The organism is Myxococcus sp. NMCA1, from assembly GCF_026810205.1.
Classification (GTDB): Bacteria; Myxococcota; Myxococcia; order Myxococcales; family Myxococcaceae; genus Myxococcus; species Myxococcus xanthus_A.
Window position 1 is genome coordinate 1937686 of sequence record NZ_CP113950.1, and the last position, 56249, is coordinate 1993934.

Here is a 56249-nt window from a genome sequence, read left to right on the forward strand (position 1 = left end):
CCGCTCTCCCCAGACATGGGCCGCGTAGCCCACGGCCCAGTGTCCGAGGATGCTGGTGGCCGTGCGGGCGCAAACGCAGAGTGCAACGGCCTCGGAGCCCAGCACCGCGAGCACCAACCCCGCCAGCCCGAGCACGTGGAGCGGCCACGTGCGCTCCAGGAAGCACAGCCACGGGTCCGTCAGTACGTCTGGAGGAAGCCGCGCCAGGGCCCGGTCATCCGCGGGCTCGAAGCGCAGGTGCAGGTTCCAGCCGAAGTCGCGGGCCATCGAATGCCCATAGGCGAAGTAGGGCGGGCAGTCGGGACGGTTCTGCCAGTAGTCGCGAACCGCGTGCAGGCGTGCCCACGACAGGGGACCGCCAAGCCCGCTCAGCACGAACAGGTACGCGAGCACGCCGCGTGTGAGAGGGCCCGCCTCGTAGGTGCGGTGGATGACGCCGCGATGCAGGCCCACCGAGTGTCCCAGGCAGAGCGTCGCGAAGGTGAGCAGGAGCGACACCGCCACCGTGGTGGGCGTCGCCGCCGCGAGCCCCACGGTGACACCGGGGATGAGCATGCCCCAGAGCCACAGCGTCCGCGCCGCATCGAAGCGCAAGCGGCCCACCCCGGGAGGCAACAGGGATGCGGTGCTCGCGCGGGGCTCGCCTGCGCCTTGCCCGTTCAGGGAGACCTCGGGATGTCCCAGCATCGCGGTATTCATCGCGTCACCTCTCCCGCCTGGGCACGCGCCGGCTCGCCGAAGAGCGCCTGTCGGCAGAGGGCGTCCGCGCCCAGGACCATGCTTCCGGCGCCGGGCAGCCGGAGCAGGAGCGACGCAGGGGGCAGCAGGCGCGCCAGCAGCGACACCAGGCCCTCGGTGGCGCGCTGACGTGGGCTCTTGTCGAGCAGCCACCACAGCACCACGGCCAGGTGCGCGACGTAGAGCAGCCGGCCCAGTGCACGGGCCACCGTGGCGTTGCCCGGGACGTCCGCGGCGCCCGCCACGGCGTCTTCAAAGACGGCCTGGACCCGCTGCCGGGAGAACGCCGTCTGCGGCGCGAACAGGCCGTCCTCTTCTCCGCCCACGAGCACGGGAATCAGCGCCTTGAGCACCTCGTGGTGCGGCCCGAGCACGCCAAGGCTGGCCCGGAGCGCGAACAGGAAGCGCTCCCGCCAGGGGCCGGCGGGCAACGCCTCGGCGTGCGCCGCATACGTCGAGGACAACTCGTCGTACAGCGCCAGGACGATGGCGCGCTTGCTGGGAAAGTACCGGTACAGCAGGCCAACGCTCACCCCCGCCTTCTTGGCGATGTCCCGCAGATGGGTGGCCTCGTAGCCCCGTGCGGAGATGAACCCCAGCGCGGTCGCGTACAGCCGCTGGCGCGTCTCGTGGCCCTGCTCCGTCCGGCCTCGGGGACGTCCCCGCTTGGGCCCATCCGTCGCTCCGGCCTTGTTCCGCGTCACCATGGCCTCCCCCTCTATTTTGGTGAACCTGTTCACTGAAATGATGTCCGGGGTGAGGGGCGGGCGCAAGCGAATCGCGTCGGGGCCCGCAGAACTTCAGGGAAATCCATTCGTTGATGGTTGCTGACTCAGACACCCCCAAGGTCTGGCGAGTGGTGTTCGCCGGCGCTCGACGAGGAATTCACCGATGAAAAAGTGGGCTGTTGCCGGGATGCTGATGTGTGGAAGCGTGACGTTGTCCGCGGGGTGTGGAAGTGAGACCCGACCGGTCGAGGTCATCTCCTCTCATGTACCAGGAGAGGTGGCTCTGCTCATTGAGAGAGAGGGCGGCTCAGGGCCGTATGTCGAAAGCGCGGCCGAGCATTTCCGGCTCGTCGTCCCCTCGGGTGAGGTCCTCAAGGCGGTGCGTTGGAGCGCCAATGCGGGAGCCCTGCAGCCGGATTCGGAGCGAGTCACGTGGACGCTGCCCACGGAAGGAACGGCGTCCTTGTTCGTTTCGGCGGAGACGGCGTCAGGAAAGAAGGCGGAGGGCACGTTCCATTTCAACGTGGTGGCTGCGCCGCTCGCGCCCAGCACGGTCATCGACACCGGTGCGGACGTCACGGGCCGCGTGTGCGAATTGGTTTTCGATGCCTCGGGCCGGGGACATGCCGTCTATACGAACGACACCCGTAATTCCCTCTGGTATGCGACCTGGGACGGCACGGCCTGGGTGACCGAGCAGATAGACGGCCCGGGGCTCAACAACGCGGGGACCTTCACGGCGAACCCCGTGTTGGCGGTCGACCCGGGGACGGGGACGCCGCACGTCGCGTATCGCGAAGGCGCGGGGCAGTTGTCGAGCGCGCGGATGCGCGTCCGTTACGCGACGCGCGTCAACGGTGCGTGGGTTCGCGAGGATGTCAGCGGCCAGGAGACGACCCAGTTGGGCATCGCGCTCAACCCGGCGCAAGGTCAACAGCCTGTCATCGTCTTCGGCAACGGTCAGACAGGGAGCTTCCGCATGGCGGCCCGCACGGCGGCCAATACCTGGAGCATCCAACAGCCCGACGTCGGCACCTCCATCCTCAATGGTGAACCCGCCTTCGGCGCAGACGGGACGCTGTACGTGGTGATGCAGCAGCGCACCACCAGCGTCTCGACCCACTTCCTCCATGCCATCCAGGGCTCGACCAGCGCGTCCGTCCGGCTGAAGACCATGAATCTCCCTTCTTGGAGCGCCATGGTCTGGGGGCCGGGTTCTCACCTGTACGCCCTTGCGAATGTCATCCGGGAAGGGGAGTGGGGCGCCATCGACGACATCACGGTGGCCACGCCCCTCTCTTCCAGTGTCGTGCAGGGCTCACCCGTCAACTACACGTATGACGCCTCGGACCTGGCCTATGGTGGAGGCAAGCCCGTGGTCGCCTTGCGCCGTGGAACGGCGCTGGAGCTCAGCACGACGGATGCCCAGGGGTTCTGGACCTACACCCAGTTGGGCACGGTGGAGGACGGCACGCGTCCGAGCGTGGCCATCCGGCCCACTGATGGTGTGGCCCACGTCTGCTACCAGCAGGAAGGGAAGGTGCGCTTCCAGTAAGCGGAGCGCAGGGGGCGGGTGAAGGTGCGCCCCTTGGCCCACGTCCGCGCCATCCCACATTATTGGGTTGAGGGAATCCGGAATGCCGCCGCGTCAGAGATTGAGGCCCTGAGAGGGGCTGATGTCATTTCGTGCTCCAGCCGGGAAGTCGCAGCGGACTGGAGGCTTCTGCACGGAGCCTGTCTGTCTTGTCTGGTTTGGAATGACACAGGGGTGGAACGGGAACGCCTGGAACCTCGATTCGGTCCAATAGACAGGAGGCCGGTGGCTCGCGGCCTTCTTGTCTGGATTGAGCCTGGGAGGATTCCATGAAGAATGGCCATGGACGTTGGTTCGCGTGGATTGCTGGCGTGGTGCTGTTGGTGGGATGCGGCCCCGCCGACGGAGAGGCAACGCAGCCGGGCGAACCGGTCGAGGAGGAATCCTCCCCGCCAGGGATTCCCGCCGAGTATCTCGGCGAGGGCGAGGTCGAGAGCTCCGCCATCTGTTGCAACGTTAAGTGCAGCGGGACCTGGTACGGGCCCTTTCCCTCCATCAAGTACGACCTGTGCGCGAAGTACGGCAGGTACTACTGCCCGCAGAAGAAGCTCACCTATCAAGGGCACGCCTGGCGGAACTGCTAGCCATTGGGGATGTGCAAGGACACGTGAGGGCTGAAGCCATGAGGAATCAAATGAAGAGCACGTTGCCGCTGTGGATGGGGGCGCTGTTGGCCGTGGGGTGTGGTGGTCCGCTGCCCGAGGAGTCGCAGGAGCAGCAGGAGTCCATCGCCATTCCCGAGCAGTACCTGGAACAGGAGGAGCCCAGCACCGAGGGTGGAACGGTCAGCGCCCTCAGGGCCTGCTGCTTCATCCGGTGCTCCGATAACGTCTGGAGAGGTCCCTATCCCAATGTCGTGTATGGCAACTGCCGCAATCACGGAAAGTACCAGTGCGCGAAGCGGGGGCTGGGCTACGTGGGTGCGGATTGGAAGGACTGCTAGCACGTAGGTCGCGGGGCCTCTCTCTAGTCCAGCAGAGAGGGGAGAGAGGCTTCCGCGGGTTCCTGATGCTCAGGGCATGTGGAGCTTCAGGACGTACAAGAAGTCCCGCTCGGTGCGGCCTCGTCCCAGGACGAGCCCATCCTTCAGGATGAGAATCTCTTCCATCGCATCCGGGAAGCAGGCCCGGGGAGTGGTGTCCCGCAGCAGGTGGAACGTGACGGGGCCTTCGCCCAGCGTTTCCCAGTAGCGCCGGGACACGACGTCGTCCGTGGGGACGCTTCCCGCGAACTCCGTGCGCAGTTCGCCCGTGGCGAGGTCGAAGACGCGCGTGTGCATGTCATTGGCCAGCGTGACGAGCACCTCGCCGCTCATCGCGACGGAGAAGGGCAGGGCCGGGTGGGGAAGCTCATGCAGGCGTGCGCCCGTCCGCACGTCGAAGACCCGCACGCACTCATCCAGGCTGCAGGCCGCCACGCGCGTGCCGTCCGCGGAGAGTCCCAGGCTGATGACGGGCTCCGGACTTACCGTCAGGACCTGCTGGGCACCGGTGGGTATCGTGATGAGCGCGAGCTCTCCCGATGCTCGACCCACGGCGATGAGGGGCGCGCTGGCCGCCGCCGCATAGGCGGGGGAGGGGTCGACCACCGCTTCGGTGTTGACGACGACCTTGCCGCTCCGGACCTCGTGGACGTACACGCGTTCGCTGGCCGCATGGCCCGACACGACACAGGTGCCATCCGGCGTGAAGTCCACCCAGGTGATGGGACCACCAGGTCCGCGCAGCCTGTGCAGCAAGGTTCCGTCCGCCACGCGCCAGAGGTGGACCGCGCCCTCTTGAATGGCGGCCGCCAGCAGCTGTCCGTCGGGAGAGAAGGCAATCGGCAGTTTGTCGACGAGGCGCGTCTGGGCCTTCGCGGCCTGGTCGCCAGGCGGCGCCAGCAGGGTGCGCGCGGGGGCGAGGCTCCGCGCGTCGAGCAGCAGGATTCCCAACTGGTAGCGCCGCTCGTGGGAGGACAGCTCGGGTTGGGCAAGCCATGCGCCGTCGGGACTGACCTTCCAGGTCTGCGCGTAGGCAGCCGGAGCGCCGGGAGGCAGTGCCGTGGCCTGCCCCCGTGAATCGATGACGCGCGTCTCCGAATGCAGGCGTGTGATGCCCCACGCCCCTTCGGAATGTCCCCACAGGTTCATGACGCGGTCTTGTTCGGCCAGCAGGGTAGGGCTGGGGGCCGCATCCAGGTCGCTGACATGCGTGCGCCCATTCGCCGCGGTCAGCGCGAAACGCTTGCCGGACGGAAGGAAGGCGGCGCCGCGCTCACGGCCGTCGGAAGGGTAGGGATGCGCCCGGAGCACATCTCCGTTACTCGCGTCGAGCAGCTCCACCCGGTTGAAGGCGAGGGCGCCCAGCCGTGCGCCTTCGAGCCAGGCGACCTGGGAATAGGGGCCCTGGCCCAGCGCTCCGGGCACGCGCGTCCAACTTGCCGTCTCCACCCGGATGAGGCCGTCCATGGAGGTCAGCACGAGCCATCCGCCATCCGGGCTGAAGGCCACGGACGAGACGGAGGTGGTGCTGCGGATGCGAGCGGTCTGCGTGCCTGTCTCCAGGTCCCAGATGCGCACCGTGTCGTCCGACGCGCCTGATGCCAGCCACCGGCCGGAGGGATGGAAGGCAACCGTCAACACGGACTGCTCGTGCCCTTCGAGCGTGCGCACCACCCGGCCCGAGGCCACGTCGAACAGCCGCACCCGCCACCCAAGGTTCGCCGCGGCGAGCCAGCGCCCGTCCGGGCTGAAGGCCACCGACGTCACCTGGCCCTCCTGGCGCGTCATGGCGTGGAGCAGCGCGCCCGTCTCGACGTCCCAGATGCGCGCGTCGTGGTCGCGTGAGCCGGACGCCAGCCGCGTCCCGTCCGGGCTCCAAGCGACACTGCGCACCTCGCCCTCGTGTCCCGCCAGTTGATGGATGAGCGTCCCGGTGGCCACGTCCCAGATGCGAACATTCCGCCCATCCTCCCAGGAGCCCGTGGCGAGCCACGCGCCCGAAGGACTGAAGGCCGCGCACAGCACCTGGGCGTCGTGCCGCAGGACCTGGTCATTGCCTTCCAGCGCCCCGGGCAGGGGCCGCAGGGATTCGACCCAGGATACGCCCCCCCGCGTGGCCCACTGCCCCCGCCAATGCTCCGCCAGCTTCCAAAGGTGCGCTTCCGCGTGGCTCCAGGGCCCCGCGTCCGTGGGCGCGAAGTGCGGAGCGGTGTCGGGCGCGTCGAACCAGCGCAGGCGGTTGTAGAGGCATTGGAAGAGCGTCTCGGGGTGCGCTCGGAGAAACGCGGCGTCCTGCGCGAGCGCTCGCCGGAGCACCTGCAACGTCCTGGGGCTGACCGACAGGCTTTCGCTTTTGTGGATACGCGCGTCCGGCGGCGTCCCGGCGAGCACCTCGTCGAAGGTGGCCAGGAGCGCGTCCAGGCCACGCTCCGCCAGGAGCCCCTCGAGGGTGGAGAGTTCGGTCAGCGATTCGAGGGACGGGGAGGTGTGGGGCATTCGCGGCTCGGGTCGTTTGGGCCAACCCTACACCGTGTCAGGCGCCGCGTTCGGCAACATCCTTCTCCTTGAACACGTTCCGCAAGAGCCCCGGAGGCAGGGTCACGTTCTCCGACGGAGGATGCCTTGGTGGAAGCCTCCGCGCTCGCTAAGAAGGCCGGGCCGCCAGGCCGGAGGCGGGGACAGGAGACTCCGAGGGCATGCCCCCCGAGCGAATCAACCGCGGTGATGTGTTCTGGGTGGAGCCCGACGACTCACGAGGCCCGGTCCCCAGCTATTCGCACCCCCACGTGGTGGTCCAGGACGACGTCTTCAATCACTCACGCATCACGACGGTGGTCGTGTGTGCGCTGACGTCGAACCTGCACCGGGCCAGCGAGCCGGGGAACGTGCTGCTCGAAGTGGGAGAGGGAAACCTCCCCAAGCAGAGCGTCGTCGTCGTGTCGCAGGTGTCCTCGGTCGACAAGTCGCGTCTGGGAGAGCGAATCGGGTCGCTGTCGGACGCGCGGGTGGAACAGATTCTTGCCGGTCTGCGCTTCCAACAGGTGTCGTTCTTCAGGAGGCCGTGAGATGAGCGCCCGCATGACCTGCGTTCCACGGCGAAACACGCGACCATGAGCGATGGCCGGACCTGTGGCTACGCGTGGTGGCGCCACGAGCTCCGCGTGGGGGACCACGTGTACTCCCAATACGAAGCGAGCGGGAACGGGGGACAGTTGGTCATGGTGGTCCCCGCGCTGGACCTCGACGTGTCCATCTGGCGGAAGTTCCGTGAGGAGCTGTTGCCCCAGTTCATCATGGGGGGCCGTGAAGCCCCGTAAGCAGGCCTGGAGACCCCTGGTGATTCCGAGGGGTTCCGCCGTTTTTCGAAAAAGAAGCGCCTGCCGTGAAGGGATTTCTTCCTCGCGCCTCTGAGCTGGCGGAAGGAGGAGGGATGACCTCGAAGAGTTGCGATGTGTATCAGCTCGCGCTTGAGATGAGCCGCCACGGTGCTCTCGACGTGCGGGAGAAAGAGGAAGCGGAGCAGCATTCCGCGACGTGTGCGGAGTGCCAGCGGGCCTTGGCGCTTTCGGCGGAACTGGACCATGCGCTTGGCTGCGTGAGCATTCCGGCGCCGCGCCACGCGGAAGTCTCGCGGGCGCTCGCCAAGGACCGCTTCTGGCTGAAGTACGGCCCGTGGGTCGCGCTCGGGTCGTTCGTGGGGCAGGGCGTGTTCCTGGGCCCGCTGTTCGCACCGGAGGCGCCCCTGCGGTTGTGGGCCATTGTCTCGGCGGTCGGAGTGCTCTTCGCGGGTGGGCTCGCCTTGACGCTGCGCGGCCTTCAACGGCGTGCCGTCGAAGCGGCCAGTGTCGGTGTGGACGCGTGGATGGCGCAGCGGCGGGCGCGCATCGGCACGGAGCTCAAGGACCTGGCCACCCTCCTGTGGCTCTTCCCGGCGATGTCGGCCGTGATGGTGGGGACGGCTTTTCTGATGCGCGACAAGGGGCTCCTGGGAGTCGTCACCCTGCTGTTTGCCGCGGCAGTGAACCTGGGCATGGCGGTCTACCTCGCTCGGACGCGCAGGCCGAGGCTACTGCGCGAGCGCGCCGAACTCGAGGTCGCGCCGTGACGCCGCGCGTGCCTTTCGATGAAGAGGCCCTGCGGGCCGCCGCGGTGTCGGGCGACGCCGCCGCGCGAGAGAATGTCATGCGCCATCTGTACGAGGCGCTCAGCGGGAAGCTGTACGTGCTCTGCCATGGGATCACCCGGGACCCGAGTGATGCCCAGGATGCCGTTCAGGAGACGTTCCTCTCGATTCAACGGGCCCTGCCGCAGTTCCGGGGGGATGCGCAGCTGTCGACGTGGGCCTATCGCATCGCGGTGCGGGCAGCCGTGGCCGCGAAGGCGCGGCGCGAGCGTCACCGGGGCGACGCGGTCGACATCGAGATGGCAGACCCTCGGGCGAGAATCGAGGAGACCTTCGAGACGCGGGAGCGGAAGCGCAGACTCGAGGTGGCGATGAGGACACTCTCGCTGGAGCACCGCACGGTGCTGTCGCTCTTCGCCGTGGAAGGCCTGTCACACGCCCAGATTGCCAGCGTCCTCGGGATTCCCGAGGGCACCGCGTGGTCGCGCTTGCACCTGGCGCGCAAGCGGCTGGCGGCGGCGCTCGAATCCACCGCCCCGTAGCCTGGGGCGCTCCATCCACGTTGTTGTTCCATCCCGCGGTCTCATGACCGCGGAGAGGAGACGGTCATGTTCCGGCCCGCAAGCCGCTTCATCGACGTCCAGCCGAACTCCATGCGTGACGTTGCTTTCATTGCCTTGCTGGCGGTGGGTACAGTCCTGACACTTCGTCGTAGCGATGTCAGGCCACTCCCGGAGCAGGTGTCTGCGTCGTGTTTTGAAAGGGGGCTGTGGCGTAGGCTGTCCTGATGAAAATGAACCCCCGAGGATACCTGGCGTTGCTCGCAGTCATGTCCTTGAGCAGCCTGGCATGTGGTGATGGCGACCCCGAAGAGGCCGTGACGATATCGCAGGGGGTCTATGGGATGACCTCCTATGTCAATGACGTGTGTTCCTCTGGATGTGAGCGCGATCCGCGGTCGATGACCTTGCTGGTCAAGTCCCTGCCCCAGGACACGGACGTGGCTTCCGTGACGTCGAACGAGGACGGCTTCTACGAAGTCGCCCTGGCCTTGGGTGACTATCGAATCTGCACGACGTTCGGGCGTTGCACGGACTTCTCGGTTGGTGTCAATGAAGTGGTTCGCCTCGACTACGAGATGTCGGTGGGGCCGGGGTGGTCCAGGTAGGAGTCTGAGCAGAGCGCAGCCGAGGGCCGGCGGCTGCGGCGGGTCCCTTCCGGCTGGACCCTGAGCGATCCCCTCATTTCAGCGAGCTGCTCACCAGCCGCCTGCCAGCCGGCTCCGTGCGAGGTGGGGGTGGTGGGAGGCAGAAGGAGAGGCCATGCTGGTACGCAAGGTGGCCATCAACGAAGAGCAGGTGCGGACGTTCCTGTCGAACTTGTTCGAGGAGGACCTGCACGCCAAGCGGGTGTTGTCGCTGTCGCACGCGACGTTGGGCGTGGTGCACGCGGCCTCCTTGTCGGTGCACGCCATTGGCCAAGCGCTGGCATGGGCACGGGGCGGCGTGCAGAAGCACGGCATCAAGCAGGTGGACCGGCTGCTGTCCAACGAAGCCGTGGACGTGTGGAAGTTGGCGGCCGCATGGGTGCCGTACGTGCTGGCCGAGCGCGACGAGGCGCTGGTGGCGCTGGACTGGACGGACTTCGACGCCGATGACCACACCAGCCTGGTGGCCAGCCTCGTCACCTCGCATGGGCGCGCCACGCCCTTGTTGTGGCTGACGCTTCAGAAGAGCGCCCTGGCGGGCAACCGGGCCCAGGCGGAGGATGAGTTGCTGCTGCGGCTCAAGGAGTGCGTGCCCGACGGGGTGAAGGTGACGGTGCTGGCGGACCGGGGCTTCGCGGACCAGCGGCTGTACGCCTTCTTGGCGCAAGCGGGCTTCGAGTACGTGGTGCGTTTTCGCAAGAACGTGCAGGTGGAGGTAGCCGGCGGCTCGCGGTGTCCGGCGGTCGAGTGGATGCCCACCAGCGGGCACGCGAAGAAGCTGACGAATGTGCACGTCACGGCGGACCGAATGCCGGTGCCGGCGGTGGTGCTGGTGCACCAGAAGGGCATGAAGGAGCCGTGGTGTCTGGCCACCAGCCTGGGCAGTGCCAGCGCGCGCCAGGTGGTGGACCTCTACTCCCGACGCTTCTCGTGTGAGGAGACGTTCCGGGACGTCAAGGATTTGAGATTCGGCATGGGGCTGTCCGCGGTGCGCGTGAAGAGTCCCGAGCGGCGCGACAGGCTGCTGCTGGTGAGCGCACTGGCTCAGGTCCTGCTGACACTGCTGGGCGCCGCCGGAGAGAGCCTTGGCATGGAGAAGGGATTGAAGGCCAACACGGCCAAGACGCGCACCTACTCACTCTTCCGTCAGGGCTGCATGTATTACCAGGCCATCCCCATGATGAGGGAGGAGCGACTGCTTCCGCTCGTCGAGCGCTTCGCCGAACTCCTTCACCGCCACCCCGTCTTCCAGGAAACTCTCGGCTTCATATGAGGGGATGGCTCAGGGCTGGACCCTCAGCGTCAGCCGTGATTCATGAGTGGCTTCCGTCTCGCGCTCCAGCGCCTGCCGCCGCCCATGCACTCCGCCGACGAGCCGACAGTTCCCCGCTTCTGGCCGTTCATGTTCACCCTGTTTGTCGGGTCGTTCATGTCGGTGCTGAGCTCCAGCACGATCACCATCGCCATTCCCGAGCTCCAGCGGCACTTCGGGTCGGAGCTGTCCTCGGTGCAGTGGACCCTGACGGGCTTCATGCTCGCCATGGGAACGAGCGCACCGCTCACCGGCTATCTGGGCGGACGCTTCAGCTTCAAGTGGGTTTACGTGGCCAGCCTGGTGGGCTTCCTCGTGGCCTCCGTGCTGTGTGGGGTGGCCTGGGACACGCGCTCGTTGGTGGCCTTCCGGTTCATTCAGGGCTCGTTCTGTGGCGCCATCATGCCGGTGACGATGACGCTCATCTACCAGCTGCTGCCGCGTGAACGGCAGGCGCTGGCCTCGAGCCTCTGGGCCCTGTCCTCCATGCTCGCTCCTGCCTTCGGCCCCACGCTGGCGGGCTGGCTGATGACGCTGGGCAACTGGCGGTGGTTGTTCTTCATGAACGTGCCGCTGGGCCTCGCCGCCGTGGCGATGGCGGTGCGGACCGTTCCCTACTACCGCCTGGAGGTCCCGAAGGCGTTCGACTTCCCCGGGCTGCTCACCGTCATCACCGGAACGCTGGCGCTGCTGATCGCCTTGAGTCAGGGACGGGCCTGGGGGTGGACGGATGCGAAGACGGTGTCGCTGGCCGTGCTGGGGACGGTGTCAGTCGTCTACTTCGTCGTCCGCCAGCTGAGGACGCATGCGCCGCTGCTCGACCTGCGGGTGTTGGCCAACGGCCGCTACGTGGTGACGTTGCTCATCTCGAGCATCATCACCATCAGCCTGTATTCAGGCGCGTTCCTCATCCCGTTGTTCCTCCAGGAAATCCAGGGCGTGACGCCGCTGAAGACGGGGTTGATTCTCCTTCCGGCCTCCCTGGCTATGGCGCTCCTGATGCCCCTGGTCGGACGCATGTACGGCAAGCTCGGGCCGAGCACGCTCATGACGGCGGGCGTATTGCTGATTGCGGGCGGCACGTATGCCTTGAGCCGCCTGACGCCGGACGTCTCCCACACCTATGTGCTGATGTGGATGCTGGTCCGGAACGTCGGCATCTCGCTCTCCATCATGCCGGCCAGCAACGCGGGCATGGAGCAGCTTTCCCGCGAGCTGAGTGGCCACGCCTCGGCCATCAGCAACTGGCTGCGAAACGTGTTCGGGGCCTTCTCGATTGCCATCTTCACGTCGCTCCTCTCCACCTTCGCGGCCCGGGAGGCACAGGTGCTCGCGCGGAAGGGGATGACGGAGCGCCGTCACATCGAGGTGCTCTCGTTTGTGACGGGCATCAACCACGTGTACCTGGTGGCCACGGCCATTGCCCTGGTGGCCGTGCCCCTGAGCCTGATGGTCCGCAAGCACGTGCGCGGGCTGGAGGCCTCCCAGGAAACTCGCTAGCGGGCGTGGCGGCGCTCACGCGCCAGGCGCCACCAGTCCTGTGATGTCGCGCGTGATTCGCCCCTCCAGGATGGGCACGCAGTCGCTCGGGCACTCCGGCGTGAAGCGCAGGCCCTGGTCCTTCGCCCGGCGGATGAAGCCGTCGAGCGCATGAAGGGACGCGTTGGGGATGTCATGCAGGACCATCAGCGTGTGGGGCTGTGCCGCGCAGTCCGCCAGCGCCCGCTCCGGCCATCCCGTGGGGTCGAGCCAGTCGCCGGGGACGCTGTTCCAGAGGACGCACGAATAGCGGTGGCGGACCAGATGGTCGACGGCGCGCTGGCTCAGGAGGTGTGGGCCCAGCTTGCCGCCACCCCCGAAAGGCCGGAACCACTTGGGGGCGGGGACGAGCGGCGCGAGCAGCGCGTCGGTGGCCGCGATTTCCGCCTCCACCGCGTCCGGGCGCGGGTCCTCTCCCAGCGGGATGGCGTGGGTGAAGGAGTGATTGCCGATGAGGTGCCCCGCGTCCCGAGCACGCGCGACAAGGCACCGCCCTTCCTCCGTGACGAGCTGCTTTCCCAGCACGAAGAACTGCGCGGTGATGTCGTGCGACGCCAGGACATCGAGCACCCGAGGCGTCACCTCGGGGTCGGGCCCGTTGTCGAACGAGAGCGTGAGGAGGCTCACCGGAACACGTTGTTGGAAGCGCGGTCCCCGGCGAGCCAGCGCGCCAACTCCTGGTGGGCCCTGGCGCGGCGGGCCTGTACGAGCTCGGGCTTCACGGCGTCCGGGCTGTCGTAGGTGAACTCGACAATCATCCCGTTGGGGTCCTTCACGTAGAGCGAGCGGCAGTATCCGTGCTCGAGCACGTACATGCCAGGCTCCGTGTAGCCCGCGGCCCGCAGCCGCTCCTCGATGCCGCGCTGGGTTTCGAGCGTGACGTCCAGGGCGATGTGGTGGAAGGGCGAGTCCGGCATTTGCGGTCCGAACAGCTCCTGGTCCTCCTGCTTCTCGAACTGGAAGAACGCGAGCGCGCTGCCGTCCGCGAGCTCGAAGAAGGTGTGACAGTAGGTGCGGACGGCGCCGAACAGCTCGTCCGATTCGCACCAGGTCGCGACGAGGGGCAGGCCAACCAGCTCCTCGTAGAACTTCCGCGTCGCCTCCAAGTCCCGAGTCACATACGCCGTGTGGTGAAGTCGGCCGGGCAGTTTCGCTTGCGTGGACATTCGTCCTCCCTGGGGTGTGCTCAACGACGAGGGATTACTTCGCCGCCTGCGCGGGCGGCGTACCTGTATGCACGGGGGCTGCGTCGGCGATGGGGTTGCGCAGGACGCCAATCCGCTCGACGGAGACCTCGCACACCTCACCGGCGCGGAGGAACCGCGGCGGCTTGCGGGCGGCGCCCACGCCGCTGGGCGTGCCCATGGCGATGACGTCTCCCGGCTGGAGCGTCATGGCCTCGGAGAGGTCCGCGATGACGGTGGCGACGTCGAAAATCATGTCCGACGTGGTCGCGTCCTGGAGGATTTCTCCGCCCACGCGCATCTGGATACGGAGGCCGCGGGCGCCCTCGGGCAGCTCATCGGGCGTGACGAGCTCCGGGCCCAGGGGGCCCGTCCCGTCGAAGTTCTTCCCGACGGTCCACTGGTGGGTGCGCTTCTGGTAGTCGCGAATCGAGCCGTCGTTGAAGAGCGTGTACCCCGCCACCCACTCCAGCGCGCGCTCGCGAGGGATGTTGCGTCCGGGGCGCCCCACCACCACGGCCAGCTCGGCCTCGTAGTCGAGCTGGTTCGAGCAGGTGGGCACCACCATGGGCTCCTCATGGGCCAGGAGACTCGACGGGAGGCGCGTGAAGACCACCGGGTGCCGAGGCGTCTCGTAGGTGGCCTCCGCCGCATGCGCGACGTAGTTCAGGCCAAGGCAGAGGAACTTGCTCGGCTCGGGAACGAGCGGCCGGTAGCGGAACTCCGAGTCGGACAGTACCTGGGGGGCCGTCGCTTCCGACACGCGCTTCGCCAGGGCCGCGAGCGCGTCCGGGCCTCGCTCCAGCAGCGCGCGCAGTGAAGTCCCGACGGATGGGTCGAGCGCCGTCACATTCACCATCCCCTTGGCCGCGCGCACACCCAGCGCAGGCTCATCCCTCACCAGAATCGAAGCAATCCGCATGGTGGCTCATCTCCCTCGGCTACACGCCGCAGGCTAGCGGGAGCGGTGCTCGACCTCAATGGAATGTCGACAAAATGTCCTTTGCATCCAGTGTGGCGCCTTGTGTCAATTCTGTGCGGTGTCGTATAGGTCGTGTGTTTGTGAGGAGAACGATGGCTGCTCCATCCCGCATTCGTGGTCCGGTGCCCGAACCCACGCTCGCCTCGGCGGTCGTGGACCGGCTGCGTGGTGACATCCTCGATGGGGTATTGCAGCCGGGGGAGAAGCTTCGGCTCGAACACCTGGCGCCACGCTACGGTGTCGGGCGGACGCCGCTTCGCGAGGCGTGCTGTCGTCTTGCGTCCGAGGGGCTCGTCACCATCGTGGACCAGCGCGGCTTCCGGGTGGCGCCCATCTCCCGGGCTGACTTGCTGGACCTGACGCGGACGCGGCAGCAGATCGAGACGCTCGCGCTTCGCGCCGCCATCGCTCACGGCGACATCGCCTGGGAGGGCGAGGTGACCGCGGCCCTCCATCGCCTTCAGCGGCGGGCGCCTGCGTCCGGGAGCGGAACGCTCGACGACACCTGGGAACTCGAGCATGCGCGCTTCCATGCGACTTTGCTGAGTGCGTGCGGGTCGCCGTGGCTTCTCAAGTTCCATGCGACCTTGTTCGACCAGACGGAGCGCTACCGCCGGCTCGCGCAGGCGTACGGCAAGGCGGGGCGGAGCGTGGAGGATGAGCACTCCTCCCTGGTGAAGGCCACGTTGGATCGGAACGCGGAGCGGGCCTGTGCGCTGCTGACCGAGCACATCGCGCGGACGACCGAGCTTGTCCTCGCGGGTCATCCGGGATTGCGCGCGGCGGGTACTGCGACTCAGGCGGCTTTGCCGACAAAAAACCGGAGCCCCCGCGCGAAGGATTGACGCTCCGTCCGCGGGCGCGTACTGGCTGTGGGCACCATGGTACGCACTTGCTTCGTCGAGGGTTCTGGGGGCGTTCGGCTCGCGGTGAGTGAGTCGGGCCCGTCGTCAGGTGCTCCAGCCGTGCTCTTTCTGCATGGCATTGCGCAGAGCCGCCAGAGCTGGCACGGCGTGCTCGACGGGCGGTTGGCGCAAGACCACCGCCTGGTCGCGCTCGACCTTCGGGGGCACGGTGACTCGGACAAGCCCGAGGGCGACGCTCCGTATGTGGACGGCGCTCACTTCGCGGGCGACCTCTCGGCGGTCATCGGGCAGCTCGGTCTGCAGAAGCCCGTGGTGGTGGCCTGGTCGTATGGCGGCGTCGTTGCCGGCGACTATCTCCGGCACCGAGGCGATAGCGAGCTGGGTGGCCTCTTCTTCGTGGCCGCCTCCGTCAGGACGGGGAAGCCTGCGCGAGCGTTGTTCGGGCCGGGGATGATGTCCAACGCGCGAGGGCTCCTATCGGAGGACCCGGCCATCTATGAGGCTACGGCGCGGGCGTTCATCGAGGCGTGCTCGGTGCAACGACTCGACGCATCTCGGGCCGAGGAGGCCCTTCGCGCGATGCTGCGTGTACCTCCGCATGTCCGCCGTGCACTCCTTTCACGGGTGGAGGACTACTCGGTGGAGTTGGCACGATGCAGCCGGCCGGTGGCGACGCTCCATGGCGAGCTCGACCAGGTGGTCCTTCCGGCCATGAGTTCGGAGGTGGTGCTCGCGTGCGCACGTGAGGGGCGGGGCACGTGGCTCCCTGGCGTGGGGCACCTGCCGTTCCTGGAAGCGACGGCGGAGTTCGAGGCCGCGCTCGCGGCGTTCGTGAAGGCGACGCGCGATTGATGCGGCGCCCACCTGGTGACCAGAGACACCAGGTGGTGCGTGCTGTCACCTGTGAGCGTGGCTCCATGCGTATTTCAAGTGACTGATTTTCTTGAGGTTGGAGCGCCCGGACGCCTTCGCATGGCGCCCTGGGCAGTGGCATGTGTCCTGCTTTGCAGCGGGGTACGTCGCGCACAGCCGGCACGGTTGCCCCTCCAGGGCAGGCCTTCCTCTCGCCGGTCTCAAGGAGTCCGCCATGGCTATCTCGCTCCCCTCCCGTTCGTGCTTCTCCCTTCCCCAGGTGAGCACCGCCTATGCCCCGTCTGTCTCAGCGCAGGCGCCGAGCGGGAAGGCCTCGCAGGCGTCACAGCCTCGGAGCGACGCCTGGCAGAAGCTCATGACCGACGCTTTCGAGCCCGCCGTGCGTGGGCAGGGCATCGACCTGGGCGGCGTGTCTTCCGCACCTCGTGCCGCCGCGACGTCCCATGTGAGCGACGCGGGCCCCGGCTTTGGCGCTCCGTCCAGCGGCGCTGTGTACAACGCGAGTCAGCCCTGGCTGAGCGTCAACAACGTGGGTGCACCCTACAACAGCAACATGCAGCTCATCTCCCCGGAGCAGAAGAGCCAGTTCAAGTTCACGAACACCTTCACCAACACCACGGGCCAGCCTCAGACCATCACCCTCTGGAACAAGGTGGGAGAGAAGGGCGGCCCGAACGATGGGCAGAACTTCGACAAGAGTACGCCGAAGACGTTCACGCTCCAGCCCGGACAGTCGCAGACGGTGGCATTCGACAACAACAGCAGTGTCGCGTGGTGCGTGTCGAAGGACGGCTCGGCGAAGCCAGGCGCGAACTCCGGGCAGACGTGGGGTGAGGCGACGTTCGGAAACGCCGCCACGGGGTGGAGCGGCTACAACACCAGTCAGATCAGCCCCGCGGGCCACAATGGCAACATGTCCATCTCCAACGAGGCCACCGGCAAGACGGTGACGCAGGCCAATGCCTGGCAGACGCCCTCCGATGACCCAGCGGGCCGCGACGTGGGTGTCCCCGCGGGGCCGATGAACCTGCGCACCGTCCTCAGTTGAGGGGCCGTAACGAGAGCGGACCGCGGCGCGGGGCAATCGCCCGGTGGCGCACTCGCGCTTCATTCCAGGTGGGGGAGCAGCGAGGAGCCCCCACTTCTTCGGTTTCTCCTGGGGGCGATACGCTGGTGGCACCGAGGGACATCGAACATGAATGTGGTCGTGCTGCGGGTCTTTGCTCCGGCGTTCGACGTGAAGGCCTTCTTGAGTCGCTTTCCTCGGCTGGATGCCGATGCGGTCTTGTCGTCCGGTGAGAAGACGCTGTTCCAGAGACCGCACGGGGACTAGGACTTCGATCTGACCCTTGCCGAGGCGGCAGCGCGATTGGTTTCGACCTCGGCGCTCAGATGTCACTCGTGGCGCATCAGACCATCGTCTTCGGCATCGACCCCGCAGCGCGCAGCCGGCTCAACGCGGTTCTGTTCATCGGGATGTCCATCGGCGCCGCCAGCGGCAGTCTCGTGCTGGCCCCGTAGGGCTGGGTGCCGGTGACGGTGCTGGCGACGGTCTCGGCGCTGGTGGCCCTGCTGGTCCGCCTGGCGCCACGGGCCCGCGTGGCCCGCTGACGCCAGGGGAGCATGAGCGCATCACGTCGTGCTTTGTGCTTCCGCGCGTCCCAGCCGCTGGGCGAAGAATGCGAGGATTTCGTCTCGCGCCGCGCGCGTGGGCTCTCCCTCCGCATCGATGAGGTGGGCTGTCACGACGCTGTGGGGACACCCGACGACTTCCGCGAAGAAGGGGGGAGGCGTCGGGTTCGCGGCGGACGCAGGCAGCACCCTGGGAACGAAGCGAGCTCCGAGCGCGGCCGAATACGCCTGGAATCGCTGCGCCGTGCAGAATCGGTCGCCCTCGAACCGATAGGCGAGCACCGTCAGGTCGTCACGTTCGAGGCGCTCCTTCACGGCGGCGAGCTCGTCAGGCGCCATCTGAATCCCGCCGGTATCGCTCAGGGGCAGCGACGGCTGACACACGACGGGAGCGAGCATTGCGCGTTCGAGCATCATGGAGAGCGCGAAGTTCCCCGTGAAGCACATCCCAATCGCGCCGACCCCCGGACCACCACACTCCTCATGTGCGAGGCTTGCCAGGGCACGCAGCCACTGCGTCACGGGGCTCGACTCATTCGCCGCGAACGCTCGGAACTCCGCGCTCACGCAGGCGCGTTGCAGGATGGCGCGCCCCTCCTCCGCGCGAGGGTAGGCACCGTCCCTGCCGAAGAGCGAAGGCATGTAGACAGTGAAGCCCGCGTCACGCACCCAACGCGCGAAGCGGGCGACGTGTGGGCTGATGCCTGGCATCTCGGCCATGACGATGACGGCGGGGCCGTGGCCGGCGACGTAGACCGTCCGCGTGGCGGCGTTGAGGGTGACGGGTCGTCGGGCGAAGTCATCCAGCGGGTCGTCGGCTGTGGAGTCAGGTGTGGATGCGTGCATACCTGGACGATGCGGGATGTCCACCCCCGGCAACCAGTGGCGAGATTGACAATGAACGGGCTAATCTTGCCACCGTGATTACGCATGTCGTGTTTGATGGCGTGGCAGAGGGCTCGCTGGGCGTGGGGCTCGACGTGGTCGACACGGCCGCGCGACTCGTCGAGGCAGGGCTCGCCTCGGTTCCACGAGGCGCCCAGGTCTTGCGTCAGCGGGTGGTGTCGCTCGACGGTCAGCCGGTCCGCTCGGGGACGGGACGCTCCGTCTCCGTGGACGGCGCGCTGAGCCTCCGGGGTGTGAAGGCGGGAGACGTGTTGCTGGTGCCTGGACTCTCCGCGGCGAGCGAGCGCGCCATCGAGCAGCTGCTCTCGCGGACCAATGCGGCGCGTGGCATCACGTTGCTCGCGCGCGCGGCGGCGAAAGGCGCCATGGTCGCGGCCTCGTGCTCCGCGACCTTCGTTCTCGCGGCGTCCGGCCTCCTCGCGGGGCGGAGCGCGACGACGACCTGGTGGCTGGTCCCCTCGTTCGTGCGTCGCTTCCCCGAGGTCGCCCTCCAGCCGGATCGGATGGTTGTCGAGAGCGACGGCATCCTCACGGCGGGCTCGGCCTTCGCACACGCGGACCTGATGCTGGCCATCGTCGCGCGGGTCGCGAGCCCATCGCTCGCGCACCTGGTGGCCCGCTACCTCGTGCTCGACGAGCGTGTCTCACAGGCCAGGTACATGGTGATGGAGCACCTACGCGTCTCGGACCCGGCGCTTCGTGCCGTGGAGCGATTCGTCGCCGCGAACCTGGGCCGGCAACTGACGCTCGATGAACTCGCCCGTGCCGCTGCCACCTCCACGCGTACGCTCGCGCGGCGGGTGCAGGCTGGCCTAGGCATGACGCCGCTCGAGTTCGTGCAGCGGGTGCGCATCGCTCACGCCTCCCACCTTCTCGAGACGACCCAGGCGTCGGTCGAAGAAGTCGCTGCCCGGGTGGGGTATGCGGACACCGCAGCGTTCCGCCGAGTGTTCCGACGGTACGCGGGTGAGACGCCACGAGGAAGGAGCAGCAGCTCGCGCTCCCGGCGCTCACCGCTGAAATCGCGCGACTCACCGGCACCATGAGGGCTTTCGCAGAGATGTCCTGCCTCAGTGCAGCGGGTAGGGACTCCTCCTGCGCATACGGGCGACCTCCCTCCGCGACCCGTGCAAGGGGCCTTCCGAGCATGCGACCTCCTCGTCCCTCCCTTCTGCTGGTGGCCTTCGCTTTCGCCTGGGGGCTCCACGGGCCCAGCGCTCATGCCCAGGGGGCTCGTGCCTCGCTTCCACACCGCCTCCATCTCCAAGCAGTTCACCGCGTTCTCAATCCGGCTGCTGGAGCAGGAGGGCAAGCTGTCGCTGGACGACGACATCCGAAAACACCTGCCGGAGATGCCCGTCCATGAATGGACCATCACCATCGCGCACCTGCTCCATCACACCAACGGGCTACGTGAGCAGGGCGCATTGTTGAACCTGGCTGGGTGGCGTGGCGACGACCTGTACACCGAAGCGGACATCCTCTAGGCATTGACCCGGCAGCGCGGAGTGAACTTCGAGCCGGGCTCGGAGATTGTGTACGGCAACGCCGCGTACACGCTGCTGGGCGTCATCGTGCGGCGCGTGTCCGGCAAGCCGCTGCGAGCGTTCGCGGATGAGCGCATCTTCAAGCCGCTTGGCATGGCCGACACCCATTTCCACGATGACCACGCCGAGGTGGTGCCCCGGCGTGCTACGGCGCCCGGCAAGGCGGTGGCTGGAGAATCAGCATGCCGCACATCGACCATTACGGCTCGACCAGTTTGTTCACCACAATCACTGACTTGCTGAAGTGGGAACAGAACCTGCTCGACGCGCGCGTCGGCGGGCCGGAGCTGATTGCGGCGATGCGGACCTCCGGCAGGTTGAACGACGGCACCGTCACCGGCTACGGCAGCGGCCTGCATCTGTCGGAGTATCGCGGGCTGCGAACCGTGAGCCACGACGGGATGGAAGCCGGCTACCGCACGGAGGCGCTCCTCTTCCCGGACCAGCGGCTGGAGGTCACGGGCGGGGCGCAGCGTCAGGTGGGCATGCCCACGGCATTCGTGCACATCGGCGAAGGCGCATTCCGCCCGGGCGAGTCGATGCACGTGTGGTGCTTCTCCGCCCCCGAGGGTGCCCCGCGTGCGTTGAGCATCCGGGATACCTGGCCGGCCACGCGGGACTTCATCCGGGGGTCGGAGCCCCTGCCCTCGGGCGCTACCGCAGCGACGAACTCGACATGTCGTACACCGTGCGCATCGCGGACAACACGCTGGTGATTCGCTGGCCACGCCGGGATGAGGTCGTGCTGGATGCCGTCGGTGGGGACCGCTTCGTCGGCTCGCTCGGCGCGGTCACCTTCACGCGGTCGGCGACCGGTGGGATAGACGGGCTGAGGGGCAGCAGCCGTCGTTTGCGCCATCTGCGTGCGGAGCGAGTGGATCTGTCACGACAGCCGCCCGCCATCAGCACGAGTGCCCCGGTTCGGCCCTGACAGAGAGCCGGCAGCGCAAACGCAGACGCCCCTTTGGACTTCCCGTTACCGGTGCGCTAATAGTTGTTAGTCAATGAACTCGAGAATAAACAGCGTGGCTGGGTTGTGGGCCGCGGTGCTTGGCGCGCTCTTGCTCACGGGCTGCACGAAGGATGGTGCGCCGGAGGCCGGCACGGGGGCCGTGCTGCGGGCTGTGACCTCGCCGGTGACTGTGTCAGAGGCGGTGGCCATCACCAGCCAAGGCATGACGCAGAACGGCGCGGCGCATCGCAATCAGGTGCTGCTCGGGGTGTTCCAGACCGAGGACTATGAGGTCGAGGCCTTGTTGCGCTTCCCGCAGACGGGCGTGCCGGCTGGGGCGGTGGTGCAGAGCGCGACGCTGCGCTTCGCGGTGGAGACCTACACCAGCGACTTCTCGATTCGAGGCGCGTACGTGCAGGCGCCCTGGAACCTGGTGGCCAGCGGACTGGGATGGCAGTTTCGCGACGACGGGCTGGAGTGGGACCGGCTGGGGGCGGCCGGGCAGGGGACGGACCTGGTCGCCGGTTCGTCGTTCGAGGTCTCCACGTTTCCGGGCACGGTGAGCGTGCACGAGGTGCCACTCGACGTGGCGGTGGTGCAGTCGTGGGTCGACGACCCGTCGACCAACCAGGGCGTGATGTTGGCGAACTCGAGGATTGGGAAGGTGGCCAAGGTCTTCACCAGCCTGGCCACCCAGCCTGAGCGTCGACCGCTCCTCACGATTGAGTACACCCCGCCTGCGCCGCGCAGCGATACCACGCCTCCATCCGTTGCAATCACGTCGCCCGCGGCGGGCGCGACGGTGCAGGGCGTGGTCGGCATCGCCGTGGACGCGAGCGACAACGTCGGTGTGGCCAGCGTGCAGCTGCGCATCGACGGCCGCGACCTCGACTCGACGCAGCTCGACACCCGCCTGTTCCGCAATGGCAACCATTCGTTGACCGCGCACGCGCGCGACGCCGCCGGCAACCTCACCACCTCGGCGCCGGTCCTCGTCACCGTCGCCAACGCGGTTGTCGACACCACGCCTCCCGAGGTGCAGGTGACCGCGCCCGTTGCGGGAGAGACGGTCAGCGGTCCCTTCACGGTGCGGATGAGCGCGAGCGACAACGTGGGCGTCACCCGGGTCCACGTCGAACTCGACGGCGTTCAGGTCGGCGCGGCGGACGTGGCCGCACCCTGGTCCGTGACACTCGACACCGAGGCGCTCCAGCCCTATGGGCTCAGACAGCTGACCGCGGTGGCTCGCGATGCCGCTGGCAATGTCACCGTCTCCGCGCCGGTATCCGTCAACGTGAGCGCGCCCCCTCCCGACGTCACGCCGCCCCAGGTCCGAATCGTCGCGCCCGAGAGCGGCGTGACGGTGGGCGGTACCCTCCAAGTCAGGGTCGACGCCCATGACAATGTGAGGATTGCTGGCGTGCAGTTGCAGGTGAACGGACAGGACTTCGGGGGCGAAGACCTCAGCTATCCCTATTGGATCAACGTCTCCACCACCCTGCTGGGTGACGGCACCTTCCCGGTGACGGCGGTGGCGCGGGACCGCGCCGGCAACCGGACCACCTCGGCGCCAGTCATGTTGACCATCGCCAACGGGCCGCCCGTGGTGCTCGATATCCCGGTGGCGCATCCTCGGGTGTGGTTCACGGCGGACCGGCTTGCCCGGGCCCAGGCGTACTTCGCGCAGCACCCGTACACGCCCGTCGCGAACGTGCAAGCGCCCGAGCAGGCCATCGATGCGGCGATGCACTCGCTGCTCACCGGCACCCAGGCGTCATGCCGCGCCGCGATTGACTGGGCGGTACGCACCGAGATTCCCATCTCCGAGAACACGGTGTCGAGCGATCCAGCCCGCTGGTACGGCGAGGCGGTCATCCTCACCTACGACTGGTGTTTCGCCCACCTGCTTCCGGCGGAGCGCACGCTCCTGGTCAACCGGTGGAACTTCGCTATCGAGGCGCTCAACGCCAATCCGTGGGGCGGCATCGGCATGGAGGGCAACAACTACTACACGGGGTACTTCCGCAACGCGCTCCTGTGGGCCATTGCCAGCTGGCATGAAAACCAGCCGTTCGCCAACGAGCTCCTGCAGTACGCGATGAAATCACGCTGGGCCTTCTCGCTGCGGCCCTATCTGGATGGGCCGGGGGCGGGCGGCGCGCCGCACGAGGGCTCGACCTACGGCCGCCGGACGTTCGGCTACATGACGGTGCCGTTCACCACGCTGGGCCTGTATGGCCACGACATGTGGAACCAGACCGACTACTTCATGGCGTCGGTCTTCTGGTCCATCTACTCGACCACGCCGGGGCCCAGCCGGAGGGGCCAGTTCCAGCTGTTCGAGACCTTCCCATTCAATGACGACGAGCGTTGGCTGAACCGGTGGAATCCCAGCAACACCGCGCAGACGTCGCTGGGCAGCTACTTCGCCCCGCTCATCGAGGAGTGGTCGGACCAGCCCGTCGCGGGTTATGCCAAGCGCTTCCTGGAGCTCACCGGCCATCCGATTGACGACCGTCTCATCCGGTACGTCTACAGCGACACGCTGGCGGCGGTGCCGTCACGTGACCTCGCGGAGTTGCCGCTCGACTACCACGCACCTGGACTGGGCATGGTGTACGCCAAGACGGCGTGGGCGCCCGATGCGACCCTGGTCAACCTGCAGTTCGGTGTGACGGCCAACGCGGGCCATGAGCACCGTGACTCCGGCAACTTCCAGGTGTGGCGCGCGGGCGAGTTCCTGACCCGCGAGACGGTGGGCTACGCCAACTCCATCGTCGGATACGCCGGTGGCGCGGCGGTCGACTGCGCATCACCCGTGGCGCACAACACGCTCTTGTTCGAGGGGCTGGGCACGGTCGGCTACTACCACCACGCGCCGCGAATGCTGCGCCTGGAGTCGTCGTCAGTGGCGAGCTACGCCGCGGTCGACCTCACCGGCGTGTATGACTTGAACGCCGAGTGGGCCCACCGAGAGGCCGAGGTCGGCAACCCGCACGCGGGCCGGGTGGTGCGTGAGACCTTGTTCGTGCGTCCGCTCGACACCCTGATTGTGTTCGACCGGCTCGAAAGCGCACGGGATGACGCCACGGTTGCCAAGACCTTCTTGATTCATTTCCCGGAGCCCCCGGTGCTTATGGGCAACACCTGGTCCGCGAGCAGTGGCGGGCAGCAGCTGCGGGTCAGCACCCTGGTTCCAGCCAATCCGGTCCGGCGAATCGTCGACGAGCGCGGCCCGGTGCGCGGCGATGGCACCTACCCGTACCCGGTGGGTCAGTTCCGTGGAGAGATTGAGACCCGCGGGGAGGTGGTGAGTCACTTCCTTCACGTCGTGCAGGCCAAGGCTGTGGCCGACAGCGCGGCGCTGCAGCTCACGCTCGACGAGACGACGACCGCGTACAGCGTGACGTTGAGTCACCCTACCCGCGGAAGCGCGGTGGTCCGCTTCGAGAAGGGGATTGAGAGCACAGGCGGCAGCTTCGGCTACGCCGCCAGCGGCGCGGCCACCCCGGCGCCGCTGCGCGCGGGGGTGCAGGGGATGACTGTCACTCCAAGCGGGCCCGTGTGGGGCCCGTGACGGCCTGAACCTGGCCCGCGAGCGACGACGTCCGCCTTCGCGGTGCGCAAGGTCAGCTTGGCGACCGCCGCGCTGCCCGCGACATCGACCTGGAGCACCGCTGTCTCTCGCTCGGGGCTCGGCTGCAGCCTCGGGCAGCTTGGAATCTGCATTCAGCCAGGAGAGGCCCCTTCCTGGGCTTGCATCAAGGCTTCCACCTGCTGCTGGATGCCCTGAAGCTGGTCGAGCCTGAGCTTCAGTGCTTCGCGCAGGGCGCGCTCGTCGGTGTGAAGGACCTCGTCATGCAACTCCGCGATGCTTTCAGACAGGCACGCGTGGAGGACGTGGATCTGCTGCTGGGAGAGCTCCAGGACCATGGGTCACCTCTCTGACAGCACAACAACGGAGACACGCCACCCTCTCACCCGAGGGCATGGGGGCGAACACGTGCACGACAGGCCGCTGGGGCCGGTGCTGCCGGACCTGAGGACTGGCGCGCAGGCGGTCGCGGTACACAGTGAGTGTAGTGCGTGCCCGCCCGCAGCCCAGGGGACTCCCGGGCAGGCAAGGCCTCGGCCTCCCCCCGGCGCTCCGGAGCACCGCGCGGCTCATGGGCCGCGCGGTGCGAGCTGCCGGGAGTGGCGCGGCGCCTCGGCATCCGAGGCGCTGCGCCGGTGCGACTACCGAAGCGCGATGAGCGAGGCCACGAGCAGGGAGACGACGCTCATGACCTTGATGAGGATGGCCACGCCAGGACCAGAGGTGTCCTTGAACGGGTCACCGACCATGTCACCGACGACGGCGGCCTTGTGGACCGCCGAGCCCTTCGCGTGGCCCGGCAGCTTGCCCTTCTCGATGAACTTCTTGGCGTTGTCCCACGCGCCGCCCGCGTTGGCCATGTAGAGGGCCATCGTGGCGCCGACGACGAGCGAGCCGGCCAGCAGACCCGCCAGCGCACCAGGGCCCAGCAGGTAGCCCACCAGGGGCGGGGCGACGACGGCGATGATGCCCGGGAAGATCATCTCGCGCAGGGCGCTCTTGGTGGCGATGTCGACGATCTTCTTGGGGTCCGGGTCCGCCTTGAGCTCCATCAGCCCCGGAATCTCGCGGAACTGACGGCCAATCTCCTCGACGATGGCACCGGCCGCGCGGCCCACGGCGAGCATCGTGGAGGCGCCCACCAGGAACGGGAGGATGGAGCCCAGCAGCAGGCCGACGATGACGTTCGGGTTGGTCAGTTGCAGGCTCATCTCCGGAAGGCCAGCGGCGATGCGCGTGTGGTTGACCTCGAGGTTGAAGGCGGAGAAGAGCGCGATGACGGTGAGCGTTGCCGAGCCGATGGCGAAGCCCTTGCCGATGGCCGCCGTGGTGTTGCCCACCGCGTCCAGCTCATCGGTGATGGCGCGGACCTCGGGGCCCAGGCCGGACATCTCGGAGATGCCACCGGCGTTGTCGGAGATGGGGCCATAGGCATCCACGGTCATCACCACGGCGGTGCCGCCCAGCATGCCCACGGCCGCCAGCGCGATGCCGTACAGGCCAAGCGCCTGGTCGGCGATGTAGGCCACCAGGGCGATGGTGGCCATCGGGATGCCCACGCTCTCCATGCCGACGGCGAGGCCGCGGATGAGGTTGGTGCCGGCGCCCGTGACGGAGGCCTCCGCGATGCGCTGCACCGGCGTGGACGACGTGTAGTAGTCCGTGACGAGGCCGATGATGGCGCCGCCGAAGGCACCCGCGGCCAGCGCCACCGTGATGGCCTGGGACAGGCCGAACACCTGCATCATCACGAAGGACAGACCCACCAGGATGACGGGGGGCAGGATGAGGGCGCTGCGCAGCACCTGCGCGGGGTTCATGTGCTTGAGCGCGCGCGCGATGAAGATGCTCAGCAGGCTGACCACCAGGCCCACGGCGGACAGCACCAGCGGGATAACCACGCCCGCCACCTTCGCGCTCCCGATCGCGGAGGGGTCCACCACGAGGCGAGAGAGGTCCGCGGCGCTGGCGGTCAGCGCGATGGCCATGGCGGCGACAATCGCGGCCACCATGGACTCGTAGATGTCGGCGCCCATGCCGGCCACGTCACCCACGTTGTCGCCCACGTTGTCGGCGATGACGCCCGGGTTGCGCGGGTCGTCCTCGGGGATGTTCTCAATGACCTTGCCGGCGATGTCGGAGCCGACGTCAGCGGCCTTGGTGTAGATGCCGCCGCCCACGCGGGCGAAGAGCGCGATGGAGCTGGCGCCCACGGCGAAGGAGTGGAGGACGGGGGACAGCTGCGCATGCCCCTGGAAGGCGTAGTAGACGCCGCCCATGCCGATGAGGCCCAGGCCGGCGACGGCGAGGCCCATGACCGCGCCACCGTCGAGCGCGACCAGCAGCGCGTTCGGCTTGGAGCCGGTGCGCGCGGCCTGCGCGGTGCGCACGTTCGCGTACGTCGCGGCCTTCATGCCGATGTATCCGGCCAGCAGCGAGAGGAACGCGCCGAGCACGAAGCTCCCGCTGGCGAGCGGCCCCAGCGCCAGGCCGATGACCACCGCGATGACCGCGCAGTACGCGGCGAGCACCTTGTACTCGCGGACGAGGAACGCCATCGCGCCTTCGCGGATGTAGCCCGCGATGCGGTTCATCGTCGCGTCACCCTCCGGGAGCGCCTTGACGCGGAAGTAGAAGAACGCAGCGAAGAGCAGCCCCACGGCGCCGACCACGCCCGGTGCGATTGCCCAGAAACTCGACTCGAGACTCGACAACTCCATCCAATCCTCCAGAGACGTCCCGGGAGCCTGACCTCGCCGACCGGGTCGCTCGTGTGCCGCGAAATTTGTACGGAGCGCGTATAGTTGATTTCAGCGCAATCTGGGAGTTTCCTAGGCGCGCCCCAGCAGGTTGGGAGTCCTACCAACGTCCTGGGCGGGTGCGTCACGGCCTCCAGTGCCGGGCCGGTTCTCATGCGGGGCGCGAGTCCAGACGACAGGCGGGGCGGGTGGCTGCATCACCATGGGCCCCAAGTGCCCGGACTCACTCGCGATTCTACGAAAGATACGGGCCAGTACGTATTCAAGGCCCCGTCTCCACGGAGGCGACGCCCATGGCGCGGCCTTCTCCCGGGGGCCCCGTAGGGCTGTGCGCTCAGTCCGGGGGGGCGGAGGAGGGGGCTCTGGGCTTCTGTGGTAACGGGTCGCGGCATGAACGCACCGCACCAGTCCAGTCCACTCCTCGTCACGGCTTTCAATGGCCTGGTCGCTGCCTACGACCGCATGAACGGCAGTACCGCATGGACGTTCCCCGTTCCTGGCAAGTCGGTCCCAGGGATGCGCCCGCGTCCCACGCACGTGGAGGTGCGGGATGGGCGCGTGTACGTGTTCGCGGGCGGCTCCGAGGGCGTCTTGAAGAAGCGCGTCTTCCTCGATGTCCACGCGCTCGACTACGAGAGTGGCCGCCCCCTCTGGACGCAGCGCGTGGCGCCGGCTCATGCGCCGAACTTCACGTCAGCGTCGGTGCTGGTGGAAGACGGGCAGGTCATCGTCTCGTACCAAGACGTCTTCGTCGCGTTCGCGGCGGATTCCGGCCGGCCCCAATGGACTCGAAGCAGCGAACATGGGGATGGAGGCATCTACTCGCTCCAACTTCAGATGGGGGTCCATGGCGCGCGGGCACGCGTGGTGACCTGAGCCCGCGGGCCCGTCTGGCACGCTCGGGATTGCCGGGTAGAGTTGCAAATCAATCTCAACGGCATGTGCTTTGTAGGTTCGCGTCCCCTGGGCGTGATGTGGTCGAACAGCTCGGGCATGGTGCCTTCGTCAGGGCTCAACGCGTCCGCGAAGTCCTGCCCTTGCGTGTCGTGGCCGGGACGTCTTCACCGGTGACGGCGCGGGCAAGCCGCTCCGCGTCGGATGTGGCGATTCCGAGTGAATCGAACACGCCGCTGACGAACATGTTCGCCAGGCCCTGTGCGAGCGCGCGACCTCGTAGTTGCTCCATCAGCGGATGCGAGGTGGGGAGCGCGCTCCCGGACCGGACGAGCTCCGACAGCGCCGGCCAGAACGTGTCCATCGAGCCCTTGAGCGGCTCGGGGACTTGCTCGTCCGGATGCGGGCCTGCGTAGTCGATGTACGCCGGGTCCGTCGCGATGCGGTACAGGGCCGGGTTCTCTGCGGCCCACCGGATGTACGCGACCCCTGAGCGTCGGAAGGCCTCGTGCGGGTCCGTTGTCCCTTCCGTCGCGGTGATGAGGGTCGCGTTGAGTCGGCGGTTTCCCTCCGTCGCGAGCGCGCGCAGCAGGGCCAGGCGGTCCGCGAAGTGCTTGTAGGGGGCGGCGGAGGACACCCCCACGCGGCGTCCGACTTCCGCGACGGTGAGCGCGTCGACGCCTTCCTCGCGAATGAGTTCGATGCTGGCTTCCAGCAGGGCGTGCTTGAGGTCCCCGTGGTGGTACGGGCGTGCTCGCGTCTTCGTGGCCATGCGTGAAGCCAGGGTAGATGGACTGGCCCTTGTTGCAAAGCAAGTAAGAGTCACTTACTTTGTGTCTCGACGCGGATTTCATCGCTCCAGGAGCAGCGGATGCGCAGCGCGAATGCCGTGAGTCCATTGTTGCGGTCCCTCTCCCGTCCCCATGGCTTCGAGCCGCTGCGGGTCGAAGGCCGGCTCCCCGAGTTCCTCCGGGGGACGTTGTTCCGCGCCGGACCGGGCCTCTTCGAGCGCTTTGGCACGCGAATCGCGCATGCGTTCGAGGCGGATGGCGCCGTGACGGCGGTACGCTTCGACGGCCGTGGCGCGCAGGGCGCGAGCCGCATCGTCGAGAGCGCCGGCTACCGTGCGGAGGAGATAGCGGGGCGGTTTCTCTACACGTCATCCGCGTCGTGGCTCGATCGGATGCGGGCGGTGATGAGGGACGCGGCGAAGACCACGGGCAACACCTCGACGTTCCTGTGGAAGGACCGGCTCTTCGCGCTGATGGAGAACGGCTTGCTCCAGGAGATGGACCCCACGACGCTGGAGACGCTCGACGCCACGGGACTGGGCGTGGTGACGGGGGCCTTCTCGGCGCACCCTCACCGTGTCGCTTCGCTGCGGACGACGTTCAACTTCGGGGTCCGGTATGGCCGGAAGATGAACATCGACCTGTACGCGCTGCCGGACGACGGGGAACCGTCGAAGCTCGGCACCGTGGAGGCGCCCTGGCAAAGCATGGTGCATGACTTCATGGCGACGGAGCGGCACCTCATCCTGTTCGTGGGGCCCGTGCAGTTGAATCTCCTGCGCGCCATGGTCGGCCTGGGAGATGTCACCCAGCTCTTTCGGTGGAGGCCTGAGCTCGGGGCGCGGCTCATCGTCGTCCCGCTCGATGCCATCCATTCACCCCAGACGTTCGAGCTCGACCCCTTCTGGCTCTGGCATTTCTCGAACGCCTTCGAGGACGCGGACGGTCCATGTGTCGACTTCTGCCGCTACCCCGAGTTCTCGCTCGGGGAGATTGGAGAAATGGAATCGACCGGGCCCCTCCCATTGCTGACGCGTGTGCAGCTCGACCTGAAGTCCGGCACGACGCGTGAGACGAAGCTCTTCGATGTTCCCTGCGACTTTCCTCAGGTGCATCCGCGACTGCACGGCGCGCGGCACGGCACGGTGTTCGCGCAAACCGAGCGGAACGTCGCGGACCGGAACATCCTGGGGGTGACGCGCATCGACCTCGACCGGGGCAGGAGCGCCGAGTGGGTACTCCCGGCCGGGCATGTGCCGAGCGAGCCCGTGCTCGTGCCGCGCGAAGCGTCACAGGACGCCACCTTCGTGCTCGACCTCGTGTTCGACTCGACGACCGACCACTCCTACGTCGCGGTGCTCGACGGCGAGCATCTCGAAGACGGTCCGCTGGCGACCGTTCACTTCGACCAGGCCATTCCCGTGACGTTTCACGGCAGTTTCGCCGCGATGTGATGCCCTTCAGCGCAGGGCGGCGCCGCAGCCTGGTGGAGCGAGGTCAGAACCTGCTTCAGCCCGAGGGAGAGCTGTGCCCGGCCGCTCTTCTGGACGGAGCGCTCATGGATGGCCTCCCGCTGGACAGCTTCGCGCGAGAGGCCAATCCATGGCCATCAATGAGCAACGGCGACTGCCTGCCGCATCAAGCCGCGGCGTGGCGGACTACTCGGAGTACTCGTAGCTGTCGACGAGCTGCCAGTTGCGGTTGTAGACGTAGCGCCGGGTGAACCAGCCGCTGTGGCAGCTGCCCGTGTTGCTGGCCTTGTAGCCATAGACGAAGCCGTTGTGGACGCGGGCCTCGATGCTCGGGTAGCCGGGGGTCTCACAGGGCTGGGTGACGCGGACGGCCTGGTAGGCGGCCTCGGCGTAGACCTGCTCCTGGCCCTCGAAGTCGTAGCGGGAGTGCACGCGCTCCGAGGTGAACGTGGCGAGCGCGCTGGCCTGCTGGGTGTTGGTCTGCGTGAGGAAGGACTGCAGGTGGGCGAGGGTGGTGGCCTCGGAGGTGAGCGTGCCGGTGAGGCGGTGCACGGCGCCGTCATTGTCGGAGAGCGCGGCGCGGATGGAGGCGATGCCAGCCGGGCCCTGGTAGACGGAGGTGTCGCCCCAGGTGAAGCTGAGGGCGCTGCCCGCGCTGTAGGCACTGAGCGCGCAAGCGCCGTTGGCACCGGCTGTCTCGACGACGATGATCTTGCGGAGGCGGTGCTCGGGGTTCACGAGCGCGATGCACTCGTTGCCAGCGACACCGTCGTAGTTGGCGGCCGGGAGCACGGCCTCGACGATGTTGTGGACGCGGAACAAGGGGTCCGTGGCCTGCTGCTCGATGGACTGAACCGCATCCGTATCAGTGTCCGTCTCGGGACCGAGACAGCCAGCGGTGAGGGAAGAAGCGACGAGGAAGGACGCGAAGCTGAGGGACGTGCGCATGGCGGCGGAAGATAGCACGCCAGTTTTGCCCGTTTTAAACGGTAATAAGTGTTCCGATACGGAAAGGACAGATGCCCTGTTGGAGCACGCGGGCGGACGCTACATGCCTCTGAGTATGTGAAAAAATTCAATGACTGCGTCCGGCTGCCTCCTGTGGATTGATACAAATTTGTTACGCAAAATAGCCGGATTGCTCGATGAGGGCATTCGCGGCCCCAGGCAATCGGATAGCCAACGTAGTAGCCGATGCATGCAGGGCTCCGTGAATCCCCCGAAGGGAGTCACCAGCGTGAATCGCGGACTGCTCATCTCATCGCGGCTCGGAATGAACCGATGGCGTTGGCCTAGAAGTCTCGAATCGAATCCATCACCGACACCAGGGCCTCTCGATTGAGCGGCTCGGCGGGAGTCCCTTCCGTCGACCGGAGCTTTTCATCCACCGCGTCGAAGATGCCCACCAGCGCGAGATAAATCTGCTCACGCTCCTCGGTGAAGATGAAGGTGTTGCGGGCATCCAGCTTGTTGAAGCCATCGGTGTAGGCCGTGACGATGGGGGTGAGCGCGGACACGAGGGCGGCGGGGGAGCGGTCCCCTTCGGATACGGCCTTGAGCGCGGCCGACCGTGCCTGGCGGTACAGCGCCGCGGCCTTCTTCGCCTGGGCTGGACTGATGTTGTCGGCCCCGTCCCAGACGCGAAAGGGGTTGTCCAGGTTCTCCGCCAGCCAGTCGGCCTTGCGCGGCTGTCGCACCGACAGGTCCAGGCCCTCGCGCGCAGCGGCCTTGAATGCTTTCTTCACTTGGGCGGCGACGTCCGCGGGAATGCTCGTCAGCCAGAGCATTCCCAGGTGGGGGAGCTGCTCCGGGCCGGGGAACTCGTCGGGTGACATCCCGAACATGTCGCTCAACGTCAGCAGGGCCAGGGCCGGGAGCTTCGCCAATTCGGCGGTGTTCCTCAGGAAGCCCGGGGCGCCCCAGATGCGCAGCTCCGTCAGGTTTGGGAAGCGCCGCACGATGCGCGAGGCATCCACGTCGCGCGCGGCCGCCACATGCAGGCTGTCCAGTGTGTCCAGGCCAGACCAGGGCTTGTCCGGAGCGTCCAGGCGCAAGGTCAGCCAGCGCCCATCCGCCTCGCCGTGAATCTTCAGCGCCGGGTCGGGCTGGCCGAGCAGGGACAGGTGCTCCAGTCCGTCGTTCAGATAGAGCTCGTGGACGCCCGTTACGTCGAGCGTGAGCTGGGTCAGTTGGGCTCCCCGCAGGTCGACCCGGCGCTCACCATGCTTGAGCACCTCTGATTCATAGACAAAGGGACGGCGCCGGATGAAGTCGAACAGGCCGGGGATGGGGGCGGCAGCATTGACAGACGTCAGAATCGGCAGCGCCTCGAACACCGACAGGTCAGACGCGGCGGCGAGGTGCTCCGTATCCAACTGCTGCGTCGAGCGGAGTACCTCCATGTCGCCGACCGTGAACAGCACCCGGTTGTCGGGTGCGGCGTCCATCTGCTTGAAGAGGTCGCGCTGCGCCTGGGGGATGGCCTCCCAGCGGCGCTGATTGTAGAGGTCGCTGCCGGATGGCCAGCCGCCGTAGCTGTTGACCTCCTCGTCGACGAGGGGCGGCCGGTGGCCCACCAGGGTGTAGCCCCGGGGGACCTCCGCGGACGCCCAGACATGGTCGCGGCGGTCCTTCCAGAAGAAGAAGTTGAAGTTGGCGGGGGCCATGGCCGCCACAGCGGCGGCGTCGGGCAGGGAGGGGCCCACCCAGTCCAGCGCCAGCACGGAGGCCAGCTCGTCCTTCCCCTCGACCTTCAGGGCGGTCACCTGGACCGCCGTGTAGGCGTCAAGCCGAGGGGTGTGGACGACGAAGATGTCTCCTGGCGTGGGCTTCATGGTCGACCGGGTCCGTAAGAGGGTTGGTTCGGACCCAGTCTAGGCCATGCGCCGCATCGCTCCCTCGTTGTTTGAGGGGGAGGGGCAGCGACGGAGCGCCGCCCCTCCAGACTTCAGCCCGCCAGGGGCGTCTGCCGCGCCTGCGCCTCGCGCAGCCACGCCACCGTGTCGCTCAGTGTCTGCCGGTGGCTCCGCGGCCGGTAGTCGAGCTCCTCGTGGCTCCACAGCGTCTTGAACCCCCAGTGGCACGTCGACATCTCGAGCACCACGGGGTCCGGCAGCTTCTTGAGCGGCACGTGGGAGCCGAGCTTCGCGAGCCCGTCGACGACGAGCGTCGGCACTCCGGGACGGTTCACCCGGATGCCGGCGACCTCGCCCACGCGCTCGAAGAAGGTGCGCAGGGGCAGGGTGGTGCCGGGCAGGTGGTACGTGTCCCGCCAGTCGGCCTTCTTCGCCAGCACGGCGAGCGCATGCGCCACGTCCCGCACGTCGGTGAAGGCGATGCCACCCGTGGGGATGAAGGGGAGGCGCCCGTTCAGTACGCGGGCCACGTTGGTTGTCGAGCGGCCCAAGGTGTCCCCGGGGCCGAGGAGCACCGGAGGCCGCACCACCGTCATCTCCACGCCGAGCTGCCTGGCCAGCTTCCGCGACTGTTGCTCGGCGAGAATCTTCGACAGGTAGTAGGGCCACCGGCCCACGAGCGCCTCGGCGTAGAGGGAATGCTCGTCTGCCTCGATGGTCGGATGGGAGAAGCAGCCCACCGTGCCTGACGTCGACACCAGCACCAGCCGGGCGTCGAGCTCCTTCGCAGCGCGCACCATGGCCAGTGAGCTGTCGATGTTGAAGCGCACCATCTCGTCGGCGTGCTGCCGGCTGTGGTGGACCATTCCCGCGGAGTGAATCAGCACCTTCACGCCCTGCGCCTGGGACAGCCACGCGTCAGGGTCGAGCGGCGTGCCCGACACCTGGGCCACCGGGCCCGGCAGCGGCGAGCGAACCAGCGCCACGGCGTCGTCGCCCAGCGTCTCCAGCAGGTTGCGTCCGAGGAACCCACTGGCTCCCGTCACGAGTGTCTTCACGGCTGAACCCCGCGCCAGGCGCATGCTTCATGGAACCGCGAGAGCTCCGCCGCGTTCGGCCCCCACTCGAAGTTGTCACCCGCGGGCTTCACGATGTCGCGCGACACCAGCGCCTGCACCACGCCATCGAGGTGCGGCCGGTGCGTCACCGCCACGGCCTTCAGCTCGTCGGGCGCGCGCACCTTCGTCGCCTCCTGGTAGTCGCGCACGACGGGCTCGAAGAGCGCCTTCACCACGGCGTCGACGCGCGCGTCGCTCAGCTCGGCCAGCGGCGTGGCACACCAACGGTAGCGCGACAGGTGGTCCTCCAGCGCGGGATTGCCGGGCTGCCGGGCCAGCACGTCACCGGCGAACCAGTGCTGCCACTGGTTCCGGAGCGAGTGCGCCAGCGCCGGAGACAGGGGGCTGGGGACGGGCAGGTCGCTGTCGAGCACGCGGCCTCCGCGCCGCTCGATGGCCTCACGCAGCCACGCTTCATCCACGCCCGGAATCGGATTCTCGGCGAGGAACGTGCGCAGATGGAAGCTGCTCACCGTGGTGTGGCGCTGCAGCTCGGCCATGAGTGTATGGCTCAGCGCGCGGACGTCGGTGTCGGGGTTGAGCGCCAGCGGCGCGCCACACGACAGATGCACACGGCCCAACTGCACCTGGCCCCGCGTCAGCTTCGTGAGCCACGACAGCACGCCGGTGAGCGTCATCTTCGGACGCGGCTTGCCGGACAGCTCCTCCGACAGGGACGCCTCCTCCGGCAGCCGGTCGTAGGAGATGGCGATGGGCAACACGACGAACTGGCGCTTCGTGTTCTGCAGCGCGCGCAACAGCCCTCGCTTGGGCGGCAGCATCAGCCGCGCGCGGCTGCGCTGCCCTTCGACGAAGAACATGAGCGAAGCGTTCTTCTCGGTGAGCCGGCGCAGCTCCTCGCCCAGCTCCGGCACCTCGCGGCCCACGCCGCGCTTGATGAAGAAGGCCTGCGAGTCCTTGAGAATCGGCCCCACCACGGGGATGCGGCCGAACTCCTCCGCGGCGGCGATGTGCGGCATCGAGATGCCCAGCTCCGGGTGCTGGAAGCACAGGTAGCTGGTCAGCAGGAAGTCGAAGTAGCTGCGGTGGGTGGGCGCCAGCACCACCAGCGTGCCGGGGGGCACTTGCGCCATCGCGCGCTCGAACGACGGCCGGTCGAACGTCACGTCGCTGGTGCAGTGGCGGAACGTCTTGCGCAGCGCATAGCCAAACACCTTGTGCGTGGTATTGCCCACGCCGCGCTCCTGGACCCACGCCCGGTCGCCGCGCGCGTCGTCGTGCTTCGGCCCGGCGAAGGACACCTGGCTCTCATCGCGCGACAGCAGGTGGCGGTACATGCCCTCGTTCACCACGCGCACGTACTCGAAGGGCTCGAAGCCGGGGACCTCCAGCGGCGTGCTGCGCACGAAGTCGAAAGTGTGGTGCGTGAAGTACGCGAAGCCCTCGTTGAGGTACTGCACCTTCTCGTCGGCGCGCACCAGCCGGCGGTGGGCCTTGGCCTGGCCGAACAGCGCGAGCGCCGCCTTCTGCAATTGCACCGGCAGCTCCCGGCGCATCAGGTCGACCGCGTCGAAGCCGTGGTCCTTGCGGCCGACGAACATGTCGGGCGCCTTCACCACGCCGGGGCGGTGCTTGAACCACTCGATGGTCGACGCCGCGGCCATGTCGATGCGCAGCGCGCGCTGCACACCCATGGTGGCGTGAACGATGGGGACGGCCTGGCCGGGCTTCGGCATGGGGCCGAACACCGAACGCACGACTTCACTGGCGACCACATCCACCGGCACCACGTCCAGGCGCACCGACGGATCGGCATTGAAGGCGCGCACCACGCCCAGGCCGCTGTACAGCAGGCAGCCCGCGAGCGCCGCCGGGCTGTCGAGCCAGGCCGGGAAGGGCGTGCGGTGGGCCGCCGAGACGATGCTGGGGCGCACGATGACGACGGGCACGTGGCCGCGGCGTTCACAGATGAGGTGCTCGGCGACGCTCTTGGTGAGCGTGTACGTGTTGGGGTGGCCGGTGAGCTCCAGCCACTCGCGGCCGTCGCCCTGCGCCACCTGGAAGGCCTCGTAGAGCTCCGCGGCGGGCTTGGGCAGGTGCGCCAGCTTCTCTTCGATGGGGCCGGGCCGCCACACGCTGACGTAGGCCGTCGACACGTCGACCATGCCCACCACCTTGGGGCACGTGCGCGCGAGCTCCAGCACCGACAGCGCGCTCCGGATGTTGGCCGAGGTCGCCTGCGCCAGCGGCAGGTCGAACTCCACGCTGGCGGCGCAGTGCACGACGTGCGTGACGTGCTGGCGCACGGCGTCGGCGTCGGCGGGAGACAGGCCGCAAGCGGGCTGCTCAAGGTCGCCGCTCACCACCGCGACGCGCTCCGTCCAGCCAGCCTGGAGGCGCGAGAAGCACTCGGCCTGCGCCACCTTCGCGAAGCGCTCCGCCGCCGAATGCACGCGGCCCTGGCGGTCCTTCGACTCGCGCACCAGCACCGTGACGCGCTCGACGCCCTGCGCGAGCAGCGCCTCCAGCACCACCTTGCCGACAAACCCCGTGACGCCGGTGAGAAATACGTGGCGGGACATCAGTGCGCCTCCTCATCCGGGGTCAGGGCCACCGGGCCGTTGATTCCGCAGTTCGACGCGCCGAAGACGTTGTCGGGGTCGATGGCGGCCTTCACCTTGCGGTTGAGGGTCAACGCGGCCTCCGAGTACACCTCGGGCAGGAAGTCGCGGCGAATCTTCCCGACGCCGTGGTGATGCGACAGCGAGCCGCCAGCGGCCAGGATCTCCTCGCGCGCCGCATGCTCGAGCGCCGCGTACGCGCCCACCGGGTCGCTGACGCCGCGCGCGTAGAAGCCCAGGTAGAAGTAGATGACCACGCCCGTCTGGTAGACTTGCGTGAAGCGGCCGGTGAAGAAGACCTTGCCCGGCAGGCCCAGCGCGGCGTGCTCCTTCTCGACGCGGCGCTGCACGCGCTCGTAGAGGTCCATGGCACGGCTCCACGGCACGCTCGTCTCGAAGCTCTCGGCGATGGCCCAGTGCTCGAAGGTGAGGTCCCGGATGTACGCGATGCCGAAGGTCAGCTGATAGCCGCGCTCACCGTTGGCGCCACCGCCCTTCATGCCGCCGTGCTCCGAGGCGATGCGGTACACCGTCTTCTCCTGGAAGGCGACCTCCTCGCGCGAGCCCTCGAAGACGAGGGTGGCCACGGCGAGCTTGTACGGGTCGAAGCCCTTGAGCTTCGTCACCACGGCCTTCTCGAGCTCGCTCTTCACCTTCGCGGCCAGCCCGTGCTTGGCTGGCTTGAGCGCCTGGCCGAAGTGGAACTGGGTGTTGTCCATCACCCGCACGCTGGCCGGCACCGCTCCGGACTGCTGGAGCGCGTAGAGGAACGAGAGGCCCGTTTCGAGGTCGGGGAAGATGACCGAGCCGTAGCGCTGCACTTCGGGAAGCGGGAACAGCTTCACCACCGCCGTGGTGACGATGCCGAAGTTGCCCTCGCTGCCGAACATGTACTGGCGCGGGTTGACGCCCACGCTCTCCCGGGGGGCCTGACGCGGGCGTTCCACGATGCCCTGGGGCGTGACGACCTGCATGTCGAGCACCAGGTCCTCGATGTTGCCGTAGCGGTTCTTCTTCATGCCGCTGGCGTTCGTGGCAATCCACCCGCCGAGCGTGGAGAACTCGAGGCTGTCCGGCTCATGGCCCATGGTGAAGCCGAACTTCGCGAGCTCCTCCATCAGGTGGCGGCCCGTGGCGCCCGCCTCGATGCAGGCCATGCGGTTGACGGGGTCCACCCACAGAATCCGGTTCATCTGCCGCATGTCGACGGCGATGACCAGGCGCTCCTCGGAGAGCGGGATGCGCAGCGCCTCCGTCACATTGGTGCCGCCGCCGAAGGGGATGACACAGGCGCCGTGCTGGGTGGCGACCTCCACCAGTCGCACCACCTCATCGTGCTGCGCGGGAAGATGACGAGGTCGGGCACCCGGTCCAGCTTCCCGTAGCGGATGGCCCAGATTTCACCGCCGGTGTGGCCGTGGCCACGGCGCAGGCGCTGCTTGGGGTCGTCGGTGAGCTGCTCTTCCTTCAGGAACTCGCGCAGCGCCGCTACAAGCTTGTCGTTCTTCTTCGCCGCGGGAATCTCGGGTGGGTAGTGCGGCTCGTTGCGATTGTCGTACCCCAGCGGCGAGGCCAGCTTGCCGGCGAACCACGGCATCAAGTCTGGCAGCGCGACATTGCTGATGTTGTAGCGGGTGCCCGTGAGGACGGTGCTCCCGTCGGGCTTCACCACGAAACGCGTGTCGGCGAAGCCCCAGCCCTCGAGTGATTCCTCGTCCTTCGACGCGGCAGGCGTCGGCGGCGTGAAGCGCGTGTCTCCGGAGGAAGGCGTGGGTGACGGGCTGCCGAAGCGCTCGCTCACCTCGTTCAGCGCCACATTCCCAAGACGGCGCATCAAACCTGATTGTTTAGCCATGGTCACTCGCAGTCGTACACAGGGCCCTCTCCCCCGTCAACGCGCGCGGGTTACGCAGGTGCGCACTGCGTTACGCGATTTCGGAACCGTGAGTCTCGTAAGTGGGTTGTTTCCGAGACCCGAAGTCTCGTAAAGGCGTGTCATGCGGACGGGACGACCCAGGGACGAAAAAGTGCGCCTGGCCATTCTCACGGCGGCGCAGGAGTTGGTGCTGGAGAAGGGCTATGCGGCGGTGACGACCGCTGACGTGGCGGAGCGCGCGGGGGCTGGGAAGCAGACCATCTACCGTTGGTGGCCGGGTAAGGGGGCGCTGGTGCTCGACGCGTTCTCCGAGTGGGTGAGTCAGGCGCCCCGTATGAGCCGGCGCAAGCCTTCCCTGTCCTCGACGCTGGTGGAGTTCTGCCGGGGGGCCTCGGAGGCGGCGCCCGTGCTGCGAGCGCTGATGGCGGAGGCGCAATTCGACGAGGACCTCCACCGGCGGCTCATCGCCCAACTGGTGCGCCCGCGGGGTGACGAGCTCCGGGCGTGCCTCGCCGACCGCCGGCCCGTCGACCGGGAGCTCGTGGTCAACGTGCTCTCCGGCCTGGTGTGGCAGCGCCTCATGCTCAATGAGCCACTGGACGCACGTTTCGTGCGCTTCGCGCTGCGGGTGGTTCAGCGCATCTGAGGCGGCCGGCTCTGTTGGGGGGCAACCGGGGAGGCGTGGAACGCGGTGGCGACTCGGGGTCCGCTTGTGCTAGCTAGCCGGAGCCACTTGACGCTCCGATGGCGGCCGCGACATCTCGTTGCGACCGTAGGGTGTCCTCGAGTGGCTCCGCCAGGCGTGCGCCTCTCGAGCATTCACCACGTTGTTGCTGGAGGCTCACATGTCCTCGTCTGAACTTCCCGTTCTCAAGTTCGTCCTCACGAACTACAAGAACTTCAACGCGCGCGCGACGCGCGATGCGCTCCTGTCCTACTGGGAGCACGTGTCGAACGGTGGCCGGATGTTCTGGAGCGTCGCGGGCGCGATGTCGTCGGCGCAGCTCGGCATCACGCTCGCACCGGCCATCCGGGAGGGGCTGATTCACGGCCTGTCGGTGACGGGCGCCAACATCGAGGAGTCGCTCTTCCGGCTCGTCGCGCATACGGGGTACAAGGACTTCCCCGAGTACCGCTACTTCACCAAGCAGGACGACACGCGAATCCTCGAGGCGCGGATGCGCCGGGTCACCGATACGAGCATCCCCGAGGACGAGGCGTTCCGCGCGGTGGAGAAGATTGCCGTCCCGATGTGGAAGGGCGCGACCGAGAAGGGCGAGCGCCGCTTCTGGCACGAGTACTTCTACGCGTTCATCCAGGCGCTCGACCCCTCCGCGTATGAGGGTGACCCGGAGGCCTGCTGGCTGCTCGAGGCGGCGCGGCACCGTCTGCCCATCGTCGTCCCTGGCTATGAGGACTCGACGTTCGGCAACATCTTCGCGTCCTACGTGAAGGCGGGCGAATGCAACGCGAGCATCGTCAAGTCTGGCATTGAGTACATGGCTGACTTCTACGACCGCTACGAGGAGATGTCCGAGGGCCAGGGTGTCGGCTTCTTCCAGATTGGCGGCGGTATCGCCGGTGACTTCCCCATCTGCGTCGTTCCGTCGATCAAGTACGACCTGCAGAAGCCGGTGAAGCCCTGGGCTTACTTCTGCCAGATCAGCGACTCGACGACGTCCTACGGCTCGTACTCGGGCGCGACGCCCAATGAGAAGATCACCTGGGACAAGCTGACCGAGACGACGCCGATGTTCGTCATCGAGTCGGATGCCACCATTGTCGCTCCGTTGATTCTCAGCGCTCTGCTCGAGTGCAAGCGCAATCCGGAAGCGGCGAACGCGCTCATCGCCAAGCATCAGCGGTAGCGGCCGCGGTAGGCGGGACCGGTGGCAAAAGTCACCGGTCCCCCGCGAGTTCCGTGCTGCTCATTCCCAAATCCGAGCTGTCTGATTTGACGGGGGCAACGACACTTCCGCTTGGCTCGCACGAACGGAAGGCCAGGTGAGCCGCACCGTCGTCCCGTGTGGCTCCACGGCGCTGATGGCCACGTCGCAGTTGAACCGCCGCGCCAGCCGCTCCACGAGCGACAGGCCGATACCGAAGCCCGTGTTCCCGGGCTCGACCCGGCCGAAGCCCACGCCTGTGTCGGAGATGCTCCATCCCTCTAGCGCGATGTGGATGACGATGCGCCCATGGTGCGTATAGGCGAGCGCGTTCTTGATGAGGTTGCCCAGCATCACTCGCGCCACGGACCCGGGAAGCGGCGCGAGGACCTCCTCTTTCGCTTCGATGACGAGCTCCACGGCGCCGTGAGGGCGGTGGTTGCCGTACAGCGCGACCATTTCGCGGGAGATGCTCACCAGTCCGCACGATTCATCGGCGCGGCCTGACCGGGCCAGCCAGAGGATGCCCTCCGTCAGCAGGCCCATGTGGTGAACGGCCTGCCGCAGACGGCCGAAGGTCTCCGTGTCCGCGGGTGGGTCCAACTCCAGTATCTCCACCGCGCCCTGCGCCACGGCGAGGGGCGTACGCAGTTCATGGCTCGCGTCCCGGTTGAAGGCGCGCTCTCGCTCCAGAAGTTCCTGGATTCGGGCATCCCGGACACGCAGGGCTTCGGCCAGGGCCCGCACCTCGGTGACCCCGACGTCCTCTTCCCGCGCCGGCGTATCCGACTGGACGCGTGCCACGAGCTGTTCCAGCGGACGGCTGAGCCTCCTCGCGACGACAAGGGAGAGCCCGGCGGCGCCCAACAGGGCCAGCAGGGCACTTGCCAGCAACAGTCCGGACGTCCGGCGCAGGTGGCGGGTGGTGCTCGTCAGCGCCGTCGTGTCCAAGACCACGTAGCGCGTGGTGCCAGCCGGCGCGTCCGGTCGCACCGCGACATGGAAGTGCCCACGGCCCTGGGCAAAGACTTCGTATTCGCCGCGAGGTGTGTCCAGGGGGAGCGCGTCTCCGAGCCAGGACGGAAGGCCTTCGTGGCCGACATAGGCCGTCATTCCAAGTGGGATGGCCCCCGTGTCATCCCTGCGTCCGTCCGCCGCGGTGGCGACGAACCGAGCGAAGATGGCGTCTTCGAGGTCGTAGCTGAAGAGCGTGAAGAACGTCCCCATCAGGACGAGCGCGAGCGCCGCGGACATGCCCATGGCGCCCAGGAGGAGACCTCGGACCGACCTAGTCCTCGCGCGCATCCAGGCAGTATCCCTTGTTGCGGAGGGTGGTGATGCAGTCGCTCATCCCCAGCTCGGCGAGTGCTCCGCGCAGGGCATAGACGTGGGTGCGCAAGGCGCTGGATTCCGGCGCATCGTCCCCCCAGAGGTGGTGGGCCAGCGTGGCTGTCGAGACGGGCTTGGGCGCGGCCTCCATCAGCAGCCTCAGGAGGAGTGTCTCGGTCTTGTTGAGGTGGACGGCGCGCACGCCTCGCCGTGCCTGGGCCGTGTCTGGCTCCAGCGTCAGTGGCCCCACCGTCAGCCGTCGTCCGCTCGGAGGCACGGGGCGTCGCGCCAGGGCTTCGAGCCGCAGCCGCAGCTCCCTCAAGGAGAACGGCTTGACGAGGTAGTCATCCGCGCCCGCGCGGAAGCCTTCTTCCTTGTCCTCGAGCGTGTCCCGCGCAGTCAGCATGAGGATGGGCACCAGCCGGGGCGCGAGCTGCCGGTAGCGTTGACACAGCTCGATGCCACTCATTCCCGGCAGCATCAGGTCCAGGACGATGACGTCGTATTCCTGGCCCAGCGAGAGCGTGAGCCCCTGGGGCCCGGTGGCGGCGAAGTCGAGCTGGAAGTCCTTCCCCAGAAACCTCTCGATGTTGGCCTGGAGGTCCAGGTTGTCTTCGACGACGAGCACTCGCATGGGCGGGAAGGTTATCAGCCGCAACGTCAGCCGGAGGTCAACCGGGTGTTGACGCGTGGCTGACGCGGATGGCGGCAAGGTGGCCGGGCTTCTGACCTCTGGGAGAACCGCGATGAACCGCTTGCTGTCGCTGTGCCTGCTGCTTCTATCTGCTTCCGTGGCCCGTGCCGCCGCCCCGGAAACGTCGTTGGACGTTCGCGGCGCGGATGGAGAACGCATCCCCACGCGGGTGCTGGAGCCGGAGGGAGCTGCCGCGAATCCACCCATCGCCGTCCTCCTGCACGGCCTGACACGCCGCAAGGAGGACTGGCTGTCGAACGAGGGGCCAACCCACGGCGGTGTGCTGAAGGACGAACTGCTGCGGTCCGGCTACCGCGTCTATCTCCTCGATGCACGCCGGCACGGAGAGCGGGCGACGCCCGAGGCCAGGCCGGGAGCGCTCGCCAAGCGGGCCCATCAAGGGGAGCCCTCAGGGTACGTGGCGATGATTGCCGACACCGTCCGCGATGCCCACGCGCTGCTGACCACCGTGCTCGCGAAGGGCCAGCCGCCTCGGGTGCTCGTCGCCGGGTACAGCATGGGCGCCCAGGTGGGAATCCTGCTGGCGGCGCGTGAGCCCCGCATCACCCATCTGGTCACAATGGTACCGCCCCACATCGACCCGTCGATGGAGGAGGTGGCCCCCTCGCGTCACATGGCGAGCGTTCACCAGGACTGGCTGCTGCTGACGGCGAACAAGGATGACTTCGCGCCTGTCGCGGACAGCCGCGCCCTGTTCGATGCCGCTCCGTCCCGTCGCAAGACACACAAGACCTTCGACAGCGGGCATGCCCTCCCACGGGAGTACCTGGAGGAGGTGCGCCGCTGGCTCCATGCGGACCGCCGAGCGCCTGGCCGCAAGGGCCCATGAGGCGCCCTTACCGGGGACCGCCCAGGGTCCGGAGGAAGAACAGGCCCACATCGTCCCGGTAGTAGCGGCTGGCGGCCCCCCGGGGTGAGTGCGGCTGGCCGGGCATGATGAGCAATTCGAAGCGCTTGCCTGCGCGGATGAGCGCGTCCGCCATCCGCATCGTCACGGAGAGCGTGGCATTCACGTCGCTCGTGCCGTGCATCAGCTTCAGGTGGCCCCTCAGCCTGTCTGCAATCGCGAGGTTGTCGCCCGCCGCGTACCCCTGGGGATTGACGCTTGGGAGGTTGAGATAGGGCTCGTTGATGATGGCCTCTTCCTCCAGCGCTCCGGGAGCTCCGGCGTAGCCCGCCTTGAAGAAGTCCGGCGCCGTCAGCATGCCGCGCAGCGTGAAATAGCCGCCCCATGAACCGCCGTGGATGCCGACCCGCTCCAGGTCCATCCATGGGCGCGTGGAAGCGGCCTGCTTCAGCCCTGCGACGTAGTCGGGAATCTCCGTCTGGCCCACGCGGCCGTAGTTCGCGTCCTGGAAGGACTTGCTCCGTCCGGGGCCACCCCGGGGGTCCAGCAACACCACGATGAAGCCCAGCTGCGCCAGGCCGCTGGCGGTCAGCGAATCCGAAGTCCCCAGGAAGGTCCAGGGAACAACGGTGGTGAACGGACCCGCGTAGATGGAGGCGAGCACGGGGTAGCGTTTCGAGGCGTCGAAGTCGCGTGGCTTGTAGAGCACGCCGTGCAGGGGCGTGACGCCGTCGGCCGCCTTGACGAGCAGTGCTTCCGGCCGCGTGTCGCCGAGCGACTCGAACTCACTCGCGTCCGACGTGGTGAGCCGCACGCGCTTGCCACCCTCCACGGACACCAGCTCCCTCAGCCGGGGCTGTGTCCGCGAGGACCATGCGTCCACGTAGTACTGGCCCGAGGGGGACGGCGTGATGCGGTGCATCCCCGAGCCCGTGGACAGCCGCTTCAACGCGCCTCCCTTCAGGCTTCCCCGGTAGAAGAGGTGCTCGTATGGCGCGCCGCTGTCGGCGGAGGCCAGCACGTAGAGGGCATCTCCCGTGGGGGCGACTCCCACCACTTCGTGCACGGGAAATGCGCCTCGCGTGAGCTGCCGCGCGTGCTTCCCCGAGCGGTCATACGCATACACGTGGCGCCAGCCATCACGCTCGGACATCCAGAGGTAGCCGCGTCCTCCTGGCAGCGCCGTCACCTGCTTCGCCCAGCCGCCCACCGCGAAGTCCAGGCCGGTGACGAAGGTCTCCGGGCGCTCTTCGCGCAGCACGTGCCGACGCTGGCCCGACGCGGGTTCCACGACGGTCAGGTCCAGCCGCTTGGCGTCACGCGAGAGGTGGAGACACAGCGCCTCGGTGCCCTCGGGATTCCAGCCGGCGAACCAGTCATACGTCTCGCCCTCGACGGGCGGAATGCGCGTCACGCGGCCCGTCGCCACTTCCACGACATGGAGCTCCGCGCGCGGCAGTGGCGTCCCGGACTTCGCGTACGGCACCGTCGTCACCTTCTCCAGCGCGGAGGAGTAGTCCACGACGGGCACCTGGTGAACGGCGCGGAGGTCATCCCGCCACACCACCAGGAAGCGGCCATCCGGTGACCAGGGACGCTCCGGAATCCGCCAGTCGAGGTTCGCTTCTCCCGTGCGCTCGACCACGGTGGCACCTTCCGCGTTCAGCACCGCGAAGCCGCCCTGACGTTGCACGGCGAGCGCGCCGCCTTTCGGCGCGAGGAAGTGCTCCGGCGACAGCGTCAGCGCGGCCCGGTCCTCCGGCGACAGCAAGGTGACGTGGCCGCCTGACAGGCCCAGGCCAAAGGTCTTCCCCTCCAGGCGGAACACGATGCCCTGCTCATCCGGAGCGAGCGCGACGTCGAAGAAGCGGGGCGCGGTGATGGGCTTGCCCAGCAGCGCCGAGAGCTGCTGCCTCAATTGCTCACCGGAAAGGAGCGGCTTCAGCTCCCCGGTCTTCGCGTGCGCCAGCACCCACGTCCCGCCGTCCTTGCCCTCACGGGACCAGAAGACCAACCGGTCGCCCTCACGCAGCCACCTGGGGGGGACCAGGCTGTCGCGCAGGAGTTCCACCCGGCGGACGAACCGGTCCGCCAGGTCCAGCTTCGCCTGGACCTGCGCGTCCGGCGTGGCTCCGGAGGGGTCGAAGGGGAGGGGGGCGTCATCCAGCGCAAGGACGGGGGCTCCCGTCAGCGCCGTGAGCATCAGGCCGAGGGGAACGAAGGGGAATCGCATGCGCCGATGGTAAGAAGCCACATCCTTCACGACCAATATCTCTTTTGATGCGCATTGAGATGGATATCGTCTCGATATGGAATTCCGTCAGCTCCAGCTCTTCGTCGCCGTGGCGGAGGAGCTGCACTTCGGACGCGCCGCCGCGCGCATCGGCATGGCCCAGCCGCCCTTCAGCCAGCAGATTCGCCGGCTGGAGTCCGAGCTGGGAGTCGAGCTGCTCACGCGCACGAGCCGCCGGGTGGCGCTCACCGCCGCCGGGAGCCGCTTGCTGGAGGATGCGCGCGCGTTGCTGGCCCGGCGCGCGGATGTCATCCATTCGGTGCAGCAGGCGGCGAGTGGAGAGACGGGCACGCTGCGTGTCGGCTTCGCCGCGTCGTCTGCTTTCGGCGTGCTGCCGGACATCGTGCTGCGCTTCCGCACGCGGTTCCCGAAGGTGAAGCTGGAGTTGGACGACAGCGAGACGCTGGATGTCGGCGCCGCGCTCGCCTCGGGTGAGCTGGACATCGCCATCATCCGGGCGCCCTTCCGTCACGAAGGGCTCACCGTCGAGCGACTGCTCCAGGAGCGCTTCGTGCTCGCGCTGCCAGCTCGACACCCGCGAGCCCGTCAGCAGGTCGTCGCGCTGTCCTCACTGGCGAACGAGCCGTTCGTGCTCTTTCCGCGTCACTCCGCGCCGGGCCTGCACGACCTGGTGACGAGCATGTGTCTGGGCGCGGGTTTCTCTCCGAACATCCTCCAGGAAGCCAGCTCGTGGCCGTCCGTCGTTGGCATGGTGGAAGCGGGCCTGGGGCTGACCATCGCTCCCGCGTCCTCCCAGGCGCTGTGTCCCAAAGGGGTGGTGTTCCGCCCCCTGAGCGGCGCTCCCGGACACGCGGAGCTGGTGGTGGCCTTTCCTGGAACGCGGCCAGCGCCCGCGGCGCAGCACTTCCGCGTCCTCGCGCATGAAGCCGTCTCCCGCTCTGGCAGGAGTGCTTCTGACTGAGCGGCACTCGCGCCTCACGGCCGTGGCACGAGGCGTACGTCATGCGCGGAGGGCACGCCCTACATGCGTTCGCCAGGCAATTGGCTGGCCTGCTTCACCCAGGCGGCGAACTGGGCCTCGTCGAGCGGTTCGTCCTCGAGGATATCGAGGTAGCGCGTGTCCTGGCTCTTGGACGCACCGGGTGGGATGGGGCGCAGCGAGGTACCGCGGAAGAAGGCCACCTTGATGTACTTCGCGAAGCAGTGGATGCCGAGGAACCATCCCTGGCCCTCGACGCCGTACATCGGCGAGTTCCATTTGACCGCCTTGCTTACGCCCGGGATGGTGCGCTCGATGAGCTCGTCGAGGCGGTGCCCGACGTCGCGTTTCCAGCCCGGCATGGCCTCGATGTAGGCCTGGATGGGGGCGTCGCCGTAGCCCTTCGCAATCTGCGGATTGCCGCCAGAGAGGAGGACCGGCTTGGCGGCCGCAGCGGGGCTCTTGCGCCTGGCCGCGGTGGCTTTGGGCGCTGCCGCTGATTTCTTCGCCGTGGCCTTCTTGGACTTGGGGGCTGCTGACTTGGCGACTGCCTTGCTCGGTTTGGCCGCCTTCGCCGTGCTCCGCTTGGCGGTGGCCTTCTTCGCGACCTTGGACGACTTGACGGCCATGGTGTTCACTCCAGATGGGCGGTGACTGGGACCCCGAGGGCGGGCCTCTCAACGTCTCAAGGACAAGTTGAGCGACCCTCGCCGCGGAGGTCAACCTTCACGTCGAGCGCTTCGTGGGCTTCTTTCCGCTAGACGTATTGAGCGCGACGGCCGCGCGGATGAGCGCCTTGAACGCCTTCGCGTCCAGCGCCTCACCTTCGTGAATGTCGATGGCGCGCCTGACGTTCCCGTCGAGGCTGGAGTTGAAGAGCCCGGCGGGATCTTCCAACGAAGCGCCCTTGAAGAAGGTCAGCTTCACGGCCTTCTTGTACGCCTCACCTGTGCAGATGCCCCCGTCGTGGGACCAGACCGGCGTTCCCCGCCACTTCCACTCCTCTACGACCTCCGGGACGGCCTCCTTGATGAGGGCACGCACCCGCGCGAGTGTATCGCCTCGCCAGTCACCCAGCTCGGCAATCCTTTCGTTGATGAGTTGCGATGCCGACTCGCCATCTGTCTTGGTTTGACGCTTCATCTTCCTGCCTTCCCGTGGAGAGGCCGTGTTGCCCACGTTTCCTACGTCCGATAGCACCCTGGTGGGTTGTAGGAAACAAGAGGGCATCCGGTGTAGGCCTCCGCATCCGAGCCTCTTGCCTTGACGGCATGGGGCGCGCAGGTGTCCCACGCATTCACGGGGCGATGTTGAAGCTGGGAATGGGCGTCGGCGGCCCAACGGAAGGCCAGGTGAGCGAGCGACAGGCCGATGCCTGGGTCGGAATCGGTCCGTTGATGAAAGGCCGGATGCCGTGGCGGAACAGCGGCTCAGGTCCCCGGCCCGTCGAGCGCCTTCTTCATTGCGGCCATGCCGGCGTCAATCATCGGGCCGACGACGGCGCTGGCCTCATGGGGCAGGAAATCTGCGGTCCAGACGACTCGACTCCCCGTGCCTTCCGCGGAGACCTGAACCGCTCCGTTGTAGTGGGTCATCGGTCCACCTTCCGCGCCCCACACGAGGCGCCGTCCCTCGTCGTCGACCGTCACGATGGGCTCCCTGACCACCATCCCGTTGCCAAAGGTGACCACGCGGGCTCCCGGTTCGAGGCGAGTGTCGACGACGAACCCGGGAGCCAAGCGGGTGTGGAGGGCGCCGATATCACGGATGGCATCCCACACCTGCTCGGGCGCGGCGCGCGTCGTGATGTCCCTGCGGATCGAAGCCATGTTGTGTGCTCCTGTGGTGTTGGACCTGATGCCTCAAGGTCTGGAGCCACAGCGATAGACGGTGAGCGCCATCTTCTCTTGGAGAATCTTGCGGTCTCCGCGCGATGCCATCCGGAACGCACGAGGAGAGACGCCTGCCGCGCGGCGGAAGGTGCGCACGAAGTTGGAGAGGTCCCCGAAGCCAACGTCGAACGCGATGCGAGTGATGGGCGCATCCGTCGAAAGCAGTCGCGCGGCCTGACGAAGGCGCATGTGGACGAGGTACTGATGGGGTGTGACACCCAGCACGCTTCGGAAGATGCGGAGGAAGTGGAACGGACTCAAGCCGAGCTTCGCCGCGAGCGCTTCGAGCGTCTGCGGCTCGTCCGCCTGTTCGTCGAGGAAGAGCGCGGCTTCGACGGCCCTCCGCCGATTCCGCGCGGTCATCCGCGACGATGCCTCACGTCTTCCGGAGACGGTGTCAACGAAGCGCGCCGCGAACGCGAGCGCCACCTCATCCAGCCCGAGGTGGGTATTGCCCTCTGCCGTCTGCTGTGCGAGCTCACCGAGCATCATCAGGGATGGGAGCGGGGGAAGGGCGCCAACGCGCCACACGTCCAAGGGGGCTCCAAGTTCATCAACGAGCGCGTCGGAGAACTGAAACGACAGGCACTCATCGCCCCCGAGATGATGCTCGTGCGTGCAGCAGAATTCATCCCCCGCATGCCCGACGAGCGTTGCTCCGGCCACGAGCTCCCGCGCGATACCGCGGGATTGGTATCCGAAGCTCCCCCGGCGGACGTACGACACGGAGAAGGCCGAATGCTGTTCCTCGGCCGGGGCCTCGCCCGGTTTCGCGTCGCACTGGTAGTCCAGAACGGCAACAGAGCGCGAACGGTGCAGGAGGGTGGTTCGCATCCGCCCTGGCTATCAGGAGTGGGGGAGGGATGACTTGGAGAATCTTGCCTTGCCGCCGGCAGCCCGGCGGCGCCGGACATTCCCCCATCATCTAAACCGCCCCGGCGAATCCCCTAAACACCGGAGCGGTTGTTCCGATGAAGGGGGGATGGGGCAGCAGCCATTCAGGTTGACGCCCGAGCAGATGGAGGAGCGGCGACTGTTCGCCGCTTCGCTGCTGAAATCGGGCTGGCGCCCGATAGACGTGGCGGGCGAGTGCGGCGTCAGCCGAGGAGCTGTGTCACAGTGGGGGCAAAGCCTTCGCGCAGGGGGGGCAGCAGGAGTCTGCGGCGCAAGCCCCATAAGGGCCGCCCCTCGCGGCTGAGCCCTTCGCAGTGGAAGCAAGTGGCCCGAGTGCTCAAGGCCGGCGCCGCTCGGGCCGGTTTTCCCACGGAGCGATGGACCCTTCCACGCATCGCGCGTCTCATTGAGCGACGCTGGGGCGTGCGGTACCACCCGCGCTCATTGTCGAGGCCTCTGCATCGGCTGGGGTTCTCCGCGCATCGCCCTCGTCCCCAAGCCCGCGAGCGGGATGATGTGCTCACCGACGCCTGGGTAAAGAGAGCCTGGCCTCGCATTGAAAAGGGGCTCGAAGAAGCGGGAGGACGATTGCCTTCAAGGAGGCTTGGCTCAACGCAGCGCCCGCTGCCATTTCGGACCTCATGCGCCTGGCACGAAGAGAATTCCGTGCCCTACAGCATCGTCCCGATGTCCTCCGCTCCTTCTTCGAGCATGCTGGGCTCCATGTTTAGCGGACTCGCCGAGGCGGTTTAGACCATCACCTGCCACTGTCCTGCCGCGATCAACCCCACGCTGCGCCCGGCGAACGACCCGATGCCATCAGGCCCGGAGCGCAGCACGACGAACTCGTTCCGCCGTCGGCTCGGAATCTTCAGCGGACGCATGGCTCCTCCCTCGTAGACGTCGATGCCTCCCAGGTGTGCCAGGTAGAGCGTCGCGCCGTCAGCGGCGATGCCTGTGTAGTCGCGCTCCAGTTGGGGCGCCGGCACCGCCTGCCATTTGTTCGCGGAGCCGATCCACAGCGTCGCGTTGTCGCCAGCGATCGCGTAGCGCCCCCTCGGCAGGCGGCACGCGCAATTCAGACTGGAGCTGCCGGTCAGCGCCAGCTTGTGCCAGGCCTCGCCATCGAATCGCGCACCATGGCCATCGGAGGTCACCGCGATCATGTCGGTGGCGGATGGGCCCGCGATGTCTTCGATGGTGACGTCCTCGCCGTCGATCGTCAGCCGGGGCAACGCGGTGAACCGGTCGCCGACAAGTTGGTAGACCTGTCCCACCGAACCGGCGCAGACGAGGTCCCTGCCGAGCAGCCGCAGTCGCCGCAATGGCCCCAGGTCCTCGACAGCGGGAATCGAGAAGCTCCGCCGCGACTGCTCGAGTTCCGCGGCCGAGGTCGCCCCACGCCAGTCGAAGCGGATGACCGTCCCGTTCTCTCCGAGCACGTAACCGGGCCCCTTCGCCGCCGCGTCAATCGATACGGCGGCGTCACCGGAAAAGCTGAACGCCAGCTCGAGGCCGTCACGCACGACGATGACGCGGCTCTTGGGGACATCGTCATCGTCGCCAACGGTGCAGGCCAGCAGCATCGCGCCAGACGCCGGGTTGGCGCCTTCCTGGATGTAGTCCTGGCGCTTCAACGCCGTGGGAAACGGGTTCATCTCCCAATCCTAACTGGCGGACCTCTTCGCTCAAAGAGACGTCCCTGGCCCTGGGATGTCGCCCATCGCCCCGGGCACCCGTTGAATCAGGTCGAGTCTCGGCTACCTCACGCCCTTGGAATTTCGACGGCAGTGCGAAGCATTGGTACCCAACCCAGCCGGAGCGGCGCCCCTCTCGTCATCAATGGCCCGAAGAATTTGGGCAGGTCAACGCCACCCCCTGAACGGACTCAACCCCGATGGCTTAGAAGCACGCCAGCGGCAACGCCCTCAGCTCGCTTCGCGTGGGGCCAAAGTCGTCCGCGGTGAAGTACGCCCAGCGGCCTGCGACGAAGACCTCGCCTGGAGAGGACGAGAGCGCTCCAGGCGCGATGTCGGTGACTCGGGTACTCGACCTGGTGCCATCGGTCCACGCCAGCTCGACCCCCAGCGCAGATACGAAGACGCGAAAGGCCACGAAGCCGTCGCGCACGGGGTAGATGGGGTCGGGGTCTCCAGAGATGGAGTTGCTCGGCCCTGGATGGATGTCTTTCACCAGGTGGGTGCCCGACGGTGTTCCATCCGTCACCCAGGGCTCGTAGCCGGTGACGGTGTCATCGGCATAGAAGAAGACTTGGCCGTCCGCCTCGGTGAGCATCGCGGGAGGTGCGTAGCCAGGTGAGGCACCTGGGCTGATGTCCTTGAGCAGCCGCGTGCCACCCCGGGTGCCATCACTCCTCCAGGGCTCACGGCCGTGCGTTCCATCGTCCGCCGTGAAGATGAGCTTCTTGCCCAGGGCGGTGAGCTCGCGCGGCGCCGAGCCCTCTGCGCCCTGGCGGATGTCCTCCACCATCCGCGTGTTCTTCGCGCTGCCCTGGGATACCCAGGGCTCCGTCCCGTGAATGCCATCGTTGGCGGTGAAGTAGAGCCGCGACGCCGCGGCGACGAGAGACTGGATGTCCGAGCCCTGACTTCCCTTGTGGATGTCCTCCACGATGCGCGTGCCGGAGCGGGTGCCATCGGTCTTCCACAGCTCGCGGCCGTGGATGCCATCGTCGGCGGTGAAGAAGGTCTGGTTGTTGTTCACCCGAATCAGACGCTCGGGAGAGGAGCTGGCGCTTCCCTCGGCGATGTCTTCCACCAGCCGGGTGCCAGTGCGAGTGCCGTCGGTCTTCCACAGCTCGCGGCCATGAATGCCGTCATCAGCGGCGAAGAGAATCCAGCTGCCATCCACCACGAAGGGGCCCGGCGAGGAGCTGGCGAGCCCCGGAGCGATGTCCGCCACCAGCCGGGTGCCCCCGGGGGTACCGTCCGTTCTCCACAACTCGCGGCCATGCACGCCGTCGTCCGCGCTGAAATAGACTTTCCCGCCGACTCTCAGGAAGTCACTTGGGTTGCTGGGGAACGCGGAGGCGCTTCCCTCGTAGATGTCCACGAGCAGTTGGGTCCCTTCGGGCGTTCCGTCACTCGTCCACAGTTCCCGGCCATGGACACCGTCGTCATGGGTGAAGAGGAGCCGCCCGCCGATGCCAATAAGCGGCGAGGGTTGGTCCACGAGGTTCTCGAGGAGCAGGACGGACTCCCACTGCGGCTCCCTGCCTCCCGACACGTCCTCTAGCCGCCATAGCGAGTAAGTGCTCTGGACGCCCACGAAGATGCTGACGAACAAGGCTCCGTCCACCTCGGCATGTCCTACGAGGTTCGTGACGTTGGGAGACGGTGAGAGGTCCGCGATCAGCACGGGTTCGGTACAGCGTGCGTGGGAGGGGCCATGCCGGGACGCGTCTGGGCTCAGCCATGCGGCTGTGGACGCCTCGACTTCAAGCGCTTCCTCCATGGGACCGCAGGCGGTGAACAAGAGGCAGGCAGTCGCCCCGGACATCCAGATAGCGATTCGGCGACGCGTCATGACAGTCTCCTCAGGCGGGTCCCGCCCACTGCCGCGCGAACGTAAAGTAACGCCTTCCACACGCCCATCGCGCGATGGTGTGTCAAGACGCCCAATTCTTGACGCAGGCCAGCCTGGTCGACTTACCTCCGGCAGGCTCACGGCACCCAACTCCCGCCTTCCTGTGGCAAACCGTATGGATTTGCGCTCGTGACGGCTACTGCTCACGCGAGTTCGTGCGGTCGCTCAGGCTGGGGTTCGTGATGGCCGCATGTTCCCGGAGGCTTGCCGGTAGTGAACGGGCGTCATTCGTCCTCCTTGCTGGCCCGGCCCTTGCCGCAAGTCCGGGTGAGACGAGCGTTCATGGGGATGCCAGGGTGTGAGCGAGGTTGCGGTCCACCACGGTGAAGCCGGCGGACTGATAGAGGGCGAGGGGGACCGGGTTGTCCGCGAAGGCGTACACGATGGCCTGCCTGGCGCCCATCATGTGCATGCGCCCGAGCCCCTCGTGTATGAGCGCGCGCACCAGCCCGCGCCGCCCAGGCCTGCGCCACGAGGCGAGCCATGGCCTCGTGGTCGGCCACATCGCGATAGGGGCGGAGGCAGAACATCTCTGCTCACTACACCAGGCTGGGTGTGATTCGCACTCGTGGATGGGTTGACGACACTTCATCCCGTTGGACCCCGGCGCGGCCCCGGTAGGTCGCGCGAGCGGCGGAACGAACTCTGCTCGAACTTCAATGGTGCGCATTGCTCTTGGCGCACCCGTGACGCAGCGACCAGACCTTGGATAGGCACAGCCGGGCTCGCGCTCCGCGGCAGGGAAGGGGGCTCGTTTCCTCCAGGGATTCCATGTCGAATGCGAGAATGTCCGTCCATTGGAAATCCCGGCTTCCTCTCGCGACGAGCGCGGGCTCGCCGCGGAAGCGTGGCTACCGCGGGAGCCTGCTGCTCGTGGTCGCGCTCGTGGGCGTGCAGGCGGCGTGTTCCCGCCGCTCCGACTCCACGCCGCCGGAGGGCGCTGCTCCGGTCGCTGCCGCCGCGCCATCCTCTGACTCGGAGGCGTCCGTGAAGACATCTGCCGGGACGTACGAGGATGTCTGGTGCGAGGGCCTCACCCCCGAGCGATGCGGGGACTTCACGGACAAGTGCATCCGGCAGACCTACTGCGATGGTCAGCAGTTCTGCTCCAGCCGAGGCAACCGTCCCAGGGACCACGTCTGTGGTTCGGAGGGCACCGCTGGACTGGCGGAGCCGTGTTGCGAGGGACTGGTGGCCCGCTGCGGCAACCTGACATCCGAGGGAGCCTGCGAGCCCCAGCAAAGCTCCACCGACGTGCTCAAGTGTCTGGCCTGTGGCGACGGTGTCTGTGGGGTACTGGAGCAGCGCTGCAACTGCCCCGAGGACTGTGAAGTCACCAAGGCCCGGCCTCGGATCCGCTACCGGGGACACAGCCCGGAAGGTCCTTCCGCGAACGCACGCGACGTCCCCGCGGGCGTCAAGCGTCCGGGCCAATGCCTGGAGGCGCTGGACGCGGCGGACCCGGTCCGCCTCTGTCTCATGCGGTGGGCCAGCGATGTCCTGGGCCGTACCGACGTCCAGGAACTGCGGCAGGCTGAAACCATCGCACCCTTCACCGCGTTCGACCTGGACCTGCTGGCGTGTTTGTACGAGGAGGATGGACGGGGGAGCCGGGCGCCCCGGAAGCAGTGCCTGGAAACCCTGATGCTGCGGACGAACGATGCCCGCTTGCAGAAGCTGTTGAACCCCTAGCCTCCCTCACGTGCCCATGACCTCGCGTTCCCTGCGTCTGCTGTCCCGCGCGGTGCTTGGTGCGGCCTCCCTGGCCGTATGGACGAGCCACGCGTCCTCTCCCATGCCCACCACGCCCCCGATGATGCGGGCGCTCGCCGACGATGACGTCAGTGCCCTGCGCGAACTGCTGAAGAAGGGGGCGTCCCGGAACGACACGGACGAGCCGAGCTACCCCCACGTCCAATCTCCCTTGATGGTGGCGTGTGAAGCTGGAAGCGAGAAGGCCGCGCACTTCCTGCTGGATGTCGGAGCGGATCCGCTGCTGATCGTTCCCAGGCATGACCACTACTGGCCGCCCCCCCGGCTGGAGCGCAGTGTGCTTCGCTCGCTACGGCAAGTTGAAGCGCGTGGAGGAGCGGTTGCTGTCCGCGGGCGTTTCGCCTCCCGGCTCCTGCCTGGAAGAAGCCGACTTCCTTCGCACCGTGCAGGCACGCAAGGCGTCCCAGGTGGCGGTCCTGGCCCGGAAGGGACGGGGACGAATTTCGGACGACGTTCTGCAATACGCGATGGTGACGGCCCTTGCCCACAAGGACACGCCGTTGCTTCGAGCTGTGCTGACCGCGGGCGTTCCCACCCAGAAGAGCCTTGGCTGGGACAATGTTCTCCAGCAATGGGTGGAGGGGGCGCTGGCCGCCAATCAAGTCTCCATCGTCGATGCGCTGCTGGACGCGGGCGTCCGGCCGCCGCTCACCCCGCTCGCAGAAGCGGGGCTCCTTCCTCAAGTGGAGCGGACCCTCAAGCTGGGCGCTTCCCCCAATGGAATGGAAGGTGGAGCACGCGGGCCACTGCTGAGCGCGACGCACCATGGACACACGGAGGTTGTCCGGGTCCTGTTGAAGGCGGGGGCGGATGCGAACGGAAGGCGGTTCGACAACGAACGTCCGCTGCTCGCCGCGGTGGCCCGGCTCCAGAAGGACAAGGGCAACCCCGCGCTCGTGAAGCTGCTGCTCGAGTCCGGAGCGAGCACCGACGTCGAGCACTTCGGCTCCTCGCCGCTCAATCTCGC

53 protein-coding genes and 1 pseudogene (2 of these 54 only partly in view) are annotated in these 56249 nt (G+C 67.5%); 28 read left to right on the forward strand and 26 right to left on the reverse strand.

The window, feature by feature from the left end:
* Positions 1–699 carry the 5' portion of an acyl-CoA desaturase gene (locus OZ403_RS08240; protein WP_268783858.1) on the reverse strand. 204 nt of this gene lie to the left of the window's left edge, so only the first 699 of its 903 coding nucleotides appear in the window; it begins with the start codon at positions 697–699; its stop codon lies beyond the left edge, outside the window.
* Complete coding sequence (locus OZ403_RS08245; protein WP_140788824.1) at positions 696–1445, reverse strand: TetR/AcrR family transcriptional regulator; 750 nt, start codon at positions 1443–1445, stop codon at positions 696–698. Before OZ403_RS08245 ends, OZ403_RS08240 begins: the two co-directional genes overlap by 4 nt.
* A 298-nt stretch (positions 1446–1743) precedes the next feature.
* Here OZ403_RS08245 and OZ403_RS08250 point away from each other — a divergent pair, with 298 nt between their 5' ends.
* The 3 genes from OZ403_RS08250 (at position 1744) to OZ403_RS08260 (ending at position 4003) form a co-directional block, all read left to right on the forward strand.
* Positions 1744–3021 carry a hypothetical protein gene (locus tag OZ403_RS08250; protein ID WP_268783859.1) on the forward strand — a complete coding sequence of 426 codons (1278 nt, stop codon included), beginning with the start codon at positions 1744–1746 and terminating at the stop codon, positions 3019–3021.
* A 308-nt stretch (positions 3022–3329) separates the two neighbouring features.
* Complete coding sequence (locus tag OZ403_RS08255; protein ID WP_140788826.1) at positions 3330–3644, forward strand: hypothetical protein; 315 nt, start codon at positions 3330–3332, stop codon at positions 3642–3644.
* A gap of 50 nt (positions 3645–3694) precedes the next feature.
* Positions 3695–4003: a hypothetical protein gene (locus OZ403_RS08260; protein WP_237080230.1), complete on the forward strand. Its 309-nt coding sequence runs from the start codon at positions 3695–3697 to the stop codon at positions 4001–4003.
* 69 nt (positions 4004–4072) lie between these two features.
* On the opposite strand, the gene OZ403_RS08265 is transcribed toward OZ403_RS08260, so the two are convergent.
* Complete coding sequence (locus tag OZ403_RS08265) at positions 4073–6538, reverse strand: WD40 repeat domain-containing protein (RefSeq protein WP_268783860.1); 2466 nt, start codon at positions 6536–6538, stop codon at positions 4073–4075.
* A gap of 200 nt (positions 6539–6738) precedes the next feature.
* Between OZ403_RS08265 and OZ403_RS08270 the strand changes: the two genes are divergently transcribed.
* The 7 genes from OZ403_RS08270 (at position 6739) to OZ403_RS08300 (ending at position 12184) form a co-directional block, all read left to right on the forward strand.
* A complete protein-coding gene (locus OZ403_RS08270; RefSeq protein ID WP_140797609.1) occupies positions 6739–7107 on the forward strand; it encodes a type II toxin-antitoxin system PemK/MazF family toxin in 369 nt (122 codons plus the stop codon).
* Positions 7108–7152: 45 nt separating this feature from the next.
* Positions 7153–7359: a hypothetical protein gene (locus tag OZ403_RS08275; protein ID WP_268783861.1), complete on the forward strand. Its 207-nt coding sequence runs from the start codon at positions 7153–7155 to the stop codon at positions 7357–7359.
* A 113-nt stretch (positions 7360–7472) separates the two neighbouring features.
* Positions 7473–8147: a hypothetical protein gene (locus OZ403_RS08280; RefSeq protein WP_268783862.1), complete on the forward strand. Its 675-nt coding sequence runs from the start codon at positions 7473–7475 to the stop codon at positions 8145–8147.
* Positions 8144–8707 (forward strand): RNA polymerase sigma factor, encoded by a 564-nt coding sequence (locus tag OZ403_RS08285; protein WP_140797611.1) that lies wholly within the window; start codon positions 8144–8146, stop codon positions 8705–8707. The genes OZ403_RS08280 and OZ403_RS08285 overlap by 4 nt, the downstream gene beginning before the upstream one ends.
* 419 nt (positions 8708–9126) lie before the next feature.
* Entirely contained in the window at positions 9127–9333 is a 207-nt protein-coding gene (locus OZ403_RS08290) for a carboxypeptidase regulatory-like domain-containing protein (protein ID WP_237078131.1), read from the forward strand.
* Positions 9334–9487: 154 nt separating this feature from the next.
* The gene (locus OZ403_RS08295) at positions 9488–10645 is read left to right on the forward strand and encodes an IS4 family transposase (RefSeq protein WP_268781588.1); all 1158 of its coding nucleotides are present in this window, start codon (positions 9488–9490) and stop codon (positions 10643–10645) included.
* A gap of 42 nt (positions 10646–10687) precedes the next feature.
* Complete coding sequence (locus tag OZ403_RS08300; protein WP_268783863.1) at positions 10688–12184, forward strand: DHA2 family efflux MFS transporter permease subunit; 1497 nt, start codon at positions 10688–10690, stop codon at positions 12182–12184.
* Positions 12185–12199: 15 nt separating this feature from the next.
* On the opposite strand, the gene OZ403_RS08305 is transcribed toward OZ403_RS08300, so the two are convergent.
* The 3 genes from OZ403_RS08305 to OZ403_RS08315 are packed head-to-tail and all read right to left on the reverse strand — an operon-like array spanning position 12200 to position 14329.
* On the reverse strand, positions 12200–12850 hold the full coding sequence (locus tag OZ403_RS08305; protein WP_140873782.1) for a polysaccharide deacetylase family protein: 651 nt from the start codon (positions 12848–12850) through the stop codon (positions 12200–12202).
* Positions 12847–13389, reverse strand: coding sequence for a VOC family protein (locus OZ403_RS08310; protein WP_140788836.1), 543 nt, complete (start codon positions 13387–13389; stop codon positions 12847–12849). The genes OZ403_RS08305 and OZ403_RS08310 overlap by 4 nt, the downstream gene beginning before the upstream one ends.
* A 34-nt stretch (positions 13390–13423) precedes the next feature.
* A complete protein-coding gene (locus tag OZ403_RS08315; protein ID WP_140797615.1) occupies positions 13424–14329 on the reverse strand; it encodes a fumarylacetoacetate hydrolase family protein in 906 nt (301 codons plus the stop codon).
* Positions 14330–14481: 152 nt separating this feature from the next.
* Here OZ403_RS08315 and OZ403_RS08320 point away from each other — a divergent pair, with 152 nt between their 5' ends.
* The 4 genes from OZ403_RS08320 (at position 14482) to OZ403_RS08335 (ending at position 17461) form a co-directional block, all read left to right on the forward strand.
* Positions 14482–15234, forward strand: a complete 753-nt coding sequence (locus OZ403_RS08320; RefSeq protein ID WP_140853396.1) for a GntR family transcriptional regulator — start codon at positions 14482–14484, stop codon at positions 15232–15234.
* 120 nt (positions 15235–15354) lie between these two features.
* Positions 15355–16107 carry an alpha/beta fold hydrolase gene (locus OZ403_RS08325; RefSeq protein ID WP_237080233.1) on the forward strand — a complete coding sequence of 251 codons (753 nt, stop codon included), beginning with the start codon at positions 15355–15357 and terminating at the stop codon, positions 16105–16107.
* 235 nt (positions 16108–16342) lie between these two features.
* A complete protein-coding gene (locus tag OZ403_RS08330) occupies positions 16343–17176 on the forward strand; it encodes a hypothetical protein (protein WP_140873784.1) in 834 nt (277 codons plus the stop codon).
* Between the two features lie 147 nt (positions 17177–17323).
* Positions 17324–17461, forward strand: coding sequence for a hypothetical protein (locus OZ403_RS08335; RefSeq protein WP_161607072.1), 138 nt, complete (start codon positions 17324–17326; stop codon positions 17459–17461).
* A gap of 299 nt (positions 17462–17760) precedes the next feature.
* Here OZ403_RS08335 and OZ403_RS08340 read toward each other — a convergent pair whose 3' ends face one another.
* Entirely contained in the window at positions 17761–18606 is an 846-nt protein-coding gene (locus OZ403_RS08340; protein WP_140853399.1) for a dienelactone hydrolase family protein, read from the reverse strand.
* A 74-nt stretch (positions 18607–18680) separates the two neighbouring features.
* On the opposite strand from OZ403_RS08340, the gene OZ403_RS08345 reads away from it, so the two are divergent.
* The 5 genes and pseudogenes from OZ403_RS08345 to OZ403_RS08365 all read left to right on the forward strand — a co-directional run bounded on the left by OZ403_RS08345 (position 18681) and on the right by OZ403_RS08365 (position 24742).
* Positions 18681–19712 (forward strand): GlxA family transcriptional regulator, encoded by a 1032-nt coding sequence (locus OZ403_RS08345; protein WP_268783864.1) that lies wholly within the window; start codon positions 18681–18683, stop codon positions 19710–19712.
* Positions 19713–19886: 174 nt separating this feature from the next.
* Positions 19887–20456, forward strand: a pseudogene (locus OZ403_RS08350) (serine hydrolase domain-containing protein).
* A complete protein-coding gene (locus OZ403_RS08355) occupies positions 20396–20929 on the forward strand; it encodes a serine hydrolase (protein WP_268783865.1) in 534 nt (177 codons plus the stop codon). Before OZ403_RS08350 ends, OZ403_RS08355 begins: the two are co-directional and overlap by 61 nt.
* The gene (locus tag OZ403_RS08360; protein ID WP_268783866.1) at positions 20890–21144 is read left to right on the forward strand and encodes a hypothetical protein; all 255 of its coding nucleotides are present in this window, start codon (positions 20890–20892) and stop codon (positions 21142–21144) included. The genes OZ403_RS08355 and OZ403_RS08360 overlap by 40 nt, the downstream gene beginning before the upstream one ends.
* 94 nt (positions 21145–21238) lie before the next feature.
* Positions 21239–24742: an Ig-like domain-containing protein gene (locus tag OZ403_RS08365; protein WP_268783867.1), complete on the forward strand. Its 3504-nt coding sequence runs from the start codon at positions 21239–21241 to the stop codon at positions 24740–24742.
* A 152-nt stretch (positions 24743–24894) separates the two neighbouring features.
* Here OZ403_RS08365 and OZ403_RS08370 read toward each other — a convergent pair whose 3' ends face one another.
* Positions 24895–25098 (reverse strand): hypothetical protein, encoded by a 204-nt coding sequence (locus tag OZ403_RS08370; protein ID WP_140788846.1) that lies wholly within the window; start codon positions 25096–25098, stop codon positions 24895–24897.
* Positions 25099–25401: 303 nt separating this feature from the next.
* Complete coding sequence (locus tag OZ403_RS08375) at positions 25402–27480, reverse strand: sodium-translocating pyrophosphatase (RefSeq protein ID WP_140788848.1); 2079 nt, start codon at positions 27478–27480, stop codon at positions 25402–25404.
* Between the two features lie 429 nt (positions 27481–27909).
* Here OZ403_RS08375 and OZ403_RS08380 point away from each other — a divergent pair, with 429 nt between their 5' ends.
* The gene (locus tag OZ403_RS08380; protein ID WP_161604856.1) at positions 27910–28395 is read left to right on the forward strand and encodes an outer membrane protein assembly factor BamB family protein; all 486 of its coding nucleotides are present in this window, start codon (positions 27910–27912) and stop codon (positions 28393–28395) included.
* Positions 28396–28531: 136 nt separating this feature from the next.
* Here the strand turns inward: OZ403_RS08380 and OZ403_RS08385 are convergent, their stop codons facing one another.
* The gene (locus OZ403_RS08385; RefSeq protein WP_140788851.1) at positions 28532–29185 is read right to left on the reverse strand and encodes a TetR/AcrR family transcriptional regulator; all 654 of its coding nucleotides are present in this window, start codon (positions 29183–29185) and stop codon (positions 28532–28534) included.
* A gap of 99 nt (positions 29186–29284) precedes the next feature.
* Here OZ403_RS08385 and OZ403_RS08390 point away from each other — a divergent pair, with 99 nt between their 5' ends.
* Entirely contained in the window at positions 29285–30658 is a 1374-nt protein-coding gene (locus OZ403_RS08390) for a carotenoid oxygenase family protein (RefSeq protein ID WP_268783868.1), read from the forward strand.
* A 204-nt stretch (positions 30659–30862) separates the two neighbouring features.
* Here OZ403_RS08390 and OZ403_RS08395 read toward each other — a convergent pair whose 3' ends face one another.
* From OZ403_RS08395 to OZ403_RS08420, 6 genes are all read right to left on the reverse strand, one after another.
* Positions 30863–31624, reverse strand: a complete 762-nt coding sequence (locus OZ403_RS08395) for a hypothetical protein (protein WP_268783869.1) — start codon at positions 31622–31624, stop codon at positions 30863–30865.
* Positions 31625–31968: 344 nt separating this feature from the next.
* Positions 31969–33510, reverse strand: a complete 1542-nt coding sequence (locus OZ403_RS08400; RefSeq protein ID WP_140788857.1) for a gliding motility protein — start codon at positions 33508–33510, stop codon at positions 31969–31971.
* A gap of 113 nt (positions 33511–33623) precedes the next feature.
* Positions 33624–34589, reverse strand: coding sequence for an NAD-dependent epimerase/dehydratase family protein (locus OZ403_RS08405; protein WP_268783870.1), 966 nt, complete (start codon positions 34587–34589; stop codon positions 33624–33626).
* Positions 34586–37192 carry an SDR family oxidoreductase gene (locus OZ403_RS08410; protein ID WP_140788861.1) on the reverse strand — a complete coding sequence of 869 codons (2607 nt, stop codon included), beginning with the start codon at positions 37190–37192 and terminating at the stop codon, positions 34586–34588. The genes OZ403_RS08405 and OZ403_RS08410 overlap by 4 nt, the downstream gene beginning before the upstream one ends.
* Positions 37192–38556: an FAD-binding oxidoreductase gene (locus OZ403_RS08415; RefSeq protein ID WP_268783871.1), complete on the reverse strand. Its 1365-nt coding sequence runs from the start codon at positions 38554–38556 to the stop codon at positions 37192–37194. Before OZ403_RS08415 ends, OZ403_RS08410 begins: the two co-directional genes overlap by 1 nt.
* Positions 38487–39086, reverse strand: coding sequence for a hypothetical protein (locus OZ403_RS08420; protein ID WP_268783872.1), 600 nt, complete (start codon positions 39084–39086; stop codon positions 38487–38489). The genes OZ403_RS08415 and OZ403_RS08420 overlap by 70 nt, the downstream gene beginning before the upstream one ends.
* Positions 39087–39258: 172 nt before the next feature.
* Here OZ403_RS08420 and OZ403_RS08425 point away from each other — a divergent pair, with 172 nt between their 5' ends.
* Together OZ403_RS08425 and OZ403_RS08430 are read left to right on the forward strand one after the other, a co-directional pair.
* Entirely contained in the window at positions 39259–39753 is a 495-nt protein-coding gene (locus OZ403_RS08425; RefSeq protein ID WP_268783873.1) for a TetR/AcrR family transcriptional regulator, read from the forward strand.
* A 199-nt stretch (positions 39754–39952) separates the two neighbouring features.
* Entirely contained in the window at positions 39953–40975 is a 1023-nt protein-coding gene (locus OZ403_RS08430) for a deoxyhypusine synthase family protein (RefSeq protein ID WP_140788867.1), read from the forward strand.
* A gap of 60 nt (positions 40976–41035) precedes the next feature.
* Here the strand turns inward: OZ403_RS08430 and OZ403_RS08435 are convergent, their stop codons facing one another.
* Positions 41036–42298 (reverse strand): sensor histidine kinase, encoded by a 1263-nt coding sequence (locus tag OZ403_RS08435; RefSeq protein ID WP_268783874.1) that lies wholly within the window; start codon positions 42296–42298, stop codon positions 41036–41038.
* Positions 42282–42956 carry a response regulator transcription factor gene (locus OZ403_RS08440; protein ID WP_268783875.1) on the reverse strand — a complete coding sequence of 225 codons (675 nt, stop codon included), beginning with the start codon at positions 42954–42956 and terminating at the stop codon, positions 42282–42284. The genes OZ403_RS08435 and OZ403_RS08440 overlap by 17 nt, the downstream gene beginning before the upstream one ends.
* 112 nt (positions 42957–43068) lie before the next feature.
* On the opposite strand from OZ403_RS08440, the gene OZ403_RS08445 reads away from it, so the two are divergent.
* A complete protein-coding gene (locus OZ403_RS08445) occupies positions 43069–43866 on the forward strand; it encodes an alpha/beta hydrolase (RefSeq protein WP_268783876.1) in 798 nt (265 codons plus the stop codon).
* Positions 43867–43873: 7 nt separating this feature from the next.
* Here OZ403_RS08445 and OZ403_RS08450 read toward each other — a convergent pair whose 3' ends face one another.
* Positions 43874–46117: a S9 family peptidase gene (locus tag OZ403_RS08450; protein WP_268783877.1), complete on the reverse strand. Its 2244-nt coding sequence runs from the start codon at positions 46115–46117 to the stop codon at positions 43874–43876.
* 76 nt (positions 46118–46193) lie between these two features.
* Here OZ403_RS08450 and OZ403_RS08455 point away from each other — a divergent pair, with 76 nt between their 5' ends.
* Complete coding sequence (locus tag OZ403_RS08455) at positions 46194–47099, forward strand: LysR family transcriptional regulator (RefSeq protein WP_140797629.1); 906 nt, start codon at positions 46194–46196, stop codon at positions 47097–47099.
* Between the two features lie 59 nt (positions 47100–47158).
* Here OZ403_RS08455 and OZ403_RS08460 read toward each other — a convergent pair whose 3' ends face one another.
* From OZ403_RS08460 to OZ403_RS08475, 4 genes are all read right to left on the reverse strand, one after another.
* Positions 47159–47746 carry a DUF1801 domain-containing protein gene (locus OZ403_RS08460; RefSeq protein ID WP_268783878.1) on the reverse strand — a complete coding sequence of 196 codons (588 nt, stop codon included), beginning with the start codon at positions 47744–47746 and terminating at the stop codon, positions 47159–47161.
* 97 nt (positions 47747–47843) lie between these two features.
* Positions 47844–48260 carry a DUF1801 domain-containing protein gene (locus tag OZ403_RS08465; RefSeq protein WP_140853406.1) on the reverse strand — a complete coding sequence of 139 codons (417 nt, stop codon included), beginning with the start codon at positions 48258–48260 and terminating at the stop codon, positions 47844–47846.
* Positions 48261–48547: 287 nt separating this feature from the next.
* Complete coding sequence (locus OZ403_RS08470; RefSeq protein WP_268783879.1) at positions 48548–48946, reverse strand: SRPBCC family protein; 399 nt, start codon at positions 48944–48946, stop codon at positions 48548–48550.
* A gap of 33 nt (positions 48947–48979) precedes the next feature.
* Entirely contained in the window at positions 48980–49843 is an 864-nt protein-coding gene (locus tag OZ403_RS08475) for a helix-turn-helix domain-containing protein (RefSeq protein ID WP_140797633.1), read from the reverse strand.
* A 483-nt stretch (positions 49844–50326) separates the two neighbouring features.
* On the opposite strand from OZ403_RS08475, the gene OZ403_RS39645 reads away from it, so the two are divergent.
* Complete coding sequence (locus OZ403_RS39645) at positions 50327–50656, forward strand: winged helix-turn-helix domain-containing protein (protein ID WP_442929808.1); 330 nt, start codon at positions 50327–50329, stop codon at positions 50654–50656.
* Here the strand turns inward: OZ403_RS39645 and OZ403_RS08480 are convergent.
* The 3 genes from OZ403_RS08480 to OZ403_RS08490 all read right to left on the reverse strand — a co-directional run bounded on the left by OZ403_RS08480 (position 50653) and on the right by OZ403_RS08490 (position 53915).
* Positions 50653–51561 (reverse strand): hypothetical protein, encoded by a 909-nt coding sequence (locus tag OZ403_RS08480; protein ID WP_268783880.1) that lies wholly within the window; start codon positions 51559–51561, stop codon positions 50653–50655. The two genes, OZ403_RS39645 and OZ403_RS08480, sit on opposite strands and share 4 nt — an antisense overlap.
* Before the next feature lie 244 nt (positions 51562–51805).
* Positions 51806–53221: an ELWxxDGT repeat protein gene (locus OZ403_RS08485; RefSeq protein WP_268783881.1), complete on the reverse strand. Its 1416-nt coding sequence runs from the start codon at positions 53219–53221 to the stop codon at positions 51806–51808.
* 568 nt (positions 53222–53789) lie between these two features.
* Positions 53790–53915, reverse strand: coding sequence for a hypothetical protein (locus tag OZ403_RS08490; protein WP_257792136.1), 126 nt, complete (start codon positions 53913–53915; stop codon positions 53790–53792).
* A gap of 380 nt (positions 53916–54295) precedes the next feature.
* Here OZ403_RS08490 and OZ403_RS08495 point away from each other — a divergent pair, with 380 nt between their 5' ends.
* Both OZ403_RS08495 and OZ403_RS08500 read left to right on the forward strand, forming a co-directional pair.
* Positions 54296–55201: a hypothetical protein gene (locus tag OZ403_RS08495; RefSeq protein WP_268783882.1), complete on the forward strand. Its 906-nt coding sequence runs from the start codon at positions 54296–54298 to the stop codon at positions 55199–55201.
* A gap of 356 nt (positions 55202–55557) precedes the next feature.
* Positions 55558–56249 carry the 5' portion of an ankyrin repeat domain-containing protein gene (locus tag OZ403_RS08500; RefSeq protein WP_268783883.1) on the forward strand. Its footprint extends 280 nt past the window's final position, so 692 of the gene's 972 nt are visible here — the first part of the coding sequence; its start codon is at positions 55558–55560; its stop codon lies off the right edge, out of view.

Bases quoted from the DNA above. Each gene is read 5' to 3' on its own strand.
- OZ403_RS08245 (WP_140788824.1), bottom strand. From the start codon at position 1,445: ATGGTGACGCGGAACAAGGCCGGAGCGACGGATGGGCCCAAGCGGGGA.
- OZ403_RS08255 (WP_140788826.1), top strand. From the start codon at position 3,330: ATGAAGAATGGCCATGGACGTTGGTTCGCGTGGATTGCTGGCGTGGTG.
- OZ403_RS08260 (WP_237080230.1), top strand. From the start codon at position 3,695: ATGAAGAGCACGTTGCCGCTGTGGATGGGGGCGCTGTTGGCCGTGGGG.
- OZ403_RS08265 (WP_268783860.1), bottom strand. From the start codon at position 6,538: ATGCCCCACACCTCCCCGTCCCTCGAATCGCTGACCGAACTCTCCACC.
- OZ403_RS08270 (WP_140797609.1), top strand. From the start codon at position 6,739: ATGCCCCCCGAGCGAATCAACCGCGGTGATGTGTTCTGGGTGGAGCCC.
- OZ403_RS08275 (WP_268783861.1), top strand. From the start codon at position 7,153: ATGAGCGATGGCCGGACCTGTGGCTACGCGTGGTGGCGCCACGAGCTC.
- OZ403_RS08280 (WP_268783862.1), top strand. From the start codon at position 7,473: ATGACCTCGAAGAGTTGCGATGTGTATCAGCTCGCGCTTGAGATGAGC.
- OZ403_RS08290 (WP_237078131.1), top strand. From the start codon at position 9,127: ATGACCTTGCTGGTCAAGTCCCTGCCCCAGGACACGGACGTGGCTTCC.
- OZ403_RS08295 (WP_268781588.1), top strand. From the start codon at position 9,488: ATGCTGGTACGCAAGGTGGCCATCAACGAAGAGCAGGTGCGGACGTTC.
- OZ403_RS08300 (WP_268783863.1), top strand. From the start codon at position 10,688: ATGAGTGGCTTCCGTCTCGCGCTCCAGCGCCTGCCGCCGCCCATGCAC.
- OZ403_RS08310 (WP_140788836.1), bottom strand. From the start codon at position 13,389: ATGTCCACGCAAGCGAAACTGCCCGGCCGACTTCACCACACGGCGTAT.
- OZ403_RS08315 (WP_140797615.1), bottom strand. From the start codon at position 14,329: ATGCGGATTGCTTCGATTCTGGTGAGGGATGAGCCTGCGCTGGGTGTG.
- OZ403_RS08320 (WP_140853396.1), top strand. From the start codon at position 14,482: ATGGCTGCTCCATCCCGCATTCGTGGTCCGGTGCCCGAACCCACGCTC.
- OZ403_RS08330 (WP_140873784.1), top strand. From the start codon at position 16,343: ATGGCTATCTCGCTCCCCTCCCGTTCGTGCTTCTCCCTTCCCCAGGTG.
- OZ403_RS08335 (WP_161607072.1), top strand. From the start codon at position 17,324: ATGAATGTGGTCGTGCTGCGGGTCTTTGCTCCGGCGTTCGACGTGAAG.
- OZ403_RS08340 (WP_140853399.1), bottom strand. From the start codon at position 18,606: ATGCACGCATCCACACCTGACTCCACAGCCGACGACCCGCTGGATGAC.
- OZ403_RS08355 (WP_268783865.1), top strand. From the start codon at position 20,396: ATGCCGCACATCGACCATTACGGCTCGACCAGTTTGTTCACCACAATC.
- OZ403_RS08360 (WP_268783866.1), top strand. From the start codon at position 20,890: ATGTCGTACACCGTGCGCATCGCGGACAACACGCTGGTGATTCGCTGG.
- OZ403_RS08370 (WP_140788846.1), bottom strand. From the start codon at position 25,098: ATGGTCCTGGAGCTCTCCCAGCAGCAGATCCACGTCCTCCACGCGTGC.
- OZ403_RS08375 (WP_140788848.1), bottom strand. From the start codon at position 27,480: ATGGAGTTGTCGAGTCTCGAGTCGAGTTTCTGGGCAATCGCACCGGGC.
- OZ403_RS08380 (WP_161604856.1), top strand. From the start codon at position 27,910: ATGAACGCACCGCACCAGTCCAGTCCACTCCTCGTCACGGCTTTCAAT.
- OZ403_RS08385 (WP_140788851.1), bottom strand. From the start codon at position 29,185: ATGGCCACGAAGACGCGAGCACGCCCGTACCACCACGGGGACCTCAAG.
- OZ403_RS08390 (WP_268783868.1), top strand. From the start codon at position 29,285: ATGCGCAGCGCGAATGCCGTGAGTCCATTGTTGCGGTCCCTCTCCCGT.
- OZ403_RS08395 (WP_268783869.1), bottom strand. From the start codon at position 31,624: ATGCGCACGTCCCTCAGCTTCGCGTCCTTCCTCGTCGCTTCTTCCCTC.
- OZ403_RS08400 (WP_140788857.1), bottom strand. From the start codon at position 33,510: ATGAAGCCCACGCCAGGAGACATCTTCGTCGTCCACACCCCTCGGCTT.
- OZ403_RS08410 (WP_140788861.1), bottom strand. From the start codon at position 37,192: ATGTCCCGCCACGTATTTCTCACCGGCGTCACGGGGTTTGTCGGCAAG.
- OZ403_RS08420 (WP_268783872.1), bottom strand. From the start codon at position 39,086: ATGGCTAAACAATCAGGTTTGATGCGCCGTCTTGGGAATGTGGCGCTG.
- OZ403_RS08430 (WP_140788867.1), top strand. From the start codon at position 39,953: ATGTCCTCGTCTGAACTTCCCGTTCTCAAGTTCGTCCTCACGAACTAC.
- OZ403_RS08435 (WP_268783874.1), bottom strand. From the start codon at position 42,298: ATGCGCGCGAGGACTAGGTCGGTCCGAGGTCTCCTCCTGGGCGCCATG.
- OZ403_RS08440 (WP_268783875.1), bottom strand. From the start codon at position 42,956: ATGCGAGTGCTCGTCGTCGAAGACAACCTGGACCTCCAGGCCAACATC.
- OZ403_RS08445 (WP_268783876.1), top strand. From the start codon at position 43,069: ATGAACCGCTTGCTGTCGCTGTGCCTGCTGCTTCTATCTGCTTCCGTG.
- OZ403_RS08450 (WP_268783877.1), bottom strand. From the start codon at position 46,117: ATGCGATTCCCCTTCGTTCCCCTCGGCCTGATGCTCACGGCGCTGACG.
- OZ403_RS08455 (WP_140797629.1), top strand. From the start codon at position 46,194: ATGGAATTCCGTCAGCTCCAGCTCTTCGTCGCCGTGGCGGAGGAGCTG.
- OZ403_RS08460 (WP_268783878.1), bottom strand. From the start codon at position 47,746: ATGGCCGTCAAGTCGTCCAAGGTCGCGAAGAAGGCCACCGCCAAGCGG.
- OZ403_RS08465 (WP_140853406.1), bottom strand. From the start codon at position 48,260: ATGAAGCGTCAAACCAAGACAGATGGCGAGTCGGCATCGCAACTCATC.
- OZ403_RS08470 (WP_268783879.1), bottom strand. From the start codon at position 48,946: ATGGCTTCGATCCGCAGGGACATCACGACGCGCGCCGCGCCCGAGCAG.
- OZ403_RS08475 (WP_140797633.1), bottom strand. From the start codon at position 49,843: ATGCGAACCACCCTCCTGCACCGTTCGCGCTCTGTTGCCGTTCTGGAC.
- OZ403_RS08480 (WP_268783880.1), bottom strand. From the start codon at position 51,561: ATGAACCCGTTTCCCACGGCGTTGAAGCGCCAGGACTACATCCAGGAA.
- OZ403_RS08490 (WP_257792136.1), bottom strand. From the start codon at position 53,915: ATGATGGGCGCCAGGCAGGCCATCGTGTACGCCTTCGCGGACAACCCG.
- OZ403_RS08495 (WP_268783882.1), top strand. From the start codon at position 54,296: ATGTCCGTCCATTGGAAATCCCGGCTTCCTCTCGCGACGAGCGCGGGC.